The organism is Janthinobacterium sp. SUN026, from assembly GCF_030397625.1.
Classification (GTDB): Bacteria; Pseudomonadota; Gammaproteobacteria; order Burkholderiales; family Burkholderiaceae_D; genus Janthinobacterium; species Janthinobacterium kumbetense.
In genome coordinates this window covers 56669-114339 of record NZ_JAPQNU010000006.1, presented here as the reverse complement: position 1 = coordinate 114339, position 57671 = coordinate 56669, and the positions used below count along the sequence as shown (strand labels likewise).

General features: G+C 62.1%; 51 protein-coding genes and 1 riboswitch (2 of these 52 running past the window's edge). Of the genes, 17 read left to right on the top strand and 34 right to left on the bottom strand.

Annotated features, from left to right (window positions below):
• From OX459_RS23860 to OX459_RS23830, 7 genes are all read right to left on the bottom strand, one after another.
• Positions 1-552, bottom strand: partial view of a thiazole synthase gene (locus OX459_RS23860; protein ID WP_289906799.1) — the 5' portion only. The gene continues 243 nt to the left of window position 1, outside the view; the window shows 552 of its 795 coding nt (coding positions 1-552); its start codon is at positions 550-552; the stop codon falls past the left edge of the window.
• Positions 553-577: 25 nt separating this feature from the next.
• Complete coding sequence (gene thiS / locus OX459_RS23855) at positions 578-790, bottom strand: sulfur carrier protein ThiS (RefSeq protein WP_289900423.1); 213 nt, start codon at positions 788-790, stop codon at positions 578-580.
• 11 nt (positions 791-801) lie between these two features.
• Positions 802-2715, bottom strand: a complete 1914-nt coding sequence (gene thiC, locus OX459_RS23850; protein WP_289906798.1) for a phosphomethylpyrimidine synthase ThiC — start codon at positions 2713-2715, stop codon at positions 802-804.
• Between the two features lie 79 nt (positions 2716-2794).
• Positions 2795-2910: riboswitch (TPP riboswitch) on the bottom strand.
• 107 nt (positions 2911-3017) lie between these two features.
• Positions 3018-3272 (bottom strand): hypothetical protein, encoded by a 255-nt coding sequence (locus OX459_RS23845; protein ID WP_077399591.1) that lies wholly within the window; start codon positions 3270-3272, stop codon positions 3018-3020.
• 38 nt (positions 3273-3310) lie between these two features.
• The gene (locus OX459_RS23840) at positions 3311-4117 is read right to left on the bottom strand and encodes a response regulator (protein WP_289906797.1); all 807 of its coding nucleotides are present in this window, start codon (positions 4115-4117) and stop codon (positions 3311-3313) included.
• Between the two features lie 28 nt (positions 4118-4145).
• Positions 4146-6050: an ATP-binding protein gene (locus OX459_RS23835; RefSeq protein WP_289906796.1), complete on the bottom strand. Its 1905-nt coding sequence runs from the start codon at positions 6048-6050 to the stop codon at positions 4146-4148.
• Between the two features lie 49 nt (positions 6051-6099).
• Positions 6100-6840 carry a Crp/Fnr family transcriptional regulator gene (locus OX459_RS23830; RefSeq protein WP_289906795.1) on the bottom strand — a complete coding sequence of 247 codons (741 nt, stop codon included), beginning with the start codon at positions 6838-6840 and terminating at the stop codon, positions 6100-6102.
• 237 nt (positions 6841-7077) lie between these two features.
• Between OX459_RS23830 and OX459_RS23825 the strand changes: the two genes are divergently transcribed.
• Positions 7078-9162 (top strand): EAL domain-containing protein, encoded by a 2085-nt coding sequence (locus OX459_RS23825; protein WP_289906794.1) that lies wholly within the window; start codon positions 7078-7080, stop codon positions 9160-9162.
• On the opposite strand, the gene OX459_RS23820 is transcribed toward OX459_RS23825, so the two are convergent.
• A complete protein-coding gene (locus tag OX459_RS23820) occupies positions 9159-10253 on the bottom strand; it encodes a porin (protein WP_289906793.1) in 1095 nt (364 codons plus the stop codon). The two genes, OX459_RS23825 and OX459_RS23820, sit on opposite strands and share 4 nt — an antisense overlap.
• A 556-nt stretch (positions 10254-10809) precedes the next feature.
• Positions 10810-13050 (bottom strand): ankyrin repeat domain-containing protein, encoded by a 2241-nt coding sequence (locus OX459_RS23815; protein ID WP_289906792.1) that lies wholly within the window; start codon positions 13048-13050, stop codon positions 10810-10812.
• A 284-nt stretch (positions 13051-13334) separates the two neighbouring features.
• Between OX459_RS23815 and OX459_RS23810 the strand changes: the two genes are divergently transcribed.
• From OX459_RS23810 to OX459_RS23795, 4 genes are all read left to right on the top strand, one after another.
• Positions 13335-16142 carry a valine--tRNA ligase gene (locus OX459_RS23810; protein ID WP_289906791.1) on the top strand — a complete coding sequence of 936 codons (2808 nt, stop codon included), beginning with the start codon at positions 13335-13337 and terminating at the stop codon, positions 16140-16142.
• Positions 16143-16256: 114 nt separating this feature from the next.
• Positions 16257-16724, top strand: a complete 468-nt coding sequence (locus tag OX459_RS23805; RefSeq protein WP_289906790.1) for a DUF2147 domain-containing protein — start codon at positions 16257-16259, stop codon at positions 16722-16724.
• A gap of 271 nt (positions 16725-16995) precedes the next feature.
• Positions 16996-18771: an ice-binding family protein gene (locus tag OX459_RS23800; RefSeq protein ID WP_289906789.1), complete on the top strand. Its 1776-nt coding sequence runs from the start codon at positions 16996-16998 to the stop codon at positions 18769-18771.
• A gap of 13 nt (positions 18772-18784) precedes the next feature.
• The gene (locus OX459_RS23795; protein ID WP_289906788.1) at positions 18785-19927 is read left to right on the top strand and encodes an OmpA family protein; all 1143 of its coding nucleotides are present in this window, start codon (positions 18785-18787) and stop codon (positions 19925-19927) included.
• Positions 19928-19982: 55 nt separating this feature from the next.
• On the opposite strand, the gene OX459_RS23790 is transcribed toward OX459_RS23795, so the two are convergent.
• The 11 genes from OX459_RS23790 to tyrS form a co-directional block, all read right to left on the bottom strand.
• Positions 19983-20441: a YaiI/YqxD family protein gene (locus OX459_RS23790; protein ID WP_099668247.1), complete on the bottom strand. Its 459-nt coding sequence runs from the start codon at positions 20439-20441 to the stop codon at positions 19983-19985.
• 32 nt (positions 20442-20473) lie between these two features.
• Positions 20474-21529 (bottom strand): Holliday junction branch migration DNA helicase RuvB, encoded by a 1056-nt coding sequence (ruvB, locus tag OX459_RS23785; protein ID WP_034749202.1) that lies wholly within the window; start codon positions 21527-21529, stop codon positions 20474-20476.
• A gap of 6 nt (positions 21530-21535) precedes the next feature.
• Positions 21536-22114 (bottom strand): Holliday junction branch migration protein RuvA, encoded by a 579-nt coding sequence (gene ruvA, locus OX459_RS23780; RefSeq protein ID WP_034784779.1) that lies wholly within the window; start codon positions 22112-22114, stop codon positions 21536-21538.
• Between the two features lie 42 nt (positions 22115-22156).
• Positions 22157-22696, bottom strand: coding sequence for a crossover junction endodeoxyribonuclease RuvC (gene ruvC / locus OX459_RS23775; protein WP_251351003.1), 540 nt, complete (start codon positions 22694-22696; stop codon positions 22157-22159).
• Positions 22697-22795: 99 nt separating this feature from the next.
• Positions 22796-24382 (bottom strand): bifunctional phosphoribosylaminoimidazolecarboxamide formyltransferase/IMP cyclohydrolase, encoded by a 1587-nt coding sequence (gene purH, locus OX459_RS23770; protein WP_289906787.1) that lies wholly within the window; start codon positions 24380-24382, stop codon positions 22796-22798.
• A 102-nt stretch (positions 24383-24484) separates the two neighbouring features.
• Positions 24485-24718, bottom strand: a complete 234-nt coding sequence (locus OX459_RS23765; protein ID WP_008445162.1) for a helix-turn-helix domain-containing protein — start codon at positions 24716-24718, stop codon at positions 24485-24487.
• 170 nt (positions 24719-24888) lie between these two features.
• Entirely contained in the window at positions 24889-25941 is a 1053-nt protein-coding gene (dusB, locus tag OX459_RS23760; RefSeq protein WP_099665512.1) for a tRNA dihydrouridine synthase DusB, read from the bottom strand.
• Between the two features lie 105 nt (positions 25942-26046).
• Entirely contained in the window at positions 26047-26691 is a 645-nt protein-coding gene (locus OX459_RS23755) for a histidine phosphatase family protein (RefSeq protein ID WP_289906786.1), read from the bottom strand.
• Positions 26692-26694: 3 nt separating this feature from the next.
• Positions 26695-27333: a YbhB/YbcL family Raf kinase inhibitor-like protein gene (locus OX459_RS23750; RefSeq protein ID WP_289906785.1), complete on the bottom strand. Its 639-nt coding sequence runs from the start codon at positions 27331-27333 to the stop codon at positions 26695-26697.
• An 18-nt stretch (positions 27334-27351) separates the two neighbouring features.
• Positions 27352-27801, bottom strand: a complete 450-nt coding sequence (gene dtd, locus OX459_RS23745) for a D-aminoacyl-tRNA deacylase (protein ID WP_034784767.1) — start codon at positions 27799-27801, stop codon at positions 27352-27354.
• A complete protein-coding gene (gene tyrS, locus OX459_RS23740; protein WP_289906784.1) occupies positions 27798-29063 on the bottom strand; it encodes a tyrosine--tRNA ligase in 1266 nt (421 codons plus the stop codon). Before tyrS ends, dtd begins: the two co-directional genes overlap by 4 nt.
• 154 nt (positions 29064-29217) lie before the next feature.
• Here tyrS and OX459_RS23735 point away from each other — a divergent pair, with 154 nt between their 5' ends.
• Complete coding sequence (locus OX459_RS23735; RefSeq protein WP_099379945.1) at positions 29218-30585, top strand: M23 family metallopeptidase; 1368 nt, start codon at positions 29218-29220, stop codon at positions 30583-30585.
• A gap of 121 nt (positions 30586-30706) precedes the next feature.
• Positions 30707-31834: an anhydro-N-acetylmuramic acid kinase gene (locus OX459_RS23730; protein WP_289906783.1), complete on the top strand. Its 1128-nt coding sequence runs from the start codon at positions 30707-30709 to the stop codon at positions 31832-31834.
• Positions 31835-32019: 185 nt separating this feature from the next.
• Here OX459_RS23730 and erpA read toward each other — a convergent pair whose 3' ends face one another.
• The 5 genes from erpA to rplM form a co-directional block, all read right to left on the bottom strand.
• Entirely contained in the window at positions 32020-32382 is a 363-nt protein-coding gene (gene erpA, locus OX459_RS23725; protein WP_029496047.1) for an iron-sulfur cluster insertion protein ErpA, read from the bottom strand.
• A gap of 94 nt (positions 32383-32476) precedes the next feature.
• Positions 32477-32866, bottom strand: a complete 390-nt coding sequence (locus OX459_RS23720) for a polymer-forming cytoskeletal protein (protein ID WP_077408960.1) — start codon at positions 32864-32866, stop codon at positions 32477-32479.
• Positions 32867-32956: 90 nt separating this feature from the next.
• Complete coding sequence (gene argC, locus OX459_RS23715; protein ID WP_251350997.1) at positions 32957-33994, bottom strand: N-acetyl-gamma-glutamyl-phosphate reductase; 1038 nt, start codon at positions 33992-33994, stop codon at positions 32957-32959.
• A 169-nt stretch (positions 33995-34163) separates the two neighbouring features.
• Entirely contained in the window at positions 34164-34556 is a 393-nt protein-coding gene (gene rpsI, locus OX459_RS23710) for a 30S ribosomal protein S9 (RefSeq protein WP_010393285.1), read from the bottom strand.
• Positions 34557-34565: 9 nt separating this feature from the next.
• Entirely contained in the window at positions 34566-34994 is a 429-nt protein-coding gene (gene rplM / locus OX459_RS23705; protein ID WP_010393282.1) for a 50S ribosomal protein L13, read from the bottom strand.
• 225 nt (positions 34995-35219) lie between these two features.
• Between rplM and OX459_RS23700 the strand changes: the two genes are divergently transcribed.
• Positions 35220-35648, top strand: coding sequence for an OsmC family protein (locus OX459_RS23700; protein WP_070278278.1), 429 nt, complete (start codon positions 35220-35222; stop codon positions 35646-35648).
• Between the two features lie 160 nt (positions 35649-35808).
• Here the strand turns inward: OX459_RS23700 and coq7 are convergent, their stop codons facing one another.
• Positions 35809-36453, bottom strand: coding sequence for a 2-polyprenyl-3-methyl-6-methoxy-1,4-benzoquinone monooxygenase (coq7, locus tag OX459_RS23695; RefSeq protein WP_035824568.1), 645 nt, complete (start codon positions 36451-36453; stop codon positions 35809-35811).
• An 85-nt stretch (positions 36454-36538) separates the two neighbouring features.
• On the bottom strand, positions 36539-36970 hold the full coding sequence (locus tag OX459_RS23690; RefSeq protein ID WP_077399521.1) for a hypothetical protein: 432 nt from the start codon (positions 36968-36970) through the stop codon (positions 36539-36541).
• A gap of 148 nt (positions 36971-37118) precedes the next feature.
• On the opposite strand from OX459_RS23690, the gene OX459_RS23685 reads away from it, so the two are divergent.
• The 4 genes from OX459_RS23685 to OX459_RS23670 all read left to right on the top strand — a co-directional run bounded on the left by OX459_RS23685 (position 37119) and on the right by OX459_RS23670 (position 43784).
• Complete coding sequence (locus OX459_RS23685) at positions 37119-37898, top strand: ATP-binding cassette domain-containing protein (RefSeq protein ID WP_289906782.1); 780 nt, start codon at positions 37119-37121, stop codon at positions 37896-37898.
• A gap of 3 nt (positions 37899-37901) precedes the next feature.
• Entirely contained in the window at positions 37902-39098 is a 1197-nt protein-coding gene (locus OX459_RS23680; protein WP_289906781.1) for an ABC transporter permease, read from the top strand.
• A 203-nt stretch (positions 39099-39301) separates the two neighbouring features.
• The gene (locus OX459_RS23675) at positions 39302-40195 is read left to right on the top strand and encodes an ABC transporter ATP-binding protein (RefSeq protein WP_035824559.1); all 894 of its coding nucleotides are present in this window, start codon (positions 39302-39304) and stop codon (positions 40193-40195) included.
• Positions 40196-40205: 10 nt separating this feature from the next.
• Positions 40206-43784 (top strand): M1 family aminopeptidase, encoded by a 3579-nt coding sequence (locus OX459_RS23670; RefSeq protein WP_289906780.1) that lies wholly within the window; start codon positions 40206-40208, stop codon positions 43782-43784.
• A 53-nt stretch (positions 43785-43837) separates the two neighbouring features.
• On the opposite strand, the gene OX459_RS23665 is transcribed toward OX459_RS23670, so the two are convergent.
• The 4 genes from OX459_RS23665 to OX459_RS23650 all read right to left on the bottom strand — a co-directional run bounded on the left by OX459_RS23665 (position 43838) and on the right by OX459_RS23650 (position 47495).
• Positions 43838-44221, bottom strand: a complete 384-nt coding sequence (locus tag OX459_RS23665) for a hypothetical protein (RefSeq protein WP_251350992.1) — start codon at positions 44219-44221, stop codon at positions 43838-43840.
• 170 nt (positions 44222-44391) lie between these two features.
• Positions 44392-45855 (bottom strand): catalase, encoded by a 1464-nt coding sequence (locus OX459_RS23660; RefSeq protein ID WP_251350991.1) that lies wholly within the window; start codon positions 45853-45855, stop codon positions 44392-44394.
• Between the two features lie 93 nt (positions 45856-45948).
• Positions 45949-46605, bottom strand: a complete 657-nt coding sequence (locus OX459_RS23655; protein ID WP_289906779.1) for a DsbA family protein — start codon at positions 46603-46605, stop codon at positions 45949-45951.
• A 20-nt stretch (positions 46606-46625) separates the two neighbouring features.
• On the bottom strand, positions 46626-47495 hold the full coding sequence (locus tag OX459_RS23650; RefSeq protein WP_289906778.1) for an MBL fold metallo-hydrolase: 870 nt from the start codon (positions 47493-47495) through the stop codon (positions 46626-46628).
• A 320-nt stretch (positions 47496-47815) separates the two neighbouring features.
• Between OX459_RS23650 and OX459_RS23645 the strand changes: the two genes are divergently transcribed.
• The 3 genes from OX459_RS23645 to OX459_RS23635 all read left to right on the top strand — a co-directional run bounded on the left by OX459_RS23645 (position 47816) and on the right by OX459_RS23635 (position 51482).
• Entirely contained in the window at positions 47816-49216 is a 1401-nt protein-coding gene (locus OX459_RS23645; RefSeq protein ID WP_251351107.1) for an alkaline phosphatase, read from the top strand.
• Positions 49217-49245: 29 nt separating this feature from the next.
• Positions 49246-50670 (top strand): alkaline phosphatase, encoded by a 1425-nt coding sequence (locus OX459_RS23640; protein ID WP_289906777.1) that lies wholly within the window; start codon positions 49246-49248, stop codon positions 50668-50670.
• 74 nt (positions 50671-50744) lie between these two features.
• Entirely contained in the window at positions 50745-51482 is a 738-nt protein-coding gene (locus OX459_RS23635; protein WP_289906776.1) for a hypothetical protein, read from the top strand.
• A gap of 231 nt (positions 51483-51713) precedes the next feature.
• On the opposite strand, the gene OX459_RS23630 is transcribed toward OX459_RS23635, so the two are convergent.
• From OX459_RS23630 to dprA, 3 genes are all read right to left on the bottom strand, one after another.
• The gene (locus tag OX459_RS23630; protein ID WP_077399489.1) at positions 51714-54380 is read right to left on the bottom strand and encodes a DNA topoisomerase III; all 2667 of its coding nucleotides are present in this window, start codon (positions 54378-54380) and stop codon (positions 51714-51716) included.
• Positions 54381-54673: 293 nt separating this feature from the next.
• Positions 54674-55138: a DUF494 domain-containing protein gene (locus tag OX459_RS23625; protein ID WP_099665525.1), complete on the bottom strand. Its 465-nt coding sequence runs from the start codon at positions 55136-55138 to the stop codon at positions 54674-54676.
• Between the two features lie 94 nt (positions 55139-55232).
• Entirely contained in the window at positions 55233-56336 is a 1104-nt protein-coding gene (dprA, locus tag OX459_RS23620) for a DNA-processing protein DprA (RefSeq protein WP_289906775.1), read from the bottom strand.
• Between the two features lie 305 nt (positions 56337-56641).
• Between dprA and def the strand changes: the two genes are divergently transcribed.
• Positions 56642-57184, top strand: a complete 543-nt coding sequence (gene def / locus OX459_RS23615) for a peptide deformylase (RefSeq protein WP_034784735.1) — start codon at positions 56642-56644, stop codon at positions 57182-57184.
• A gap of 108 nt (positions 57185-57292) precedes the next feature.
• Positions 57293-57671 carry the start of a methionyl-tRNA formyltransferase gene (fmt, locus tag OX459_RS23610; protein ID WP_289906774.1) on the top strand. Its footprint extends 578 nt past the window's final position, so the window shows 379 of its 957 coding nt (coding positions 1-379); it begins with the start codon at positions 57293-57295; the stop codon falls past the right edge of the window.

The following is a 57671-nucleotide window of genomic DNA, read 5'->3' as shown; positions in this document are numbered from 1 at the left end:
CTGGTCGATGATCAAGGACAAGTTCCACGGGTTCAAGATGCCCATGCCCGAACCGATCAGTGACGCCAGCGGCATGACGGCCACGCAGCCGATGTCTTCCAGAATCTTCGCCTGGATCGGATCGTCGCTGCAGTAGACCATCACGTCGAAGCCATCCTTGACCAGCGCTTCGGCCGCGACCAGGGTTTCCGGCATGTGCGGAAACAGCGTCTTTTCATCGCCCAGCACTTCCAGTTTCACCAGATTGCGCCCGCCCAGGAGTTCCCGCGCCAGTTGCAGCGTGTACACGGCATCCTTGGCGTTGTAGCAGCCGGCCGTGTTCGGCAAGATCGTGTACTGGTCGGGCGGCACGAAATCGAGCAGGCTGGGCGCGTTCGGATCTTGCCCGATATTCACCCTGCGGATCGCCACCGTGATGATCTGCGCCTCGGCCGCGTCCGTCGCTTCGCGCGTCTGCGGCAAATCCTTGTACTTGCCGCTGCCCACCAGCAGGCGCGACTGGTACTGTTTGCCTGCGATGGTCAGCAGGTCGTTGTTTGTTGCGGTATTCATGTGCGTTTCCTTGTCTATTCTCAACTTAACCGCCGCCGATGGCGCGTACGATTTCCACCTGGTCTTGAATTTCCAGGACCCTGTCCTGCCACGCCTTGCGCGGCACGACGCTGCGGTTGACGGCCAACGCCAGCGCCTGGTTTTCCAGCGACAGCGCGGCGATCAATTGGTCCAGGGTTTGCCCCGGCGGCACCTGGTGCGGCGCGCCGTTGAGCGTGATGTCGATCAATGCAGTCATCACGCCCTCCTTCAGACCTTGCGGTACAGCTCGGCGCCGTTCTTGATGAATTCGATGGCTTTCACCTCCATCCCCTGCTGCAGCGCCTTGTCTTCCGCGATGCCCATGCCGGCCGCGTATTCGCGCACTTCCTGCGTGATCTTCATCGAGCAGAAATGCGGGCCGCACATGGAGCAGAAATGCGCCACCTTGGCCGAATCCTTGGGCAAGGTTTCATCGTGGAATTCGCGCGCCTTGTCCGGGTCCAGGCCGATGTTGAACTGGTCGTCCCAGCGGAATTCGAAGCGGGCTTTCGACAGCGCGTTGTCGCGGATTTGCGCGCCCGGATGGCCTTTCGCCAGGTCGGCCGCGTGCGCCGCGATCTTGTACGTGATGATGCCGTCCTTGACGTCCGCCTTGTTCGGCAAGCCCAGGTGTTCCTTCGGCGTCACGTAGCACAGCATGGCCGTGCCATACCAGCCGATCATGGCCGCGCCGATGCCCGAGGTGATGTGGTCGTAGCCGGGCGCGATATCCGTCGTCAGCGGTCCCAAGGTGTAGAACGGCGCCTCGCCGCACTGTTCCAGCTGCAAGTCCATGTTTTCCTTGATCAATTGCATGGGCACGTGGCCCGGACCTTCGATCATCACTTGCACGTCGTGCTTCCAGGCAACTTGCGTCAGCTCGCCCAGGGTTTTCAGTTCGCCCAGCTGCGCTTCGTCGTTGGCGTCGTAGATGGAGCCGGGGCGCAAGCCGTCGCCCAGCGAGAACGACACGTCATACGCCTTCATGATTTCGCAAATCTCTTCGAAATGCGTGTACAGGAACGATTCCTGGTGGTGCGCCAGACACCATTTCGCCATGATGGAGCCGCCGCGCGAAACGATGCCCGTCAGGCGCTTGGCTGTCATCGGCACATAGCGCAGCAGCACGCCCGCGTGGATGGTGAAGTAATCGACGCCCTGCTCGGCCTGCTCAATCAGGGTGTCGCGGAAGATTTCCCAAGTCAGATCTTCCGCCTTGCCGTTGACCTTTTCCAGCGCCTGGTAGATGGGCACGGTGCCGATCGGCACGGGGCTGTTGCGCACGATCCATTCGCGCGTCTCGTGGATGTGCTTGCCGGTCGACAAGTCCATCACGTTATCGCCGCCCCAGCGGATGGCCCAGGTCATCTTTTCCACTTCCTCGCCGATGGAAGACGTCACGGCGGAATTGCCGATATTCGCATTGATTTTCACCAGGAAATTGCGGCCGATAATCATCGGTTCCACTTCCGGGTGATTGATGTTGGCGGGGATGATGGCGCGGCCGCGGGCGATTTCCTCGCGCACGAATTCCGGCGTGATTTCCGCCGGGATGCTGGCGCCGAAGGACTGGCCCGGATGCTGGCGGCCCATCAGGTCGGCCAGGCGCTCGCCCATGGGGCCGGAAGCCTTGAGCTCGCGCAAATACTCCTGGCGGCGCATGTTTTCGCGGATGGCGACGAATTCCATTTCCGGCGTGATGATGCCTTGGCGCGCGTAATGCATTTGCGTCACGTTCTTGCCGGCAATAGCACGGCGCGGCTTGCGGTGCAAATTGAAACGCAGCTCGGCCAGCTTCGGGTCCGCCAGGCGGGCGATGCCGTAGTCGGAGGTGGGGCCAGGCAATTCTTCCGTGTCGGCACGCTCCATGATCCATGGCAGGCGCGGCGTATCGAGGCCGGAGCGGATATCGATGTTCACATCCGGATCCGTGTACGGGCCGGATGTGTCGTAGACGTAGATCGGCGGATTCTTTTCGCCGCCGAACGACGCTTCCGTGTCGGACTGGCTGATCTCGCGCATGGGCACGCGGATGTCGGGGCGGCTGCCCTGCACGTAAATCTTGCGCGAATTGGGCAGCGGCGCGATGGCGGCTTCGTCGACCGTGGCGGTGGCGGAGAGGAATTTCGGGTTGGCGTTCATTTTGGCTCCTTGGCTAGACTATTTTTAAGCCTGGAGCCAGCTAAGGAGGTTCGGAATTGCGCACGCGGAAAAGCGGGGTGCAGTCATCCTAAAGCTTCCCTTCGCTGGCATTATCCAGATCAGGTTCGGAGGGTATTTCTCACCCGCGCTTGCACCGTGTTTCCACAGCGAAAGGCAGGACCCCTAGCGTTTGCCGCCTTGCGGCAGCGAGCCAATTATACGCGGTTCCGCCGCGTGGCCAGATGATTTCTTGCAGGTGTCGTCTTTGCGCATCTGCTGCATTGCAACAGACTGCAGCGCGCTTATTTCTTCTTGCCCCAGCGCCAGCTGGTCGGTTCGCCCTTCAGCTGGCAGATGAAAATGAGCACGGCTACGATGGCCACTTCATAGACGATGTAGCCGACCAGCATGGTTTGCGGAGGGAACAGGAAGGCGCCGCAGGCGAACAGCGCCAGCGCGGCCAGGAACACCAGCCAGCCTTGCCAGGTGATGGGCAAGCCCCAGCCCCAGCCATAGGTCTTGGCGGGGAACCAGTAGGAGGGAGATTTGTCGGTCATGATTTTTCCTGGTCTGTATCGATGGCGCCAAGTATAAATCAGGCACTGCGATGGCGCTCCGTGACATCGAGGCCGATGCCGCGGTAGCCGATGAAGCGGCTGCCCGTGTCGAACATCGGTTCGCCGCTCACCTGCAGGTATTGCGTGCTGCCGTCGAGGTTGGCGCGGCTGTAGATAAAGTCGAGAAACGGTTCCCTTGCGGCAATCTTGGCGTCGAGCGAGGCGCGTTCGGCCGCGTTCCAACGCTGCGGCTCTTCCTCGCTGCCGATGCCCAGCATTTCAGCCACGGGGCCGGAAAAGCGCGTCAAGTTGCCCTGCGCATCCTGTTCCCAGTACCAGTCGGACGACAGTTCCGTGAAGCGCTGGAAGCGCGCTTCGCTTTCGCGCAACTCCGCCGTGCGCACTTCCACCATCTGTTCCAGCGACTTGTTGTATTCGGCCAGCTTCTGGTACAGCAATCGCACTTCCAGCATGTTGTGGATGCGCGTCTTGACTTCCACCAGGTCGAAGGGCTTGCTGACGAAATCCTTGGCGCCCGCCTGCAGCGCGCGCAGCTTGTGGCCCGGCTGGGCCGTGATCACCAGCACGGGCAGATAGCTGCCCGCCTCGAGGTCGCGCAAGCCTTCCATGACTTCAAAACCATCCATTTCCGGCATCTGCAAGTCGAGCAGGATCAGGTCGTAGCGGTGCTGCTGGTGCAGCGCGCGCACGGCTTGCGGGTCCATGGTGGAGGTGATGCGCGTATAGCCGGCATTGCGCAGCACCTGTTCCAGCAGCATGACGTTGGCCTCCTGGTCATCGACGATGAGGATGCTGGCGTTCAGGATCTCGGTGGCTTGAAGCATGGCGGTATTCCTAAAAATAAATGCTGAATTAGCGTACTGCATGAGTGTCGTCGGCCAGGCCGTGCGCGGCCGCATGGTGCAGGGCCACGTCGAGCGCATCCATGAATTCGACGACCTTGATCGGCTTGGTCAGGTAGCGGAAGAAACCCGCTTCCAGGCCCTTCTCGATGTCGCGCGGCACGGCGTTGGCCGACAGGGCCATCACGGGAATATGTTTCGTGAGCGGATCGTCGTGCAGGATATGCAGAGCGCCATAGCCGCTGATGCCGGGCAGGTTGATATCCATCAAGATCACATCCGGCTGATACGTGCGCGCCAGGTCGATGCCCAGGTGCGCATCGATAGCCGTCAGCAGCTTCAAGTCGCTGCGGCGGGCGATCAATTGCTCCACCAGCGCCAGGTTGGCGGGATTGTCTTCCACGTACAGCAAGGTGCGCTGGCTTTCCTGCGCTTCCTGCGCCTGCGGCAGCGCGTCGCCGTCGCCCAGCATCAGTGCCGGCGCATTGCTGGCGGCCAGCTCGAACCAGAAGGTGGTGCCCACGCCGACGGTGCTGTCGACGCCGATGGTGCCGCCCATCAATTCAATCAGCTGCTTGGTGACGACGAGGCCGATGCCCGTGCCCTCTTCCGTGCTGTTTTCCTGTCCCAGGCGGTTGAAGGGCTGGAACAGCTGCGCCACCTGCCCCGCATCGAGGCCGGCGCCGCTGTCGCGCACGCTGACCCGTACCCTGGCGCCGCGCTGGCTGCAGTCGACGGTGACGGAACCGCCGCCCTGGTTGTATTTGATGGCGTTCGACAACAGGTTGATCATCACCTGTTTCACGCGCGTGCGGTCCGCATGCACGAAGTAGGCTTCGCCGCAGCGGGGGAAATGCAGGCTGATGCCGCGCTTTTCCGCCTGCGGCGCGATCATCGCCTGGCAATCCTGCAGCACGTCGAGCAGGGACATCGCTTCCTGCGACAACGTCACCTTGCCCGATTCGATCATGGCCAGGTCGAGGATTTCATTGATCAAGCGCAAGAGATACCAGCCTCCCTTGAGGATTTGTTCGATCGAGCGCTGCTGCGGCACGGTGGGCGGCGGCACGTCGGACGCCATCAGCTGCGCAAAGCCCAGTACGGCATTCAGGGGCGTGCGCAATTCGTGGCTCATGCTCGACAGGAATTCGGACTTGGCGCGGTTGGCCTTTTCCGCCACCAGGCGCGCCTTCTTCAACTCGGCATTGTTGGTTTCGACGAGCGAGCGCGTGTACGCCTGCTGTTCGCGCAGACGCTGATCCAGCAGCGCCTGTTCCGCCTCGACCTGCTTGCGTGCCGTATTGTCGGTGCCGATCAGCAAGTAGCCGATGACCTTGCTCTGCGCATCGCGCAAGGCCGTCACGGAAACGATGGCGGGGAAGCGGCTGCCATCGTTGCGGATGTAGGTCAGTTCATAGATGTCTTCGATGCCGCGCGTGGCCTTGAAGACGAGCGCTTCCACGCCGGGCGTGATGACGGTGTCGAGTTCGGCGCTGAGGGCGGCCGCGCGCGCGACAATTTCTTGCGCATCGGAAATGCCAGCCGGCGTCAGCTTGTCGACCACGTCGCTCGCCGCATAACCGAGCATGCGTTCGGCGCCCACATTGAAAATCTGGATCACGCCCTGCGCATCGGTGGCGATGCACGAGAAATTGGCGCTGTTGAAGATCGCATCCTGCAAGGCGCCCGCCTTGAGCAGCTGGCGCGGCAGACTGGCCGCCACCGTGCGCCGGTACAGCGCCACGAGCAGCATCAGCAGCAAGAAGACCAGCGCGTCGATGACGCAGGCCGTCTCGAACGGCGCGCGCCAGGCCAGCACGCCGACGGCCAGCAGCGCGACGGCGCTGAAGGAAAACGCCAGCGCCATGGGCCAGCGCGACGGTGCGCGCGGGGGAATGTTTTCGACAGATTGCATGAGGTAGCCCGGGCTATGACAACGATAAGAATACGAGGCAGTGCGGTCTTCAGGAAGCCTGGCGCTGGCGCACGTCCGACAACAGGCGCGCAAATTCCTTTTTGACCACGCCATAGCATTCGCACACATGGCCTTCGAGGCCGGCGCGGTCCAGCACGGAAATATGGCCGCGCCGGTAGCTGATGAAGCCGCGCTGCTGCAGGCGCCCGGCCGCTTCCGTCACGCCTTCGCGGCGCACGCCCAGCATGTTGGCAATCAACTCCTGCGTCATGGTCAGCTCGCGGTTCGGCAAGCGGTCCATGGTCAGCAGCAGCCAGCGGCACAGCTGCTGCTCCACCGTATGGTGGCGGTTGCACACGGCCGTCTGCGACATTTGCGTGATCAGCGCCTGCGTATAGCGCAGCAGCAGGCGCATGACGGGCCCCGCGCGGTCGAACTCTTCCATCAGCAAATGCGCCTTCAGCCGGTAGCCGACGCCGCCCGTCTGCACGACGGCGCGGCTCGGTGTCGAGTTGCCGCCCATAAATAGCGACACGCCCACGACGCCTTCATTGCCGACACCGGCAATTTCCGACGAACCGCCGTTTTCCAGCAGGTAATGAATGGAAACGATGGCCGTGGTGGGGAAATACACATGCTGCAGCTTGTCGCCCGAATCGTAGATCACGTCGCCGAGCAGCATCGACACTTGCTCCAGGTACGGGGCCAGGCGCGCGAAATCGGCGTCGAGCATGGCGGCAAGCAAATGGTTTTGATTCGGGTTGTGCAGCTGGGCATGCGGACTCGACATGGGCAGGTTTCCTGGTTTCCAGTCGTCAGCTAGGGGATCGATGAAAGGCGTCCGAACGAGGGCCGCCATGTGGTGCAGCGTAACACAGCGCTGGCACGGTGCCCCGACTATATTTCTTGCCGGCACGGCCGTCCGTTCGGTAGCGAACGGACGGTATTTCGCCGCCCGCCCTACAGTCAGTCACTGCCCGGCCTGCCTGATCATGGATCGGCACCGGCGCTGCCACGGGACGTCACCATGCAATCATTCTTCAAGCGCATCTCCATTTCCGTTTCCACTTCGGCCCTGCTCACCCTGGCGTTCGGACTGTGTCTGACGGCCCTGTGCTACGCCTCGGCGCGCCAGATCGAGTCGGAAAGCACCCGGCTGCTGCTGCAGTACCACGCCAGCGCGCATACCCTGGGCGCCGCCCTGCTGCCGGCCAAAGGCATGGGCCTGGACGCCAACCACCGCGGCTCGCTGTACGTGCTGCTGGGCGGTCTGCTGTCGAGCCTGCTGGCGGCCGCGTATGTGTATCAGCTGGTGTCGCGCAATTCCGTGATTGCCCGCATCACGGGCGAACGCACGGCGGCGCTGCAGTTTGCCAATTTGCGCCTGTCCGAAGACATCGCCGCGCGCATGCACAATGAAAAGTCGCTGCGGCTGCGCGAACGCATCATCGAAGTGTCGGCCAATGCCATCATCCTGTGCAGCGCCGACGCGCCCGGCTACCTGATCGAATACGTGAATCCCGCCTTCGAACGCATCACCGGCTATGCGGCCGGCGAAGTCATCGGCCAGCGTCTGGAAGACTTGCAAGGTCCCGAGCAAGGGCGGCAAGACATGCACGCCATTACGGCGGCCCTGCGCGAACAGCGCGAAGGCAAGGCCATCGTGCGCAATTTCCGCAAGGATGGCAGCTGCTACTGGAGCGAGCTGTTCGTCGCTCCCGTGCGCGACGATGGCGATGGCCCCGTCAGCCACTTTGTCGTAGCGCAATACGACATCAGCACCGTCATGCGTTTCGAACAGGAACTGGAATTTCAGGCCAGGCACGATATCCTGACGGGCCTGGCCAACCGGGCCCTGCTGCGCGAAAGGCTGGAGCAGGCGATGGCCGTGACGCGGCGCAGCGGCCTGCCCCTGTGGGTGGTTTTCATCGACCTCGACCGCTTTAAATTCGTCAACGATACCCTGGGCCACGATGCGGGCGACCTGGTGCTGAAAAGCGTGGCCGAGCGCCTGCGCGACGCGACGCGCGAAGTCGACACCGTGGCGCGCCTGGGCGGCGACGAATTCGTGCTGCTGTTGCCCCAGCATGGCAATGGCGAACCGGGCGTGGCCATCCTGCAGCGCATCCAGGACGCCGTGACGCAACCGCTGCAACTGGGCGAATATGAATTTTTCCTCAGCTGCTGCATGGGCGTGGCCGTGTATCCCGACGATGGCGACGATGCCGACACGCTGATCAAGCACGCCGACATCGCCATGTACCGCGCGAAGGAACAGGGACGGGGCCACTGGCAATTCTATGCCGCGAGCATGAATACGGGCACCCTGGAACGGCTGGGACTGGAGAGCGAGTTGCGCCACGCCCTGGAGCGGGGGCAATTCCACCTCGAATACCAGCCCCAACTGGATCTGGCCAGCGGCACGGTGGTGGGCATGGAAGCGCTGCTGCGCTGGACCCACCCGCAGCTGGGGCGGATTCCGCCGGCCAGCTTCATCGGCCTGGCCGAGGAAATGGGCTTGATCACGCCCATCGGCGACTGGGTGCTGCGCACGGCATGCGCCCAGGCGCGCGCCTGGCAGCTGGCCGGCCATGGCCCGCTGCGCCTGGCCGTCAACCTGTCGGCGAGGCAATTCAAGCAAAAGAACCTGCTGCACGCGGTGGCGCAGGCGCTGGCGGACACGGGACTCGCCGCGGCCCATCTGGAACTGGAATTGACGGAAAGCATGGTCATGCATGACGTGGATCAAGCCACGGTCATCATGGCCAAGCTGAAGGGACTGGGCGTGCAACTGTCCATCGATGACTTCGGCACCGGCTACTCCAGCCTGGCCTACCTGCGCCACTTCCCCATCGACGTATTGAAAATCGACAAAACCTTCGTCAGCGACATCACGCACAGTGACGATGACGCGGCCATCGTGCGCGCCATCATTTCGCTGGCGCACAGCCTGCGCCTGAAAGTGATTGCCGAAGGCGTGGAAACGGCGCAGCAGCTGGACTTCCTGCGCCAGCACGGCTGCGACCAGATGCAGGGCTATTTGTTCAGCCGCCCCCTGGCCGCCGCCGCTTTCGAGACATTGCTGCTCGAAGGCAACATGCTGCCCGCTTAAAAAGAGTGGCGCAAGCCGATGTTGAAGGCGCGGTTGCCGCTGCCCACTTCGGTTGCATTGCCCACCATGTAGGCGGCGTCGTTGCGGTTGCGGATATGCGCGTAGGCAACATACACCTTGCTGCGTTTGGACAAGGCATACGTGGCGCCGATGGCCAGCTGCTGCGCGTCGCGGTTGGCCGCATCGCGGTCATCCTTGCGCACATACGAGGCCAGCAGGGTCGTCGCGCCCAGCGGCACGGAGACGCCAACGATGGCGTCGCGGCTGTCGGTGGACTGGGCCGGCGCCTGCGCTGCGCCGTACGGATTTTCCGCAAAGAACATGCTGCTGCCATCGCCCGTGTTGCGGCCATAGCCGGCAAACGCCGTGGCCACGCCAAAGTTGTAATTACCGGCCAGAATGGTGTTATTCACGTCGGCCTTGCCCGGCTCGCCGGCACGGCTCTGGCGCGCCAGGCGCAAGGTCAGGGGGCCGTTGACATAACCCAATGCCAGGCCCAGCGAACGTTGATCTGCCGCAATCCCCGTGTGCTCGCCGGCACCATACATGACGGTGCCCGTCACGCCGCGCCATTCCGGCGAGGTGTAGCGCACGGTATTGTCAATGCGCGTGGCCGAATAGCCGGCCAGGTTGGTCGCCGCGCCGGCCAGGCCGCCCTCGAACGGATCGGCCACGTCGGTCAGCGCCTGGCTTTGCAGGTTGTACTGGCGGCCCACGGTCAGCATGCCCAGCGAGCTGTCGATGCCGACAAAGGCCTGGCGGCCGAACAATTGCCCCGCCTGGTCGGAGCGGCCCGTGTCGCTCAGGACGCCCGCTTCCAGCGTGAACACGGCGTGCAAGCCATTGCCCAGGGATTCCGTGCCGCGCAAGCCCAGGCGCGAGCCGGCCGATACGCCGCTGGTGAGCTTGCTGACGCCGCCTTCCTGCACCAGGCCCGCATCCATCAAGCCATAGATGGTGACTGACGACGGGGTGACTGACGACGGGGTGACTGACGACGGGCCGGCGGACGACTGGGCGTGGGCGGCAGGCAAGGCGCCCAGGGTGGCGATGGTCGAAACGAGGCCGACACTGATCGAGAGTTTTTTCATGCTGGTTTCCTTTAAAGGCAAAACCGGGAAAGCGCGCGGCCATGGCGCGGCCACAGGCGTCAAGGCGCGCCGTAGTTACATGCCGTATCGAAAGACGACGGGCCAGATAACAACATTCCTGGCTAAGCTGTGGCGGCGCGGCCGATAAAGACGATGGCGCGCGGTATTCCGCCGTGAATGGTGCACCGCTGGCGGTGCGCGTGGCTCAGGCGCCCGGCCCGAAGGGGACGCGCTGAAGGTGGCTGGCATCGCGGATGCGCTGGCCTTGAGACGCGGGCGCGTGTTGGATATGAAACGTTGATACAACCGCGTCTGCAGGCGCCGTCCGCAAGGATGAGGCAGGAGGCGCCGAGGCCGGCATTATAGCATCGGCAGCGCCTTGATCCCCGTTCTGTTGCAGTAAAACGACTCGCCAGGCCGCCAAAACACAGCGATGTCGCCGCGCAAGGCGGCGCATGCCGGCCAGGCTAACGGCTATTGCGGCGGCAGGCTGGCGGCCTTGTCTTTGCCTTGCCTTGCCTTGCCTTGCCTTGCGTAGCGGTGCGGCTGCCGGATGCTAGCGCGCCGCGGCAGCCGCCCGCAACGCGGCCAGCACGGCTTTGTTTTCCGACGTCGACGCCCGTTGCTGCGCCATCTTCAACACGGAAATCCCCCCGGCTTGCGGATCGGCACCCAGGCCCAGCAGCAGCTTGACCATCGCCGCGTCGCCATTTTCGACGGCCGCCAGCAAGGGCGGAAGATAGCCGTCGCTGACGACGGGCGCGCCCATCGCGGCCAGGCGGGTGACCCAGTCTGGCCGCTGGCTGCGCACGGCATGCCACAGCAGCGTCTCCTTTTCCAGGCGCCGCGAATCGAGCGCCGCCCCCTGTCCCTTGTAAGACTCTTCGGCGGCGGGGCCGACTTGCTGCCATGGCATGCCGGGCACCACCAGTTGGCGCAGCACGTCTTCGGACGCCGGTTGATGGTTGTACATGGCGCGCATCGCGGCGTCGAGCCAGCGGTCCTTGCCCTTCGCGTCATGCCGGGGCACGCGCTGCTTGAGCCAATCGAGCACGCCGGCGTTGCCCGCTTCGGCGGCAAAGGCGTACAGCGACTTGTCCTGCTCATCAATATTCGGCGTGGTGCCGGTGGCCAGCATTTTGTCGAGCACTTCAGTGCCGCGCGTCAGGCGCAGCAAGCGCCCCCATGTCAACGAATCGGCCAGCGGCCGTTCGGCTGGCTGCGCAGCCCCGCCTTTCTTGGCTTTTTTCTCTGCCAGATACTGATCTACCAGTAAATATGGCCGGCCCGCGCCTGCGTCGAGCAAGGCGATCATGCTGGCCGTCCGTTCATTTGCATCGATCAATTCCGGCAAGATGCCCGCATCCTCCTGCTGCAAGGCGTATTCCAGCGGCGCCATCGTTTGGTTTTCGCCGCCGTATTGCCGCGCATCGGCGCCATGGGCCAGCAACAGGCGCACCATCGCGGCATTGCCATACAGGGCAGCCAGATGCAGGGGCGCGGCGTGGTACAGCGTATCGCCTTCGCCGAGCGGCACGCCGCGTTGCAACAGCAGCGTCATCATGCGCAGCTTGGTGGGCAACAGCGCGGCGTGCCGCTCACGCAGCGCCTGGCGGCGGGCCGGCTCCGACGCTTGCGCCAGTCGCTCCTGATCGTCGTCCCGCCACGTTTGCGCCTTCAGCCATGCCGCTTCGGCTTTGAACATGCCGGATGGGGGCAAGATCAAATAGTTCAGCAAGGGAAGCCTGTCGATCGCATAGTTGCCCGGCTCGGCGACACCGGCAAGCAGCTTGCCGAAGGCCGCTTCATCGCCCTCTCTGGCAGCCTTGAACAGCGCCGTCACCTCTGGCGTCGGCGGCAGCTTGTTGCGTGCCTCGTGCACATAATTGATCAGGCGTTCCATGCCGTGCACGGAGACCTGCGGCAATGGCATGCCCACCTTCCATGCCCGCGCCAGCTGATCCGCCTCGGCGTGTTGCGCCGCATTCAATTTCTTTGCCCAGCGGGCCACGACGTCGCCGGCCTCCGCAGCGCCGCCCGCCGCCGCCAACTGGCTCAGCATGGAAGCGAGCACATAGTCCTGCGGCACGCCCGCCTCCTCTCCATACAGAACAGCCAGCTGCAACTGGGCCTTGGCACTGCCGCTTTCGGCGGCCTTGCGCAGCCAGCGGGCGGCCTGCGGTTCATCCAGGCCGCCCGTGCCTTTCCAGCACAGCAAGCCCAACTGGTAGGCGGCTTCCATGTCGCCGCCCTCGGCAGCGCGGCGGTACCAGTCCTGCGGCGAACGCTGTCCCGTCAGCGACGTCGCCGGTAAGGGCGCGCCCCGTTTCCAGTCGGCAGCCAGGCGCACGGCTTCATCGACCTGGTCCGGCGACATCCTGTCACGCTGCGCCGGCAGGGACTTCTCCATCGCGGCCGCGCCGCTCCACTCCTTGTCTTGCTGCGCCAGCAGGTTGAGCGCGTACGACAGCACCCGGTCGACCGGCCCTCCTTCACCCCGTTCATGCATTTGCGCCAGTTCCTGCAGCGGCTTGCCGTCACCCTGCGCGGCCATGACGCCCAGCCAGGGCCGCGCGCGCGCGGGATTGCGCATGCGGCCCGGCGCGTATGCATACATGAAAACCAGCGCCTTCTGCGCGGCGCGATCACCCCCCTTGGCCGCCAGCAGATACCAGCGCTCGGCTTCGGCCTCGCTGCGCGCCACGTCCCGGCATCCTTGCTCGCCCAGGTAGATATCGGCGAGGACTTTTTGCGCCTCGACATCGCCACCTTGCGCCGGTCCGCTCAATTGCCTCACGGCCTCGCTGCAGCGCCCGGCCTGGAAAGCCGCCATCCCCTCCGGAACGCCGGCGCATGCGCCACCGGCAGCCAATCCGACGCCGAGCACGGCCAATTGCCACATTTTTTTCATGATAGTCTGGGCTTTCAAGTAATGTTGCAAATATGATAGCTTAGAAAAAATACAATGAAGCAATATTGCTCAATCGTGCGCGGCTTTTCGGCGCATCCAGGGCCGCTATTTGCTGCGCATGCTTTATGCACCCCTTATAATGGTTCCTTTTGCCAATCACACGCCAAATCATGGAATTAGCCAAGTCTTTCGAGCCCGCCGACATTGAACAATTCTGGCGCACCGAGTGGGAACAGCGCGGTTACTTCACCGCCACCCTCGATGCCGGAAAACCTTCCTTCAGCATCCAGTTGCCGCCGCCGAACGTCACCGGCACCCTGCACATGGGCCATGCGTTCAACCAGACCATCATGGATGGCCTGACCCGCTACCACCGCATGCTGGGCCACAACACGGCCTGGATTCCCGGCACCGACCACGCGGGCATCGCCACGCAAATCGTCGTGCAACGCCAGCTGGACGCGCAAAAGATTTCGCGCCATGACCTGGGCCGCGAGAAATTCGTGGAAAAAGTGTGGGAATGGAAAGAAAAATCCGGTTCCATCATCACCGGCCAGATGCGCCGCCTGGGCGCCTCGGCCGACTGGCAGCGCGAATACTTCACGATGGATGAACCGCGCTCGAAAGTCGTCACCGACGTCTTCGTGCGCCTGTTCGAACAAGGCTTGATCTACCGCGGCAAGCGCCTCGTCAACTGGGATCCCGTGCTGGGCACGGCTGTGTCGGACCTGGAAGTGGTGTCCGAGGAAGAAGACGGTTCCATGTGGTACATCAAATACCCGCTGGCCGACGGCAGCGGCTTCCTGACGGTGGCCACCACCCGTCCTGAAACCATGCTGGGCGACGTGGCCGTGGCCGTCGATCCGACGGACGAGCGCTACACGGCGCTGGTGGGCAAGATGCTGAAACTGCCGCTGACGGACCGCGAAATCCCCATCATCGCCGACGAATACGTCGACAAGGAATTCGGCACGGGCTGCGTGAAGATTACGCCTGCGCACGACATGAACGATTACGCCGTGGGCCAACGCCACAAGCTGGCGCAAATCGTCATCCTGACCCTGGATGCGAAGATCACGGACGATGCGCCGGCAGCGTACCGCGGCATGGACCGCTTCGCCGCGCGCAAGCAGATCGTCGCCGACCTGGACGCGCAAGGCTTGCTCGAGCAAGTCAAGCCCCACAAACTGATGGTGCCGCGCGGCGACCGCACGGGCGTCGTCATCGAGCCGATGCTGACGGACCAGTGGTTTGTCGCCATGAGCAAACCGGCCCCGGAAGGCACTTTCTTCCCAGGCAAGTCGATCGCGGAAACGGCGCTGGACAAGGTCGCCAACGGCGAAATCAAGTTCGTGCCGGAAAACTGGAGCACCACCTACAACCAGTGGCTCAACAACATCCAGGACTGGTGCATCTCGCGCCAACTGTGGTGGGGCCATCAAATCCCGGCGTGGTACGACGACAAGGGCAATATCTTTGTTGCGAAAACGCAAGCCGAAGCGGAAGCCAAGGCGCTGGCCGCCGGCAGCACGGGCCCGCTGAAACGCGACGACGACGTGCTCGACACGTGGTTCTCGTCGGCGCTGGTGCCGTTCTCGACCATGGGTTGGCCTGAAGAAACCCCGGACATGAAGGCCTTCCTGCCGTCGTCCGTGCTGGTGACGGGTTTCGACATCATCTTCTTCTGGGTTGCGCGCATGGTCATGATGACGGCGCACTTCACGGGCAAGGTGCCGTTTGAAACCGTCTACGTGCACGGCCTCGTGCGCGATTCGACGGGGCAGAAGATGTCCAAGTCGAAGGGCAACACCCTGGACCCGATCGACTTGATCGACGGCATCGACCTGGAAGGTTTGATCGTCAAGCGCACCACGGGTCTGATGAACCCGCGCGACGCGGAAAAGATCACCAAGGCCACGCGCAAGGAATTCCCGGAAGGCATTTCGGCCTACGGCACGGACGCCGTGCGCTTCACCATGGCCAGCTACGCATCGCTGGGCCGCAACATCAATTTCGACCTGGGCCGCTGCGAAGGCTACCGCAACTTCTGCAACAAGATGTGGAACGCCACCCGTTTCGTCATGATGAATACGGAAGGCAAGGATTGCACGGCGAACGACGTTGATCTGTCGCAAGCGGACAAGTGGATTATTTCCCTGCTGCAAAAGGCCGAACTGGACGTGGCCAAGGGCTTCGAAGACTTCCGTTTCGACAATATCGCCGCATCGATCTACAAATTCGTGTGGGACGAGTATTGCGACTGGTACCTGGAAGTCGCCAAGGTGCAAGTACAGCAAGGTACGGAAGGCCAGCAGCGCGCCACCCGCCACACCCTGCTGCGCGTGCTGGAAGTGGTGCTGCGCCTGGCCCATCCGATCATCCCCTTCGTCACGGAAGCCCTGTGGCAGACAGTGGCGCCACTGGCCGGCAAGACGCTCAAGCCGGAGGGCGATTCGATCATGATGCAGCCGTATCCTATCGCCAACACCGACAAGATCGATGAATCGGCCGAAGCGTGGATGCTGCAGCTGAAAGCCTTGACGGACGCGACGCGCAACCTGCGCGGCGAAATGCAAATCTCGCCATCCGTACGCGTGCCGCTGATCGTCGAGGCAGGCAATGCCAACGAGAAAGAAGCGCTGGCGTCGTACGCACCGTACATCCAGTCGCTGGGCAAGCTGGCCGAAGTGCAGATCGTCGATGCGTTGCCGGACTCGCCAGCGGCCGTCGCCATCGTCGGCACCACCAAGCTGATGCTGAAAGTGGAAATCGACGTGGCCGCCGAACGCGAGCGCCTGGGCAAGGAAATCGCCCGCATCGAAGCGGAAATTGCCAAGGTCAACAGCAAGTTGGGCAATGAAAGTTTCGTCGCGCGCGCCCCGGCCGCCATCGTTGCGCAAGAAAACGAGCGTTTGCTCAGTTTTTCGGCGACAATTGAAAAACTGCGCGAACAGTTTGCTAAACTAGCCAGCGCATAAGGCAAGTTTGGAAAGATTGCGCGGCGTCATCCGTGACGCCGCGCAGGATGGCTGGTCTTGCCTTGGTATATACACTGTTCGTGACCCGATCAAAAAAACCATTGGAGACTAGCAATGCATAAAATTTTCAAAGCAAGCGTCACAGCAAGCATCATGATGGCCGCCCTGCCCATCGCCGGCAGCGCCGCCGCGCGCGATGGCAACTACACCCCCGTCGGCACGTGGAAAACCATCGACGACGCCAGCGGCAAGCCGAAATCCCTCGTCGTCATCACGGAAAGCAATGGCGTCTTGCAAGGCAAGATCGAAAAGCTGTTCCGCGGCCCGAACGAAGAGCAAAATCCCAAGTGCGACAAGTGCACGGGCGCCAACAAGGACCAGCCCATCATCGGCCTGGTGATCCTGTCCGGCCTGAAATATGACGGCAAGGAATGGACGGGCGGCGAAATCATGGACCCGGCCAGCGGCAAGGTCTACAAGAGCAAGGCCGAGCTGATCGAAGGCGGCACCAAGCTGCAAGTGCGCGGCTATGTCGGCGTGCCGATGTTTGGCCGCTCGCAAACGTGGGTGCGCGAAGAGTAAGCAACCGCCCTGCCCTGATGAAGCCGGCCCTGCGCCGGCTTTTTTGCGTCCCCCTGCGGCAAACCTGTTGTTTTCCAGGCCAAATTCCTCGCATTCCCGCGTATTTCCACGTGCGGGCAAGCTATGCGCGCCACCGAACATACTTGAAGTTTCCTAAATGAAATAGTGCATGCCTGTGACGCCATCGCCCTGTAGCGAAAGGCGGCATGGCTCTGCCGGATGACCCCATCCGCGGATGCCCGGCAATGACTGCCATGCACAAAGGAACTATATGAATCTCTTCAAGCGATATCTGACCCCGCTGCTCGTCTCGGCAGGTTTATTGGCCATGACCGCCCTCGCCGGCTGCGGCGGCGGCGACCAGGGGCGCGATCCCATCCTCGGCTTGCCGGGCGCCACCCTGTCCAGCCTGGCAGTCACGCCCGCCACGGCCACCGTCGCCATCGGCGCGGGCCAGCAATTCACGGCCATCGCCACGTACAGCGACGGCTCCGCGCAAGACGTCAGCGCCAAGTCGGCCTGGACGTCGGCCACGCCGGCCAATGCCACCGTCAATGCCAGCAGCGGCGTTGCCGCTGGCGTGGCTGCCGGCAGCAGCAGCATCAGCGCTGCGTTCGGCGGCAAGAGCGCGGCGGCCCAGCTAACCGTCTCGCCGGCCACCTTGACGGCCATCGCCATCACGCCGCTCGCGCCATCGATCGCCATCAGCGCAACGCAGCAATTCACGGTGAGCGGCAGCTTCAGCGACGGCGCCACGCGCGACGTCACGGCCGTCTCGGCCTTTGCCTCGGCCAGTCCCGCCACGGCCAGCATCGCCACTGGCGGCCTGGCCCTGGGCAAAGTTGCCGGCACGACGCAGATCACGGCCACCACGGGCACGCTCACGGCCAGCACCGTGCTGACCGTCACGCCAGCGACCTTGCTGGCTATTGCCGTCACGCCGCAAAACCCCATCATTCCCGTCGCCGCGACGCGCCAGCTGGCCGTCCTCGCCATGTATTCGGATGGCAGCACCGCCGACGTCACGGCCGGCAGCAGCTTCGTTGCCGTCACGCCCGCTTTCGCCAGCGTCGCCAGCAATGGCCTCGTCACCGGCGTTGCCTTTGGTAGCAGCGTCATGAATGCCAGCTTCAACGGCAAGACGGCCAGCACCACCGTCACCGTCCCTGCCACCACCATCGTCAGCATCGCCGTCACGCCGGCCACCGCCAGCATCGCTATCGGCGCCACGCAGCAATTCGTTGCCACGGCAACGTATTCGGACAGCTCGAACGCCATCATCACCAATAGCGCCGTCTGGACGTCGGCTACGGTCGCCAATGCCACGGTATTGAACACGGGCGTCGCCACGGGCATCGCCGTCGGCACCAGCAACATCACGGCCACGGCCGGCGGCCAGTCGGGCAGCGCGCTGCTGACCGTCACCGCCGTCGCCATCCCGCCCATCCTGAACCCGATCATCCTGGGCCGCGCGGCGCCATTCGGCGTGCTGGCCGGTACCTCGATCACGAACAATTCGGGCGGCACCACCCTGATCACGGGCGACGTCGGTGCGCCGTCGCAAACGGTCGACCCGACCCAGGCGGCCGGTTTTACCAACTACAAGTCGGGCGCCATCCTGGCCGGCGCCATGACGGATTTGCAAGCGGCGATCACGGACGGCAACAGCCGCACTTGCGACGTCAGCTTTGCCGGCGGCATCGACCTGGGCGGCCAGACCTTCGGCCCCGGCGTGTATTGCTACGCGGGCGCCATCAGCATTACGGGTACCTTGACCCTGAACGGTCCCGGCGTGTACATCTTCCGCACGGCGCTGACCTTGAATTCGACCGTCAACTCGGTGGTCGCCCTGAACAATGGCGCCACGGCCGACAACGTCAGCTGGCTGCCCGTCGGCCCCACCACCCTGGCCGCTAACAGCGTCTTCAAAGGCAATATCCTGGGCCAGTCGGCCGCCATCACGGTGGGCGACAACACGACCCTGCTCAACGGCCGCGTGCTGACGGCTGCCGCCGTTACCCTGCGCAACAACCAGATCACCAAATAACCGGGACATGACCATGACTATCGCACACACACTGGGCGCCCTGAGCGTGATGGCCGGCGCCTTGCTGGCGGCCCACTCGGCGCAGGCGCAGGACAACACTTTCATCAACCCGGACTGGGCCAACAGCGCCTGGTACCTCGGCGCGGGCGCGGGCCAGTCGCGCGCCACCATCGACGAACCGCGTCTGCGCGCCAGCCTGGCCGCGAATGGCGAAACCGTCACCGGTTTTGCCAAGGACGAGCGCGACACGGGCTATAAATTGTTTGTCGGCCGGCAACTGAACCAGTATGTCGCCGTGGAAGCGGGCTACTTTGACCTGGGCAAGTTCGATTTCCAGTCGACTACCAGCGGCAACGGCGTGCTGAACGGACAAGCGGGCTTTCGCGGCGTGAACCTGGACTTGCTGGGCCAGTTGCCGCTGTCGCAGCGCCTGTCCCTGCTGGGCCGGGTCGGCATGCACTACACCAAGACGAATACGGAGTTCAGCGGCAACCGCCTGCTGGGTTCGGCCAACACGCATGCCAGCGAGCGCAAACTCAACGCCAAGCTGGGCCTGGGCCTGGAATACAAGTTCAGCGAAGCGCTGGCCCTGCGCGGCGAAGTCGAGCGCTATCGCTTGAACGACGCCGTGGGCAACCGCGGCGATGCGGACCTGTATTCCGTCAGCCTCGTGTATAAACTGGGCCGCCCGGCCAGCGCCACGCCCGCCTACCAGCCGGCGCCGCAAGTGGCATTGCCGCCCATCAGCGAAACCATACCGGCCCCCGTGGCCGAGGTAAAGCCGGCACCCGTCTCGGAAAAAGTATCATTTGCCGCGGAAGCGCTGTTTGATTTCGATCAATCGACGCTCAAGCCGCAAGGCAAGGCGGCGCTGGACCAGTTGCTGGGCCAGTTGAATGGCATGGACCTGGAAGTCATCGTCACGGTGGGCCATACGGATGCCGTCGGTCCGGACGCCTACAACCAGAAACTGTCGCAGCGCCGCGCCGAAGCCGTCAAGGCTTACCTGGTGGCGCAAGGCGTGGAAACGAACCGCGTCTACACGGAAGGCAAGGGAGAAACGCAGCCCGTGGCCGACAACACGAGCGCCGCCGGGCGCGCCAAGAACCGCCGCGTGACGGTGGAAGTGGTGGGCACGCGAAAAGTTTCACGCTAAGTTTCACGCACATGTAAAAAAACCGGCTTGCGCCGGTTTTTTTTCGCCTGCCGCTTTACGCCGGCTTGCGGTGATGCTTGCTCAAATGCCGGTCCAGGCTGTTGGCGAACTGTTGCCGGTCCGACTGGCTGAAGGCGGCCGGGCCGCCCGTGTCGACGCCGCCGCTGCGCAATTCTTCCATGAAGGCGCGCATCGTCAGTTGCTGGGCGATATTGTCCTTCGTGTAAAACTCGCCACGGGGGTTCAGCGCAAAACCGCCCTTCGTCAGCACGTCGGCGGCCAGCGGGATGTCGCCCGTGATGACGAGGTCGCCGGGATTCAACAGCCGCACGATTTCCTGGTCCGCCACGTCGGCGCCGGACGGCACTTGCACGGTGCGGATGAAACGCGAAGGCGGCACGCGCAAGCCCTGGTTGGCCACCAGGGTGAGCGGCAACTCCAGGCGGTCGGCGACTCTGTACAAAATTTCCTTGATGACGACGGGACAGGCGTCGGCGTCGATCCAGATCTGCATGCCCGGCGCGGTCTGCTGGCTGCCGTCCGCCATCACAGTTCCCACGCTTCGCCGCCGGGACCCATGCGCGGCGCGCTGACGCCGAAGTGCAGGTAGGCGGCCGGCGTGGCGACACGGCCACGGGGCGTGCGCTGCAGGAAACCTTGCTGTATCAGATACGGTTCCAGCACATCTTCGATGGTATCGGCCGCTTCGCCGATGGCTGCCGCCAGATTCCCAATACCAACGGGGCCGCCGCCGAACTTGAACAGCACGGCTTCGAGCAGCTTGCGGTCCATCACGTCGAAACCGGCGGAATCGACGTCGAGCATGGCCAGTGCGCGGTCGGCCACCACTTTGGTGATCTCGCCATTGCTTTTGACTTCCGCGAAATCGCGCACACGGCGCAGCAGGCGGTTGGCGATGCGGGGCGTGCCGCGCGCGCGCTGGGCGATTTCGTGCGCACCTTCCGGATCGATGGGCGCCTTCAGCAAGGCGGCGCTGCGCGTGACGATCTTCGTCAATTCGCCCGTGTTGTAGAACTCCAGCCGGGCGACGATGCCGAAGCGGTCGCGCAGCGGATTGGTCAGCATGCCGGCGCGCGTGGTGGCGCCCACTAATGTAAACGGCTGCAGATCGAGTTTCACGGAACGGGCGGCCGGGCCTTCGCCGATCATGATATCGATTTGATAATCCTCAAGTGCCGGATACAAAATCTCTTCCACGACAGGCGACAGGCGGTGGATTTCATCGATGAACAGGACGTCGTTCGCTTCCAGGTTCGTCAGGATCGCCGCCAGGTCGCCCGGACGCTCCAGCACGGGGCCGGAGGTCTGGCGCAAATTGACGCCCATTTCGCGCGCGATGATGTGCGCCAGGGTCGTCTTGCCCAAGCCAGGCGGGCCGAACAACAAAGTGTGGTCGAGCGCTTCCTTGCGCTGGCGTGCGGCCGTGATAAAAATTTCCAGCTGGTCGCGGATCTTTTCCTGCCCTACGTATTCATCGAGTTGCTTCGGGCGCAAGGCCCGTTCGATGGCCTCTTCGTTGTGCGAAATGGGCGCCGCATCGATGATGCGCTGTTCCGTGAAGCTGTCGGTCTGGATGCTCATGCCCTATCAGCCTTTCGACAGCGCTTTCAGCGCCAGTTTGATGCCATCGGACACACCGCTGCCTGCCGGCACGTTTTTCACGGCCGCCAGCGCTTCCTTGTCCGAATAGCCGAGCGCCACCAGCGCGTTGAGGATATCCGACTGCGCATCGGGCGCCGCGTGCGCGCCCAGCGGACCGAGATCCGCACCGATCTTGCCCTTCAATTCCAGCAATAAACGTTCGGCCGTCTTCTTGCCGATGCCCGGCACTTTCACGAGGCGGCCGGAATCCTGCAGGGTAATGGCTTGGGCCAGGTCGGCAATCGTCATGCCGGACAAAATCGACAGGGCCATGCGCGCGCCCACGCCCGTGATCTTGATCAACTGGCGGAATACGGCCCGCTCGGCCGCATTGCCGAAACCAAACAGCAAATGCGCATCTTCGCGGATGGCCTGGTGCGTGAACAGCACGACTTTTTCGCCCACGTGGGGCAAGTTGTAAAAAGTGCTCATCGGCACGTCGACTTCATAGCCGACGCCCTGGCAATCGACCAGCAATTGTGGCGGATTCTTTTCAAGCAAAATACCGGAGAGACGGCCTATCATCGCGTGTTCCTAATGTTGTGTATATATATGAGGGCCATGCAGCTATCCCACTAAACGGCCGCGCTTCATGCGCAGCCCCTGCAGCTGGGGCGCCAGCGCGCCGATCATGGCCAGCGCATCGATGCTGTTCGCGTGGCAAATGGCCACGCCCAGGGCATCGGCCGCATCCGTGCCGGGCAAGCCGGGCAAGGACAGCAGGCGCGACACCATTTCCTGCACCTGTTCCTTGGCCGCCTTGCCGTGGCCCGTGACGGCCTGTTTCACTTGCAGCGCCGTGTATTCGGCCACCGACAGGTCGGCGTTGACGAGCGCGCAGATGGCCGCGCCACGCGCCTGGCCCAGCAGCAAGGTCGATTGGGGATTGACGTTGACAAACACTTTTTCGATGGCCGCGCAATCGGGCTGGTAGGTGCCGACGATTTCGCCCACGCCTTGCAGGATGACCTTCAGGCGCGGCGGCAATTCCCCTTCGGAACCCGTCTTGACGGTACCCGACGCGATATAGCGCAGCTTGTTGCCGTGTTTTTCAATGACCCCAAAGCCGGTCGTGCGCAGGCCAGGATCGATGCCAAGAATAATCATCGCCAGATTCTATAATGAATACGGCAGGCACCGGTGAATAACCGGTGCCTGCCGCTGAGTTACTGCCAGCCGGGGTATTGAATCCCGGCCTGTTCCAGATCAATGACGGAAGTGACGGGTTCCGGTATACAACATGACAACGCCGCGCTCGTCCGCCGCATCGATCACTTCCTGGTCGCGCATGGAGCCGCCCGGGTGGATGACGCAGGTCGCGCCCGCGTCGACGACGACGTCGAGGCCGTCGCGGAACGGGAAGAAGGCGTCCGACGCCACCACGGAACCGGTCAGGCTCAGGCCGGCGTTTTGCGCCTTGATGGACGCGATGCGGGCCGAGTCGATACGGCTCATCTGGCCTGCGCCCACGCCCAGGGTCATGTTATTGCCGCAGAAGACGATGGCGTTCGACTTGACGAATTTCGCCACTTTCCAGGCGAACATCAGGTCGGCCAATTGCTGCGGCGTTGGCTGCAGCTTGCTGACCACGCGCAAGTCGCCGATACCGACGTTTTTCGCATCCGGCGATTGCACCAGCAAGCCGCCACCGACGCGCTTGAAGTCCATGGCGTGCACGCCGCCGCCCAGCGGGATTTCCAGCATGCGCACGTTTTGCTTGCTCGACAGAATCTGTTTCGCTTCGGCGGAGAACGATGGAGCGATCAGCACTTCGACGAACAGCTTGGCGATTTCGCCGGCGGTGGCGCCGTCGAGTTCGGTATTAAACGCGATGATGCCGCCGAATGCCGAGGTCGGGTCCGTCTGCAGGGCGCGCGCATACGCTTCCGCCGCATTCTTGCCCAACGCTACGCCGCATGGGTTCGCGTGCTTGACGATGACGCAAGCGGCGCTTTGCTCGAAGCCGCCCATGCTCTTCACGCATTCCCAGGCCGCATCCGCATCGGCGATGTTGTTGTACGACAATTCCTTGCCTTGCAGCTGGCGGTAGTTGGCCAGCGCGCCCTCGGTGGCGACCAGGTCGCGGTAGAAGGCGGCGCTCTGGTGCGGGTTTTCACCGTAGCGCATGTCTTGCACTTTCTCAAATGCAACGTTGAGGATTTGCGGGTAGGCGCCGCGCTCGGCGTGCACTTTCGTCGGGCCCAGGCTGGTCAGGTAGTTGGTGATGGCGCCATCGTATTGCGCCGTGTGCGCAAAGACTTTTTTCGCCAGCATGAATTTGGTGTCGTAGCTCACGTCGCCGGCCTTGCCGTCGGCCGAGCGCATTTCCGCCAGCACGGCGTCGTAATCGCTCGGGTCGCAGATGACGACCACGTCCTTGTGGTTCTTGGCCGCCGAACGTAGCATGGTCGGGCCGCCGATATCGATGTTTTCGATCGCGTCTTCCAGGGTGCAATCGGCCTTGGCGACCGTGCCCTGGAACGGGTACAGGTTGACCACCACCATGTCGATGGTCGGCATGTCGTGCTCGACCAGTTTCGACATGTGCTCAGGGAAATCGCGGCGCGCCAGGATACCGCCGTGCACTTTCGGGTGCAGGGTCTTCACACGACCATCGAGCATCTCCGGGAAACCCGTGTAATCGGCAACTTCCGTGACGGGAACACCGTTGTCTGCCAGCAATTTTGCGGTACCGCCTGTGGACAGGAGGTTGACGCCGAGGGCGGACAGGGCGCGGGCGAATTCGAGAACGCCGGTCTTGTCGGAAACGGAGAGGAGAGCTTGTTTGATCATGGCTGTGGCTAGGTGGTTAAGTGTTCTTGGCGAATGGCGCCGCTCAGTCGTCTGGCTGAGGCGGCGGCGGATTCAAATCTTGGCGTCACTTGCATGCCGGCATTACAGCAAACCGTGCTCCTGCAATTTCTTGCGCAGGGTATTGCGGTTGATGCCCAGCATCTGCGCGGCGTGCGACTGGTTGCCATCGGCGCGTGTCATCACGACTTCCAGGATGGGCTTTTCCACGGTCAGCACGACCATGTCATAGATATTCGATGCTTGCTGTTCGCCCAGGTCATTGAAGTAATCTTCTAGACTTTTCTGTACGACTTCCTGAATGCTTTCTTTGCTCATTTGTATGCTTCAACCGGCTGAACACCTGGCTATCCGGTGCCGCGTCGCTCATGCGGTCCGCGTGCTGCCCTCTTGCCTCGGTGTTGTAATTAATATTGCATGACGCTCTGTATATAGGCGCTCGCCCTTGTACTGCTGGTCACTGATTTATGCTGCTTGCTGCTATCTGCTCATGCTGCCGTGGCCGCAGGTTCGATCACATCGATCAGGCCACTTTCACTGGATTCGGAGAGGCGGTATTGTAACCGTTCGCCAAATTTCCATTGCGACTCAAAAAATTGATCGACGGCCAGCAACTGCGCTTCCGTCGACTCCAGCAAGTTCATTTGCTGTCGGAACGCTTCGCCGCCTTCCAGATCCTTGACATACCAGCCGATGTGCTTGCGCGCCGTGCGCACGCCGAGAAATTCCCCATAAAACGCGTAATGGGCGCGCAAATGCTCATCCATCAGGGTGCGGACTTCATCCACGTAAGGCGCCGGCAACAAGGTGCCGGTGCGCAAAAAGTGGTCGATCTCGCGGCAAATCCACGGCCGGCCCTGCGCCGCGCGGCCGATCATGACGGCATCGGCGCCAGTTTGATCCAGCACAAAGCGGGCCTTCTCAGGACTGGTAATGTCGCCGTTGGCCACCACGGGAATGCCCACCGATGCTTTCACGGCGGCAATCGTTTCATATTCGGCATCGCCCTTGTAGCCATCGGCGCGGGTGCGGCCGTGCAGGGTCAGCATCTGGATGCCGGCTTGTTCGGCGATGCGGGCGATTTTCAGGGCATTCTTGTTTTCGCGGTTCCAGCCCGTGCGAAATTTCAGGGTGACGGGCACGTCGACGGCGTTGACGACGGCGTGCAAGATCCTTTCGACCAGGCTTTCGTTTTGCAACAAGGCCGAACCGCACCAACTGTTGCACACCTTTTTGACGGGGCAACCCATGTTGATGTCGATGATCTGCGCGCCCCGGTCCACGTTGAACTTGGCGCAGTCGGCCAGGTCTTGCGGATCGGCGCCGGCGATCTGCACGGCCTTTGGCTCCATTTCGCCCGCATGGTCCGTGCGGCGCGAGCTTTTTTCCGTCGCCCACAGGCGCGGATTCGACGCCGCCATCTCCGACACGGCGTAACCGGCGCCCAACTGCTTGCACAACTGGCGGAAAGGCCGATCCGTCACGCCCGCCATGGGAGCGACGAAAACGTTGTTGCGCAGAATGTGAGGGCCGATTTGCACTGAAGAACCTGGAATGGACGGAGGAACCTGCTATTTTAACCGATTCCCTGCCTAATTAATAAGCACTATTTTTTTGCTCAGTGCGTCAGAGTGAGGAGGGACCGCTTAGCCCAGTTCGTCCATCGCGGGCGCGCTCAAGTGTTCGATATTTCCCCAGTGCACTAAATGCAGTTTGCCGTCCGCGTAAGAAAAACGGTTGACGCTGGCATTTTTGACCTGGAAGTCGCGCGGACTGTCGAGCGTCATGCCGACCGCCTCGCGGTAAGCGCACTCGAGCACGCCGCCGTGGGCCACGATGGCGATCGTCTGGCCGTCATATTGCCCGGCCCAGCGGGCGATGGCGCCATTTGCGCGCGCATAGAACTGGCGGAAGCTTTCGGCCTCGCGCTCGCCCGACGGCATCACGGCGTCGATCTGGCGCGATTGCCACTGCGCATACTCGTGCGGATAGCGCGCGGCGATGTCCGCATACAGCAAGCCTTCGAAGGCGCCGTAGCAGCGCTCGCGCAGCAAGGAATCCGTTTGCACGGGTAAATCTTTCACGTCGGCCACGGCTTGCGCCGTCTGCTGCGCGCGTTGCAAGTCGCTGGCGATGATGGCGGCCAGCGGTTCGTCCGCCAGCGCCTGCCCCAGCGCCCCCGCTTGCGCCAGGCCCGCCTCGTTCAGGGCGATGTCGATGTGGCCTTGCAGGCGGCGGCCCGCATTCCAGGCCGTTTCGCCATGGCGTATCAGTAAAATCGTGGTGCTCATGCGTTATTTCTTCAGGGTAAGTGCCAATTCGGGGTTGAGCGAATAGGCAACGACGAGCTGGGCTTCGTCGAGGATGTGGCCGTAAAGGGCGGCGTGGGCTTGCTGCCCAGTAAAACGCTCGGGCAAGGTCAGCTGCGGCACGTCGAGGGCATACAGGCGGAAAATGTAGTGGTGGATGCGCTCGTCATTCCACGGCGGGCACGGGCCATCGTAGCCGTAATAGTCGCCGGCCATGTCCGGGTCGGCGGCAAACCAGCCCGTGTAGTCGTTCAAGCCCTGGCGCAGCCCAGTAGCAGTCCCGGCAGCCTTGCCGCGCGGCGTGATGCCGCTGGAAAATTCTCCGGCGGCAATAACCCGCATGGCAGGCGGCAAGTCGAGCAAGCTCCAGTGATAAAAGTCGCCGCGCGGCGCCGTCAGCGGCAGGGTCTGGCCTTCAACATTGACCAGGCTGGCGTCTTGCGGCGCATCGGGGTCGATGCAGAACAGGGCCAGCGACTCGGTGCCGTTCGGCACCTCGTCCCAGGCCAGATGGGGATTGCGGTTGCCGGCGAGGCGCACGCGGCTGGCCGGATCGATCTCGGCAAAGGCATGATCGGCCGGCATCAGGCCGCCATCACGAAACGTCTCGCTCCACAATTTCATCGCTTGCTCCTCTCTTAGTTATTGTTTGGCGTTCACTTGCAGCCAGAACGTGACGGGGCCGTCATTGGTGAGCGACACCTGCATGTCGGCGCCAAACTGCCCCGTTTGCACGGTCGCATGGCGGCTGCGCGCCTGGTCCACGAAATGCGTGAACAGGCGCAAGCCGTCCTGCGGCGCGGCTGCCGGCGTAAACGACGGGCGCGTGCCGGACTTGGTGTCGGCCGCCAAGGTGAACTGCGGCACCAGCAGCAAGCCGCCGGCCACGTCCGTCACGCTGCGGTTCATCTTGCCCGCCTCGTCGGCAAACACGCGATAGCCGAGCAACTTGGCCAGCAGGGCGTCCGCTTCCTTCTCCGTATCGCCCCGCTCCGCACACACGAGCACCATCAGGCCGGCGTCGATGGCGCCGATGGTGGCGCCGGCAACGTCGACCTTTGCCTGCGTGACGCGCTGCAGCAGCGCGATCATGCCGTCAAGGTGACGCGCGCAAAGCTGCGCTTGCCAACTTGCAACACGAACTGACCGGCTGCCACTTGCAAGCCCTTGTCGCTGATGACGGTGCCGTCGATGCGCACGCCGCCCTGGTCGATCTTGCGCATGGCTTCCGACGCCGATGGGCACAGGCCCGCCTGTTTCAGCAGTTGCGAAATGCCCAACGGCGCGCCGACCAAGGTCACTTCCGGGATATCGTCGGGAATGCCGCCCTTCGAGCGGTTGACGAAGTCGGCCAGCGCATCTTCCGCCGCCTGCTGCGAGTGGAAGCGGGCGACGATCTCTTGCGCCAGCGCAACCTTGGCATCGCGCGGATTGCGGCCTTCCTCGACTTCGCGCTTCAGCTGCGCCAGTTCGGCGATCGAGCGCCACGACAGCAGCTCGTAGTAGCGCCACATCATGACGTCGGAAATGCTCATCAGCTTGGCGAACATGGTGTTGCCCGGTTCCGTGATGCCGATGTAGTTATTCTTCGACTTGGACATTTTTTCCACGCCGTCCAAACCTTCCAGCAGAGGCATGGTCAAAATACACTGCTGCTCCTGTCCGTACTGCTTTTGCAGTTCGCGGCCCACCAGCAGGTTGAACTTCTGGTCCGTGCCGCCCAGTTCCAGGTCCGATTTCAGGGCCACCGAGTCGTAGCCCTGCATCAGCGGGTACAGGAATTCGTGTACGGAAATAGGAATGCCGCCCTGGAAGCGCTTGGTGAAGTCGTCGCGCTCGATCATGCGCGCCACCGTGTAGTGGGAAGCGAGCTGGATGATGCCGCGCGCGCCCAGCGGATCGCACCACTCGGAGTTATAGCGGATTTCGGTCTTGCTGGCGTCCAACACTAAAGATGCTTGCGCGAAATACGTCATCGCGTTAATCTCGATCTGTTCCTTGGTCAGGGGCGGACGCGTGACGTTGCGGCCCGACGGGTCGCCGATCATGGATGTGAAGTCGCCGATGAGGAAAATGACTTGATGGCCGAGGTTTTGCAGCTGGCGCATCTTGTTCAGCACGACAGTATGGCCCAGATGCAAGTCGGGTGCGGTCGGGTCCAGGCCCAGTTTGATGCGCAGTGGAACACCGGTTTTCTCGGAGCGTGCTAATTTTTGCGCAAATTCGCTTTCGATCAAGAGTTCGTCGACGCCACGCTTGGTAATCGCGAGGGCTTCTTGTACTCTGTCCGACAGCGGAAGCGCGGTCTGAGCGGCGTTAGCCTTTGTAGGCGATGCGGTGGTGTTGATTTCCATAAAATTTGACTGTAGATCTCAAAATGGTAGTAGGTTTGCGGAGTTTGCTATAATGCTCGATCCCATCAATCTTGCCGTATGAAAACGAACCAAAATAACAATAACAAAGAGCACTAGTTCACGAATCGTTCAAGGGCAAATTTTAACTGATTGCATGAACCCTATACATAAAATCACAGGCTCACGCTTGTACACACAGCTGACGACGACACGCAAGGCACGCATTATCGGTGCCTCCGCAGTGCTGCTCGCCGTGGCCGCCTTCGGCGCGGTCGCTGTGTCGCCCATGGCGCCCGACGCATCCGATTTGCCGGTCACGTCCATCGCCCAAAACCTGGAAATGCCTGATCTCGCCTCGCAAATTTCTGCGATGGAACAGGTAGACCAGAATTTCACCCACGAAGAAAAAGTCCGCGCCGGCGATACCCTCGCCACCCTGCTGACCCGTCTCGGCGTGGATGATCCGGTGGCCGCCAATTTCATCAAAACCGACAAGATCGCGCGCGGCGTGATGTTGCTGAAATCGGGCAAGCGCGTACAAGCGCAAACGTCCGAAAACGGCGACCTCAACTGGATGCGCGCCACCCTCGTCGACGGCACGGACAAATCGGTCAAGAATATCCTGATCACCCGCAAGGGCGACAAGTTCGTGGCCACGGAAGTGGCAGCCCAGCTGGAACGCCGCGTTGAAATGCACGCGCGCAAGATTACCTCCACCCTGTTCGCCGCCACCGACTCCAGCCTGGACGGCACCCGCCTGCCAGACTCGATTTCCGCGCAAATCGTGGAAATGTTCTCCACCAATATCGACTTCCGCTCCGACCTGAAACGCGGCGACTCGTTCAATGTTGTCTATGAAACATTCTGGCAAGATGGCGAATTTGTCCGAGCGGGCCGCATCCTGGCCGGTGAATTCACCAACCGCGGCACGACTTACCAGTCCGTTTGGTTCGAAGACCCAGCCAGCAAGCAAGGCGGCGGTTACTACAGTTTCGACGGCAAGTCCCTCAAAAAAGCCTTCCTGAAATCCCCCCTCGAATTCTCCCGCATCTCGTCCGGCTTCTCCATGCGCGTGCACCCGATTTCCGGCAACTGGAAAGCGCACAAAGGCATCGATTTCGCTGCAGCAACGGGCACGCCTATCCGCGCTTCGGGCGACGGCGTGGTCGATTCCGTCGGCAGCCAAAACGGTTACGGCAATGTTGTTGTCCTGAAACATTGGGCCAACTACACGACCGCCTATGCGCATATGAGCCGCTTCGCTTCGGGCCTGAAAAAAGGTCAAAAAGTGAGCCAGGGCGATGTGATCGGCTACGTCGGCACCACCGGCTGGTCCACGGGCGCCCATTTGCACTATGAATTCCGCGTTGGCGGCGTGGCGCAAGACCCAAGCAAGCTGAATGTGCAAGCCCAGGCGCCATTGACGGCCGCCGAGCTGAGCCGCTTCCGCATGGTGTCCAATGACATGATGCACCGCTTCACCCTGCTGCGTCCGAACGACACGGCCCTGGCGTCGCGTTAAGCAAGACTGCCTTCGGGCAATATACAAAGGCACCGCCCATGCAGATGGCCGGTGCCTTTGTTTTTTCCTGCGCGCTTTTGTTTTTCCTGCGCGCTTTTGCGTGCGGCACAAATGCGGCACAATGCACCTCACCACTTACGTATTCAAGGAAAACCCCATGCTGTATATCGGTTTAATGTCGGGTACCAGCCTCGATGGCGTCGACGGCGCGCTGGTCGACTTTTCCGACGAGGGCACGCGCAGCCTGGGCGATGCGTACATTCCCTTCCCCGCCAGCCTGCGCGCCGACCTGATGGCCTTGCAAAGTGCCGGCCAGAATGAAATCGAACGCGAAGCGCTGGCGGCCAATCAACTTGTGCGCCACTACGCCGATTGCGTCGCCATGCTTTTAAGCAACGCGGGCATCGTCGCGGACGCCATCGCCGCCATCGGCGCGCATGGCCAGACCATCCGCCACCGCCCGGAGCTGGGTTTTACGCGCCAGTTGAACAATCCGGCCCTGCTGGCCGAACTGACGGGCATCGACGTCATCGCGGACTTGCGCAGCCGCGACGTGGCGGCCGGCGGCCAGGGTGCACCGCTGGTGCCGGCCTTTCACCAGGCCATCTTCAATCTGCCGGGCCACACGCGCGTGCTGGCCAATATCGGCGGCATCAGCAATATCAGCGTGCTGCATGCGGATGGCACGGTGACGGGCTACGACACGGGTCCCGGCAATGCGCTGATGGATGGCTGGGTCTTGCGGCACCTGGGCCAGCCCTACGACGCCAACGGCGCCTGGGCCGCCACGGGCCAGGTCATCCCCGCCCTGCTGGCAGATTTGCTCGATGAGCCCTATTTTGACTTGCCGGCGCCGAAAAGCACGGGCCGTGACCTGTTCCATGCCGACTGGCTGAGCGCCAAGCTGGCCAATTACCCCACCGCCCTGCCCGCCGACGTGCAGGCGACATTGACCCAGCTGACGGCCGCCAGCCTGGCGCGCGCCATCCTGCGCGACGGGGCACAGGCGGAAACCGTGTATGTGTGCGGCGGCGGGGCGCAGAACGCCAGCCTGATGGCGGCGCTGGCCGCTGAATTGCCGGGCATGGCGGTGGAGTCCACGCAAGCATTGGGCGTGGCGCCCAGCCAGGTCGAGGCGCTGGCCTTTGCGTGGCTGGCCTGGCGCTTTACGCAGCGCAAGCCGGGCAACTTGCCGGCAGTGACGGGCGCGCAGGGATTGCGGGTACTGGGCGCGCTATACCCGCGCTGATACCGCGTTGATCAAGAACAAGTGTTCCAGAAACACAAATAGCGGATCATCGATCCGCTATTTTTACGCTGCGCCTGTAAACCGGCGCGCCTGAAAAACGTTCAGGGCAAGGCGCATTACCGAAGACAGTACGAATAGTACGGCGAGGCAATGCAACGCCGCCATGGGCGTTTTCTCGGGTGTGCTTATACCGAGAAAGACGAACCGCAACCGCAGGTCGAGGTGGCTGTCGGATTCTTGATCACGAACTGCGCGCCTTCCAGGTCATCCTTGTAGTCGATTTCCGCGCCGACCAGGTACTGGTAGCTCATGGAATCGATCAACAGCTGGACGCCATTCTTGACCATGGTGGTGTCATCTTCGTTGACGATTTCGTCGAAGGTGAAGCCGTACTGGAAGCCGGAACAGCCGCCACCCTGCACGAACACGCGCAATTTCAGGTCGGGATTGCCTTCTTCCTCGATCAGCTGCGCGACTTTTTCGGCGGCGCTATCGGTAAAGATGATAGGCGAAGGGATCACATCTTGCATTTCAGCGACTGCATTCATTTCAGACTCCTCAGAAAACATAGCCTCATTATAGACTGTTGGCGCAAGTCACGCTGCGGCCGCCGCTGGCGCGGCTGGCGGGTGTTGTTCCTGCTCACATTTCCGACACGGCCAGGTGCAGCACGGGGTCGGCGCTGTCGTGACGGCTGAGCTTGCCCTGGACTTGCGCGCCGCTGTGCATTTCCAGCACCTTGTAATAGACCTCTCCTACAATGCGGGCTTTTGGCTGGATTTCAAGCATTTCGGACACATACACGGGGCCGTTGATCTCGCCGCTGACGACCAGACTCGAGCAGCGCACCTCGCCATCGATGCGGCCCGCCTCGCCCAGCACCACATAGGTGGGGTCGCCCGGCTCGCCCGTGACGTTGCCGCGCACATGGCCGTCGATGCGCAGACCGCCGCAAAACAGCAAGTCGCCCTCGATCCGCGTGGAAGCGCCGATCAGGGTATCGATGGGGTTTTTCGCGTTGCGCTCGAACATGAACGTCATCCTGTCGGGGTACGTGGCAGTCCAATTTATCACAGGTCCGGCAAAAAGGCGCCGGACCTGCGCAAACGCCTGTGCCTATATTTAAGGCATCACGGCGATGTGTTGCAAACCGGCCGTTTCTTTCAGGCCAAACATCAAGTTCATGCATTGCACGGCCTGGCCCGCTGCGCCCTTGACCAGGTTGTCCTGCACCACCAGCACGACGACGGTATTGCCGCCTTCGGGACGGTGCAAGGCCAGGCGCAGCATGTTCGAGCCGCGCGTGGAGCGGGTTTCCGGGTGCGAGCCGAACGGCATCACGTCGACGAAAGGCTCATCCTTGTATTGCTCTTCGAACAAGGATTGCAATTCTTCATTGCTGACATCCTTGTTCAGCTGCGCGTACAGGGTCGAATGCATGCCGCGGATCATCGGCACCAGGTGCGGCGTGAAGGTCAGCGCCACTTTCTCGTCCGTGAAACGCTGCAATTGCGCCGTCGTTTCCGGCAGGTGGCGGTGGCCGGCCACGCCGTAGGCCTTGAAGCTGTCGCTTGCCTCCGAGAACAGGATGCCGATTTCCGCCTTGCGGCCGGCGCCGGACACGCCCGACTTGCAGTCGGCGATCAAGCCGCCCGCATTGACCAGGCCTGCCTTGAGCAGCGGGTAAAAGCCCAGTTGCATGGTGGTCGGGTAGCAACCGGGGTTGGCGATCAGCTTCGCTTGCTTGATGTCTTCGCGGTTCAGTTCCGGCAAGCCGTACACGGCCTGTTCGATCAGTTCAGGCGCCGTGTGGGGAATCTTGTACCACTGCTCGAACTTGGCCTGGTCTTTCAGGCGGAAGTCGGCAGCCAGGTCGATGACCTTCACGCCGGCGGCCAGCAGCGCTGGAGCTTGCGCCATCGCAACACCGTGCGGGGTGGCAAAGAAGACCACGTCGCACTGCTCCAGGTTGGCTTTATCGGGCGAGGAAAACGCCAGTTTCACGTGGCCACGCAGGGAAGGATACATGTCAGCAACGGGCAAGCCATCTTCCTTGCGCGAAGTAATCGCCGTCAACTCGACATCTGGATGGGTAGCGAGCAAACGCAGCAATTCCACGCCCGTGTATCCAGTGCCGCCGACGATGCCAACTTTGATCATGTTCTTTCCTTGTGTATATATTGCATAGAGATGGAGGGGAGACAGTCCCCACGGGATTTCCGCGTATTTTACAGCGCAACGCCGAGTCACGCTGAAATGCAAAAAAGCCGCGAGACCGAAGTCCAGCGGCTTTTCGACCAGCACCCCGGAAGGTGCTGTAGCGTAGAAATTAACGCTTCGAGAATTGCTTTGCGCGACGTGCTTTGCGCAGACCAACTTTTTTACGCTCGACTTCACGTGCATCGCGGGTAACGAAGCCGGCTTTCGCCAGTTCCGGTTTCAACGCTGCATCGTAGTCGATCAGAGCGCGGGTGATGCCGTGACGAACTGCACCAGCCTGGCCCGACTCACCGCCGCCATGGACGTTGACTTTGATGTCGAAACGCTCAACATTGCCGGTCAGTTCCAGTGGTTGACGGATGACCATCAGACCCGTTTCGCGCGAAAAGTATTCGTTTGCTGGTTTGCCGTTAACAACGATCAAGCCTGTGCCAACTTTGATAAAAACCCGAGCCACTGCACTTTTGCGACGGCCGGTTCCATAATTGTAATTACCGATCATGTCAGTTCCTTAGAGAACAAGTGCTTTAGGTTGCTGAGCAGCGTGCGGATGGGAACCTTCCGCGTACACTTTCAGCTTCTTGATCATTGCGTAGCCGAGTGGGCCTTTAGGCAGCATGCCTTTGACCGCTTTCTCAAGCGCGCGACCTGGAAAACGCTGTTGCATTTTCTGGAAGTTGGTTTCGTAGATGCCGCCTGGATAGCCAGAGTGACGGTAGTAAATTTTCTCAGTAGCTTTGGTACCGGTCACACGCAGTTTGCCTGCGTTGATGACGACGATGAAGTCGCCGGTATCGACGTGAGGAGTAAATTCTGGTTTGTGTTTGCCGCGCAGTCGGAGTGCCACTTCGCTGGCAACACGTCCGAGGACTTTGTCCGTCGCGTCAACCACGAACCAATCGCGCTGGACTTCATGTCCTTTAGCGGAAAATGTTTTCATGTTGACTTCCTAATAGATTACACGCTCAAATGGTGGTTCCGCCGATGCTGCTATGCGGACTCTGCCTTATTTACTTTTCCTGAGCGAACGGAAAGCCGACAAGTATAAGCGGCTTTGCCTTGCCGCGTCAAGCTGCAATCGAGGCCGGCTGCGGCCCGGCGGGCGGCACATGGATGGGCATTCCTCTATTACAATACAAAACGCTTACAATTTTCGGAGAGTACGATGGAATGCAAAGTCAGCTGGAATGGCCCGTCGGGCATGAGTTTTCGGGCAGAAACGGGTTCCGGCCACCTGGTGACCATGGATGGCGCGCCCGACGGCGGCGGCCACAACCTGGCGCCGCGCCCCATGGAAATGGTCTTGCTGGGCACCGGCGGCTGCACCGCCTATGACGTGGTGCTGATCCTGAAACGAGGGCGCGAAGCCGTCAGTGGCTGCGAAGTCACCCTGAAGGCCGACCGCGCCGACACCGATCCGAAAGTATTTACCAAGATCCACTTCCACTTCACCGTGCGCGGCAAAGCCCTGAAACCCACCGCCGTCGAACGGGCCGTGGCCTTGTCGCATGATAAATATTGCTCGGCATCGATCATGCTGGCCAAGACGGCGGAGATTACACATTCCTTCGAGATCATCGAAGAAAGCGCCTGACCAAACCTACTGCGCGTCGGCATAGGCGGCCTGCGATGCTCACCGTGCTCCAGCACGGTTGCGCTTCTCGACCACCTCTCCCTTCCGCTCGCTACGGTTTTGTCAGGCGTTTCACGGCTCAGATATGGATAAAAAAGGCGCTCTTCAGAGCGCCTTTGTTTTAAATGTAATACGCGGTTTTCGTCATCACTTTCCCCATGATGCCCATCAACGCCTTCACGGGCGCCGGGGTGTCGATGGCGCCCAGTCGCTGGGCAGCGGCGCCGTGTTCCACTTCGTCGATGGCCATCTGTTTCACAATGGCCCGCGACTTGGCGTCCTGCGGCGGCAATTCCTGCAAGTGGCTGGCCAGGTGCGCTTCCACCTGGCGTTCCGTTTCCACCACGAAACCCAGGCTGCGGCCGTCGCCCATGCGCGCGGCGATGGTGCCCAGCGCAAACGAACCCGCATACCACAGGGGATTGAGCAGACTCAGACGCGAGCCCAGCTCCGTCAAGCGCTGCGCCGTCCAGGCCAGATGGTCTTCCTCTTCGCGTCCCGCTTCGTCGAACTGGGCGCGGATGGCCGGGCTGTGCGCATAGCGCGCCTGCGAGTTGTACAAGGCTTGCGCGCACACTTCGCCCACATGATTGACGCGCATCAAGCCGGCGCTGTGGCGCTGTTCGGCCGGGCTCAGTTCCGCATCGGGCGCATGCGCGGCCGGCGTGGGGCGCGAGGCCGAAGCCACGCCCGCCATGACGCGCAGGGCCTTGTCGGCGCCAACAATCAAACGATCCAGGGGGTCAAAGTGGCGGTTCGCGGTCATCGTGGCTATTCATGTAAGGGAAAACATGGATTATAGGACGATCAGGGCCTGCCGTACCCACGCCGCGCGCAGGGTGAACGGGGCTTTATTGACTTGTGCGCGCTTTTTCCCGCTCGATCCAGTCCACCACGGGGCCGACGGCGTCCAGGCCGGACAGGCTTTTCGCCACGCCCAGGTTCAGTGAAATCAGGAAAGAAATGCTGTCGACGGGGATGTCCGGGCAATGTTCGGCAAACGCGGCGCGAAAACGCTCCGCTTGCAGCACGCGCAAGACTTTCTCGCCGCTCATGAATTGCAGCACGCTGGCGATGCTGTGCCCGCCACCGATCGAGTGGTAGATAAAACGGTTGTATTTCGCGTCGATCTGCTTGAAATCGAGGGTTTCCTCCGTCATCAGGCCCGCCAGGTAGTACAGCCCCAGGCTGACGCGGAAGAAACCGATGGCTTCGGCACTGGTCATGCCGGCGCGCGCCACGGCCAGTACCTTGTCCTGCATCGCCTGATCGATCGTTTGCATTGCGCTCTCCCGCGCCGTCCGCCGGCGCCCACCGGGCCAGCTTGCATGAAGATGCTGTTTTTTTCAATAGACCAAACGATATTTCCACCTTGCAAGTTACATTTTTTGCATGCTACTCTCATTCTTCACCGTTAAATGGATGAAGCACATGATTGAGGTCAAGCACCTGGCAAAACGTTTCCGCATGCCGCCCCACAAGGGCAAGGCCGTGCACGTCAGCGATCCGCGCGAACACGAGGGCTGGTTTCACGCCGTGCGCGACGTCAGTTTCAGCTGCGCCCCCGGCGAAGTGCTGGGCCTGCTGGGCCCGAATGGCGCCGGCAAGACCACCACCCTGCGCCTGCTGTCGACGGCCTTGCAGGCGGACGCGGGCAGCGCCCTCGTCAACGGCGTCGACGTGCTGCGCCAGCCGCTGGTGGCGCGCCAGAGCATCGGCTTCCTGTCCGGCTCGACAGGCTTGTATGGCCGCCTGACGGCGCGCGAGAACGTGGAATATTTCGGCCGCCTGCATGGCATGCCGGCCGACAAGCTGAAACGCCGTTGCGACGAACTGTTTTCCCTGCTGCAAATGGAGGAATATGGCGGTAAGCGAGCCGATCAATTGTCGACGGGCATGAAACAGAAGTGCGCGATCGCCCGCACCGTCGTGCACGAGCCGCAGGTGGTGATCCTCGACGAGCCGACGACGGGCCTGGACGTGATGTCGGCCAAGATCCTGCTCGACTTCATCGCCAGCTACAAGGCGCTGCGCGTGCCGCTGATCTTTTCCACGCACCACCTGCACGAGGTGGAAAAGCTGTGCGACCGCGTCTGCATCATCAACCGCGGCACTACCGCCTTCAATGGCACGGTCAGCGACCTGCGCCACCTGGGCGGCAGTGCCGATCTGTACGACGCCTTTGTCAGCGTCATCAACCAGGGAGCCTGAGCCATGTGGACCATTTATATGAAAGAGTTGCTGGAACTCACGCGCGACCGCAAGACGCTGATCTTCACCATCTTGATCCCCATCTTTGCCATGCCGCTGATCTTTGGCGGCTTCGCTTATGTTTCAAGCAATATGTTCAAGAACGCGAAGACGGCGGAAATGCGCTACGCCCTGTTCGGCAAGGACCATTCGCCGGGCTTGAGCGGGCGTTTTGCCCAGCAGCACAACCTGCGCGAAGTGCCGCTGGCCAGCGAGGGCGACATCCGCCGCGCCATCGGCGACGACACCATCAAGTTCGCCGTCGTCATTCCGCCGCATTTTGAAGCATCGCTGCAGCAACAGCAGCAAACGAAGGTAGTGCTGCACTACAACAGCGCCAGCACGGTCGACGTGACCCAGCAGCGGGTGCGCGAGATCGTCGAGGCGTACAACGCCAGCCTGCGCGAAAGCACGCTGTCGGCCCTGAACCTGAGCCCGGCCCAGCTGGCCTTTGCCCTGCACCCCATCGTGCTCGACAAACAGTCGACGGCCAACGAGCGCGAGCAGATGGGCGCCATCGTCGGCGGCATGCTGCCCTATCTGCTGCTGATGGTGTGCCTGACGGCGGCCATGTATCCGGCCATCGACCTGGGCGCCGGCGAAAAGGAGCGTGGCACCCTGGAAACCCTGCTGCTGGCACCCGTGCCGCGCAGCGCCATCGTGCTGGCCAAGTTCCTCGTGCTGTTTACGGTGGGCATGACCTCGGCCGTGCTGATGGTGGGCAGCATGGGCGCCCTGCTGGCCATCTTCGGCAGTTCGCTCGAAGGCAACATGGCCGTGATGGTGCGCAGCATCGGCTTGCCCGACCTGGCCATGGTGACCCTGATGCTGGTGCCCACGGCCGCCATCTTTGCCTCGCTGCTGCTGTCGATCTCGATCTACGCGAAAAGCTACAAGGAAGCGGCCGGCATGATCACGCCATTGATGCTGTTCGTCATCCTGCCCACGGTAGCGGCCATGCTGCCCGGCGTCGAACTGAACTGGATGTGGGCCATGGTGCCGCTGACCAACGTGTCGCTGGCCATGAAGGAATTGGTCAAGGGCACCATGGATTACCGCATGTTCGGCGTGATCCTCGCCTCGACCACGGTAATCGCAGGCGCCCTGCTGATGCTGTGCCGCTGGTGGTTTAACCGTGAATCGGTGCTATTCCGTAATTGATAGTCACGCGGCGCGCCAGCGGGGCGAAACAGGCCCCCACGGAAGACCCACACGGGCGCGCCGTCCACCCCGCCCAATTGCACTCTGGTCACGCGAAAATGCCGTGTATCGCATGCAACTGCCCAGTACGTCTTAAATTCAATACAATGCCAGCATACAGAAGCCCTGCACCATCGGGCTGCAACGCATGAGTTAGGAGTTGTATGGAATTGCAGATTCGCAAATTGTCGAAGACCTACGCGAATGGCGTGGTGGCGCTGGATAACGTGTCGCTGACGATACCGCCCGGGATGTTTGGCTTGCTGGGCCCGAATGGCGCCGGCAAGTCGACCCTGATGCGCACCCTGGCCACCTTGCAGGAATGCGATTCCGGCTCCATTTTCTTCGGCGACTACGACGTGCTCGACGACAAGGACGAGATCCGCCGCATGCTCGGCTATCTGCCGCAAGACTTCGGCCTGTACCCGAAAGTGACGGCCTACGAGCTGCTCGACCACTTCGCCACCTTGAAAGGCCTGTCGCAGCGGGCGCGCCGGCGCGAGGTCGTCGATGGCCTGTTGCAGCAAACCAACCTGTTCGACGTGCGCCACCAGCGCCTGGGCAGCTTTTCCGGCGGCATGCGCCAGCGCTTCGGCATCGCGCAAGCCCTGCTGGGCGACCCGAAACTGATCATCGTCGACGAGCCGACGGCCGGCCTCGACCCGCAGGAAAGAGTCCGCTTCCATAACTTGCTGTCCGACATCGGCGAAGACAAGACGGTGATCCTGTCGACCCACATCGTGTCCGACGTGGCCGACCTGTGCGCCAACATGGCCATCATCAACAAGGGCCATTTGCTGCTTTGCGGCAAGACCCAGGAACTGATCGACGAAGTCAGCTGCAAGATCTGGGCGCGCTTCGTCGAGAAGAAAGAGCTGGCCAGCTTCCAGCAGCGCCACGCCGTCATTTCCACGCGCTTGCTGTCGGGCCGTACCTTGATCCACGTCTACAGCGACGACGACCCGGGCGACGGCTTCGAGGAAGCCATCGGCGACCTGGAAGACCTGTACTTCGCCACCATTGCCGGGCGCCACCGCGTCGCCCCGCAGTGCGACTGAGGGGCGCGCCATGTTTGCCATCGCCCGCTTTGAAGCGCGACAGCGGCTCAAGCTGCTGTCCACCTGGGTGTATTTCGCCATGTTCCTGGCGCTGGCCATGCTGTGGATGGCCGCCGCCGGCGGCGTCTTCAAGGAAGCGAGCATCAGTTTCGGCGGCAAGTTCCTGATCAACGCGCCCCGCTCGCTGGCGTTTACCTGCAGCCTGCTGGGCTGTTTCGGCGCCGTCGTGGTGGCCGCCATGATGGGCCGTTCGGTGCAGCAGGATTTCGAATACGGCATGCAGCATTTCTTCTTCAGCGCGCCGATCCGGAAATACCAGTACGTGTTCGGCCGCTTCCTCGGCGCCTACCTGGTGCTGGCTGTCGTGTTTTCCAGCATCGTCATCGGTGCCTGGCTGGGCGCCTGGCTGCCCGGCATCGACCCGGAACGGCTGGGGCCGCAACGGGCGCTGGCCTACCTGATGCCGTATGTGTTTACCCTGCTGCCGAACCTGTTCATCTTTGGCGCCATCTTCTTCGTCATCGCGGCCCTGACGCGGCGCATGCTGCCCGTCTACATCAGCTCGGTGGTCATGCTGATCGGCTACCTGGTGGCCCCGTCCCTGGCGCGCGACCTCGACTACAAGACCCTGGCCGCCCTGATCGACCCCTTCGGCACCACGGCGCTGATACGCCTGACGGAATACTGGCCGAACGCGGAGCGCAACACGCGCCTGGTGACCCTGGAAGGCGTGTATTTGCTGAACCGCGCCATCTGGTCCGGCTTCGCCCTGGTGGCATTGCTGCTCGGCTACTGGCGCTTCCAGTTCCACGCCACGACGGATGCGGGCGCCGGCAAGCGCCGCAGCGAGGGCGACGTCCCGCTGCGCCTGTCGAACGCTTCGCTGTCCACGCAGGAAACACCGGACTTCGCGCAGCGCAACCTGGCCGCCCTGCTCCTCAAGATGAGCTGGCTGAATCTGCGCGAAACCATCAAGAACATCTATTTTGTCGTCATCGTGCTGGCCGGCGTGCTGACCATGTATGGCGGCGCGCTCGACATGGGTTCCATCTATGGCACGAATACGTATCCCGTGACGGAAAGGGTGCTGGACATGGTCAGCGCCTCGTTCGCCCTGTTCATGCTGATCATTACCACTTTCTATGCGGGCGAACTGGTGTGGCGCGAACGCGAGGCGGGCACGCACTTGATGCTCGACGCCCTGCCCGTGCCGAACTGGCTGCCCCTGCTGTCGAAACTGTTTGCGCTGATCGGCCTGCAGGCCTTGCTGAGCCTGGTAATCATGCTGTGCGGCATGTCGATCCAGGTCTTCAAGGGTTATTACCGCCTCGACCCCGGCCTGTACCTGGAATCGCTGTTCCTGTCGCACCTGCCGTCCTACGCGCTGATCGCCGTGCTGGCCATCTTTTTGCAGGTATTGATCAATCACAAGTATTTGGCGTATTTCGCCATGATCCTGTACCACATCGCCAGCATCAGCTTTTCCTCGCTGGGCCTGGGCGACCCGCTGCTGCTGTACGGAAACACGCCGGACTTCGTGTATTCGGCCATGAACGGCGCCGGCCACTATCTGTTGCGCGAACGCTGGTACTTGCTGTACTGGAGCGGCGCGGCCGTCATGCTGACGGTGCTGTCGCTGCTGTTCTGGCCCCGCGGCGCGCAGGACAGCTGGCGCATCCGCCTGCGCCTGGCACGCCACGGCCTGACGCAGGGCGTGCTGGCCAGCTTTGCCGGCGGTGCCCTGATCTTCATCGGCGCCGGCACGGTCCTGTTCTACGTCTTCCACGTGGCCAACGATTACAAATCCGAATTCGCCCGCGATGCGGACCGCGCCACAGTCGAGCGCCAGTACCGCAAGTTTGCCGCCACGCCACAGCCGAGAATCACCGACGTGAAACTCGACGTGGCCATCTACCCGGCGCAGCGCACCCTGGCCGTCACGGGCCGCTATGTGCTGCAAAACAAGACCAGCCTGCCGATCAGCCATATTTTTGTGCAGCAAGATCCGAGCTCCACCATGCGCCTGCGTTTTGACGCGCGCGTGCATCCCGGCCTCGATGACGGCAAGCTGGGCTTTTACAGCTACCGCCTGGCCGCGCCGCTGGCGCCGGGCGCCACCCTGGGCCTCGATTTCGACGTCCGCTTTGCGCCGCGCGGCATCTTCGGCCTGGGCCAGGACACGCCCGTGGTGGCCAACGGCACCTTCTTCACGAATGCCGTGCTGCCCCACATCGGCTACCAGCCACAGCAGGAATTGACGGATCCGCGCGACCGCAAGAAACACGGCTTGCCGGCGCGCGAACGGGCCTTGCCGCGCGACGATGCACGGGGGCTGGCCGACAATTACATCAGCAACGACGCCGACCGCATCAACTTCGACGCCACCGTCAGTACCGTCGACGGCCAGACGGCCATCGCGCCGGGCATGCTGGACAACGACTGGATCGCCAAGGGCCGCCATTACTTCCATTACACGATGGAACAGCCGATCCTGAATTTTTACGCGTTCCAGTCGGCCCGCTACGCCGTCAAGCACGAGCGCTGGCAAGACGTGGCCATCGACGTGTATTACCACCCGGGCCACGAATACAACCTCGATCGCTTCGTGCGCGGCAGCAAGGAAGCGCTCGAGTACTACACGAAGAACTTCGGCCCCTACCAGCACAAGGTCCTGCGCATCGTCGAATTCCCCCGCTACGCCACGTTTGCGCAATCGTTCCCGAACACGATACCGTACTCGGAAGGGCTGGGCTTCATCGCCAGGGTCGATGACAAGAATCCCAAGGATATCGATTATCCGTTCTACGTGACGGCGCATGAAGTGGCGCACCAGTGGTGGGCGCATCAATTGGTGGGCGGCAATACACGGGGCGCTACCGTGCTCAGCGAAACCCTGGCCGAGTATTCGGCCCTGATGGTGATGAAGAAAACCGCGGGGCCGGCCAAGATGCGCCGCTTCCTGCGCTATGACCTGAATCAATACCTGATGGGACGCAGCGAAGAGCGCAAGAAGGAATTGCCGCTGGCCGAGAATGAAAACCAGCCCTACATCCACTACAACAAGGGCAGCCTGGCCATGTACTTGCTGCAAGACATCATCGGCGAAGACAAGGTCAACGGCGTGCTGCGCGAGTTGCTGAAGAGCCATGGCCAGAAAGGCCCGCCGTATGCCAGCGTGACGGCCCTGATCCAGGGCTTGCGCCAGGTCACGCCGCCCGAGCAGGCTTACCTGATCGACGACCTGTTCGAGAAAATCGTGTTGTTCGACAACCGCGCCCTGTCGGCCACGGCCACGAAACGCAGCGACGGCAAGTACGCCGTCACCGTGAAAGTGCAGGCGAGCAAGTTGACGGCCGGCGAACAGGGAGAGGAACACGACGCGCCCCTGCACGACTGGATCGAGATCGGCGTCGACGACGCGAACGGCCATCCGCTGCTGCGCGAACGCCTGCGCATGACGGCGCGCGAAGCGAGCTATACCGTCATCGTGGGCAGCCGTCCCGGCAAGGCGGGCATCGATCCCGACAACAAGCTGATCGACCGCAAACCCGATGACAATATGGTCACCGTCGACATCGCCGAACCATGACAAAAAATGGCCACCCTGGAAAGGTGGCCATTTTTTTTATTCTCAGGCGCTCCTCAAGCCTCGGCGCAACGCGTCACCAGGCTCAGGCTGATACCCATTTCCGTCAGGTGCTGCATGTCGGCCAGGGTCAGATCCAGCGGAGAGTCGACCGTGTCGTCGCCATTCAGCTCCAGTTGCAGTTCAGCAACGATACGCGGCATGGTGAAGCTGACGCCGCGCGAGCGGCATTCGGCCAGGTAGCTGCGTATGCGCGAGGGCAACACTTGCGATTTGGATGCCTGCGCGATCAGCACCTCGAAGCCGGAATCGAGATGCACGCGGCCCGCGCCCTTCGCCTCGCCCTTGCGCCATTGCCGTTCGGGATCCGTGGGCAAGACTTCCAGGATGGATTTGAGCGTGGGGTCGTCCCCATGCACCGACAGCTTCGCCATATTCATATTACAAGACTTTCTAGTCAGGACGCTGCCAGGAAGGCGGCGCGATCATCAGACCGACAAGTCTACGCATGGGCGGCAAATATGTCCATACGGCAATATTTGGTATCTCCCTCTAATTTGTGCTGTATCAACAACAGGCGGAACAAGCTTGTTCCGCCTGCAACACACAATTACAGCACCACGCCACGTGCCTGCAAGGCGGCCCGCACGCCGGCGCCATACGCGGCATCGGCCCGGTCGAAGTGGCCCAGCTGACGCTGCAGGGTTTCCGGCCGCACCTGGCTCAAGGGACCGGCCAGGTTGTCGAACAGGTTTTGCTTCGCCTGCACCGACATCAAGCGGAACAGATTGCCGGCTTGCGTGTAATCATCTTCCACGCCGCGGCCATCGTAGCGCGCCGCGCCGCCGGCCAGGTCCAGCGCCGGCTCGCCGTGGCCCAGCCCTTGCGGCTGCGTACCTGCTGCCGCCACGTTCGCATAGTTGCGCGCCGCGCCGCCATTGTTGATCGCCATGCCGCCATCGCGCTGCTGGTTGTGGAAGGGGCAGCGGGCCGCATTCACGGGCAAGTGCTGGTGGTTCGTACCGACCCGGTACAGCTGGGCGTCGTGGTAGGCGAACAATCGGCCTTGCAGCATCTTGTCCGGCGAGTAACCCATGCCGGGCACGGCGTTGGCCGGTGAAAAGGCCGCTTGCTCGACTTCCGCGTGGTAATTGTCCGGGTTACGGTTCAGCTCGAAAATACCCACGGGCAGCAGCGGGAAGTCCGCATGCGGCCACACTTTCGTCAAATCGAACGGGTTCCAGCCCGTGCGCTGCTCCCATGCATCGAGTTGCTCCTGCGTCGCCACCTGCAGCTTGACTTCCCACTGGGGGAAATCGCCGCGCTCGATGGCGCCGAACAGGTCGCGCTGGGCGTAGTCGGGGTCGGCACCGGCCAGGCGGCCCGCTTCCGCGGCAGGCAGGTTCTTGATGCCCTGGCGCGTCTTGAAGTGCCATTTCACGTACACGCGCTGGCCGTCGGCATTGATCAGGCTATACGTGTGGCTGCCGAAGCCATCCATGTGGCGGTAGCCGTCCGGCGTGCCGCGGTCCGAGAACAGCATGGTGACCTGGTGCAAGCTTTCCGGCGCATGGCTCCAGAAATCGAACATCATTTCCGCCGATTTCAAGTTGCTTTGCGGATCGCGCTTTTGCGTGTGGACAAAGTCGGGGAACTTGATCGGGTCCTTGATGAAGAACATGGGCGTGTTGTTGCCGACGAGGTCCCAGTTGCCCTCTTCCGTATAGAAGCGCACGGCGAAACCGCGCGGGTCGCGTTCCGTGTCGGCGCTGCCGCGTTCGCCACCGACGGTGGAAAAGCGTGCGAAGGTGGCCGTCTGCTTGCCCACTTCACTGAACAGCTTGGCCTTGGTATGGCGTGAAATGTCGTGCGTGACGGTAAAGGTGCCGTAGGCGCCCGAACCTTTCGCGTGCACCACGCGCTCGGGAATGCGCTCGCGGTTGAAATGCTGGAGTTTTTCGATCAGGTGGAAGTCTTGCAGCAGCAAGGGGCCACGGGGGCCGGCGCTGAGGGAATTCTGGTTGTCGGCGACGGGGATGCCCGAGGCGGTACTGAATGGCGGCTGTTGGCTCATGGCTGCTTTTCCTTCGTTGTTGACTAATAGAACTAGTGTAACGAGGTCAACAACAAAGGAAAAGCTAATTGATTTTATCGAACCGATAGATATTTACAATACACAACCGTGCGTATCGCACACGCCACCCAGTTGTGCCTGCAGTTTCGCCGGCTGGCCCAGGAAGCCGCCGATATCGATCACGGACAGCTTGCCGCTGCCATCGTCGAGCACGAACGTGGGAAAGCCCTGGCCGCCCACCTGCGCCAGCAAGGCGCGGCTGGCGTCGATATGCCGCTGCGCGGCGGCGCCCGCCTGTTGCGCATACGCGGCCTGGAAGGCGGCGCCGTCCATGCCCAGTTCTTGCGCCAGCGCCACCAGCACGGGCAGGTCGGCGATGCGCAAGCCGTCCACGTAATGGGCGCGTTGCACGCGCTGCAGCATGTCCAGGCCCTTGCCAGCCAGCGATTCGGCCGCCAGGATGGCCGTGATCGGCGGTTCGGAATCCATCATGGCCGTCGTGTCGTTCAGCAAGCCGTTGATATAGGCGTCGCCGAAGGGCTGGCCAGACAATTGCTCGATGCGCCGGTCGTGCGGCAGCACATAGCCGCGCCAGGCGGGCGTGATCTGGCGGCGATTGCTGCCCGTCATCATGCCGCCGGCGTGGAAGGCCAGCGTCAGTCCTGGCACGGCGCGCGCCGCCTCGACCAGCGGCGCGGCGCCGTAGCACCAGCCGCACAGGGGATCGAAAATGTAGTGCAGTGTGGGCATGCCGGCCTCCTTGTTGTCGCTTACCATTTCATTTCGCCTTTGGCGACCTTCGCACTGGTCTCCAATGCGCCATCGAGGCCCAGCTTCGGATAATGCTCTTTCATCGCTTCGATCAGGGCGGCCGAATTGGCGGCCTTGGCCGTTTCCGCTTCGAACGTCACCAGGTAGTCACGCGTAAAACCGATGCTGTCCGGCGTCAGGGGCGAACCGACCTTGAAGTGGCCCGGCACGACAGTGACGGGTTTCAGGGCGGCGATGCCGTCCAGGGTCTTGAGCCAGTCCTGGCGCGATTGCAGGCTTTGCGTATCGGCCGTCCACACGTGCAAGTTGCTAAACAGCACCACGCCGCCGACGACGGCCTTGATCGATGGAATCCACACATAGGTGCGCGCTGGCGTCGGGCCGGCGATGTCCAGCGACTGGCCTTCCAGGCTGATGCGCTTGCCCTTCAGCGCGTCGGGGATGACGATGCCGTGCGGCGCGTTGTCTTTCAGGATCGGGCCCCAGTAGGCGACCTTGGCGTCGGCCTTGCGGCGGATTTCCGCGACGGTTTCTGGCGTGGCAACGATTTTCGCCTGCGGGAACGCTGCCTTGATCACGTCGAGGCCAAAGTAAAAATCGGGATCGCTGTGGCTGATGTACACCGTCGTCAGTTTCTTGCCGCTGGCGCGGATCTTTTCCACCAGTTTTTGCGCTTCGGCGCGCGAGAATTGCGCATCGATCAGCACGGCGTCATGCTTGCCCGCGACCAGCACGGAAGCGACGGGAAAGATGGCCGCTTCGCCCGGATTGAAGACTTCCAGGGTCAGGGGTGCGCTGGCGGCGGCCGAGGCGGCGCCGGCGGCAAACAGGGTGGAGACAAGAACGCTGCTGATGGATTTGGAGAACATGATGCGCCTTCACAAGATGATTGGGATGACTGCATCTTACGTTGCTCAAAGCGGTAGAAAAACCAGGTAAAGCGCAATAGTTTGTTGCTTATATCGATGCAATCACGCGATGACGAACACGCTACGGCGTATTTTTCCAACGACGGCGCGTGCCAAAGTCACGCCACTGCGGCGGCGTAGTGCCGTCGCAAAATGTGTCACAGCGTCATGAGGGTGTCACATTGGATTGTTATCTTGCTAGCTCTTTCAAACCTAGCCGGATGAACCACATGACACGCAGAAAAATTTCCGTCGCTGGCTGCAGCGTCGCCATCACCCTGATGCTGGCCGCCTGCGGCAGCGACGCAAAAAAAGAAGAGACAGTGGCTGAAGCGCCGCCGAAAAACGTCATCTTCTTCCTTGGCGATGGCATGGGCCTGACCACCATGACGGCCGCGCGCATCTATTCCGTGGGCGAAGAGGGTGCGCTGACCATGGACACCCTGCCGGAAACGGCCTTCGTGAAAACGTACTCGAACGACGCGCAAGTGACGGACAGCGCGCCATCGATGGCCGCCTACATGACCGGCGTCAAGATGAACAATGAAGTCATCTCCATGTCGGCCAACACGGTCGCCATCGATCCGGGCACGGATGCGAACAACAACAAGCTGGTCAACAAATGCGGCACCGGCAACGGCACGCCCGCCACCACCTTGCTGGAACTGGCCAAGGCCAAGGGCTTCGCCGCCGGCGTCGTCAGCACGGCGCGCGTGACGCACGCCACGCCGGCCGCAACCTACTCGCACATCTGCCACCGCGACCTGGAAAACGATATCGCCGCGGCCCTGGTGCCGGGCGGCACGGGCTACAACAGCGCCCTGGGCACCACCGGCCTGGAAGTGGTCCTCGGTGGCGGCGCGCAATTCTTCACGCAATTCAAGGATGGCGGCAAGCGTTCCGACGGCCGCGACCTGATCGCCGAATTGAAAGCCAAAAGCTACACGGTCGCCAACAACGCCACCGACTTCAAGGCCGTCGATGCGGCCAAGACGGACCGTTTGTTCGGCGTGTTCACGTCCAGCCACATGAGCTACGACCTGGACCGCGACGCAGCGAAGGAACCTAGCCTGGCGGAAATGACCACCAAGGCCATGGACGTGCTGGCCAAGAACAAGAAGGGTTACTTCCTGATGGTCGAAGGCGGCCGCATCGACCATGCGCTACACGAAACGACCGCCAAGAAAGCGCTGCAAGACACCGTCGCGTTCGACAACGCCATCAAGGCCGCCATCGAAAAAGCCAAGCTGACCGATCCGACCCTGGCCAATACCCTGATCGTCGTCACGGCCGACCATGACCACACGCTGGTGCTGAACGGCTACGCCAAGCGCACGGGCAAGACGGCTGCCGGCAACCCTGGCGTGCTGGGCGTGGTGAAGAACTACGTGACCGGCGCGGTCGAGAAAGACCTGGATGGCGCACCGTATTCGATCATCGGCTTCGGCAATGGCGAAAACCGCACGCAATCGAGCCGCGCCGCCATGGCCAGCCTCGATGAAACCGTCACCAGCGCCAATAATTACCACCAGGAAGCAGTGATCCGCACCGCGGTCGGCAATGAAACCCACGGCGGCACCGACGTCTTCCTGGGCGCCATCGGCAAGGGTTCGGAAACCTTCCTTGGCACCATCGAAAACACCAAAGTATTCGGCCTGGTCAAGACCGCCGGCGGTCTGTAATCCCCAAGAGACAAGAATTGGACAAGCACATGAAACTTGCATCGACACCCGCCGCACTGAAATCGGCCCTGAAACTCTCCTTGCTGACCACGCTCGTGGCCGCCAGCGTCGCCAGCGCCTACGCCGCCGACGCCAAGAACGTCATCTTCTTCCTCGGCGACGGCATGGGCCCGTCCGTCGTGACGGCAGCGCGCATCTACCAGTACCAGGAAGACGGCAACCTGACGATGGACACGCTGGAGCGCACGGCGCGCATCAAGACGTTCTCGAACGATGCGCAAACGACGGACAGCGCGCCATCGATGGCCGCCTACATGACCGGCGTCAAGATGAACAATGAAGTCATCTCGATGGCGCAGGACACCATCGCCAAGGAACCGAGCCGCGACGTCAACGGCAACCTGGGCGTGGACAACTGCCCGGCCGGCGGCAAGAGCGCGCCGACCATCCTGGAATTGGCGAAAGCCAAGGGCAAGGCCGTGGGCGCCATCACCACCACGGAACTGACGCACGCCACGCCGGCGACGACTTTCTCGCACATATGCAACCGCAATGCGCAATACGCGATCGCCGCACAAACGGTGCCGGGCGGCGCGGGCTACAACGCGGCCCTGGGCGACGGCGTCGACGTGCTGATGGGCGGCGGCCGCAACCACTTTACGCCTTGGTCGGCCAGCAACAAGTATGGCCGCGCCGATGGCCGCAACCTGTTGACGGAATTTGCCGCCAAGGGCTACACCGTGGCCGCCAACAAGGCGGAAATGGCTGCGGCGCAGAGCGGCAAGAAATTCATCGGCCTGTACAGCACCCGCAGCCACCTGGAATATGAACTGGACCGCACCGCCACGCCGCCGCTGGGCGAAGGCGCGACCCAGCCTAGCCTGTCGGAAATGACGCTGAAAGCCATCGACTTGCTGTCGAAAAATGCGAACGGCTACTTCCTGATGGTCGAAGGCGGCCGCATCGACCACGCCTTGCACGGCATCAACGCCAAGCGCGCGCTGACGGACACCATCGCCTTCGACGACGCCATCAAGGTGGCCATCGCCAAGATCAAGGAAACCGATCCGAAGCTGGAAAATACCCTGATCGTCGTCACGGCCGACCATGACCACACCTTGGCCTTCAACGGCTACGGCAAGCGCGGCAACCACATCCTCGACATCAACCGCGGCTACAAGGATAACCAGCCGAGCAAGGATGTCGATGGCAATACCTACACCACCCTGGTGTTCGGCAACGGCCCGAACCGCCCTGCCCTGCGCAGCAACGTCGACAGCGCCACGGCCATGAAAGACAACTACCTGCAAGAAACAGGCGTGCGCCTGGCCAGCGAAACCCACGGCGGCGGCGACGTCAAGCTGCTCGCCACGGGCGCCGGCGCGAAGGCCTTCAAGGGCACCCTGGACAACACCAAGGTGTTTGACCTGCTGAAGGCGGCCTTCGGCTTCTGATCCACATCAACACGGTAACCCCACCGGGGCGGATGGCGTATGCCCTCCGCCCCTCTGCACGTAAAGGCAACACCATGAAATCGTCCCTGATCGCCGTCCTCCTGGCCGCCGGCTTTGCCGCCAGCGCGCAAGCCGCTCCTGCCACGCCTTCCGCTCCTGCCGACCTGGACCTGGGCATCACCTATTACAGCCGCGTCCTGACGCCCGAAGGCGTGACGCGCGAAAGCCGCTACGAAGAAAAGATGCTGCGCCGCCCCGGCCACGTGTGGGTCGAGCGCGTGCTGGCGCCGTCGACCGATGCGCATGCGGGCCACAGCCACGGTGAAAACAAGAAAGTGGCATTGAAAACGTCGACCGCGGCCACGCAACATGAGCACAAGCACTTCAATCCCGTGCTGATACCGCGCCACGTGATGCTGGAAAAGAACACCGTACGCGTGGAATACATCGATGCGCATGACAAGATCGTCGTCGCCATCCCCAAGGCCGAGTACGAAAACGTCAATTTCGACGGTTCCTGGGAAAACAGTTTTTATCTGCTGGACCCGAAACTGGTGGCCGCCATGCCGCTGTCGAAACAGGCGTCGAACGTGACGGGCGCGCGCTGGCGCGAAGTGGAAAAGAATGGCGTGTTCCAGCGCATCCTGTGGGATGAGCAAAAACAGATTCCCCTGATCATCGAGAGCGGCGACCGCGCGAATACCTTCTATCGCCGGGTCGACGTCAAGCTGCAACCCACCGTCAGCAAGGCACAGCCGTGGGCCAACTTGCAGAACTACGCGCAGCGCGAGTATTCCGACTACCTGGACTAAGAGCCTATCCCAGTAGGGAGCGTCTTCTGCTGGCAGCACATCAGGAGCGCGGACAAGGCGTGAGGAGGACGCGTGGCGAGCCACACGACGACGATCAACGCAGTCCCCGCTTCTGAGGCGCGCCAGCGGGGGATGTATTCATCTACTGGGACAGGCTCTTAGCCAGCCTCGGGACGTAAAAAAAGCCAGGGAAATCCCTGGCTTTTGTTTGCCTGACCGGCGGGCGCCGGATTACTCCGCCGCTGCCGCCTTCTTCGCCGGCGCCTTCTTGGCGGCCGGCTTTTTCACGGCCGCAGCTTTCTTGGCCGGCGCTTTTTTGACGGCTGCCGCTTTCTTGACGGCCGTTTTCTTTGCTGGCGCCGCGCCTTCTTCGCCTTCGGCCTCGGCCGCTGCCGCCTTCGTCTTGGCGCCCGGCTTGGCCTTGCGCTCTTCAAACTCGAAGCTCACCTTGCCATCCTTGCCGCGCACGAGGAATGCCTTGAACGGGCGGCGGGTACGCTGCGAAACAAAGCCCGGCAACAAGTCCGTCTTGCCGTCGTTGAGCAGTTTTGCCATTTGTTCCGGCAAGATTTCCTGCTGCAAGATGATACGGCCGCTGCGGAAATCGCACGTCTTCGGCTTGGCCACGCTGTGTTCGCACACATAGGCCAGGCCCATTTCGTACACGCCGGCGTTGCACTTGGGGCACGGTCCCACGGGCGTCTGGCCCGTGAAATCGACGCCTTCGCCATCTTCGCTCTCGTCGTTCTGGCCGAAATCGAATTCCAGCTTGAAGTTCTTGATCTCTTCATCGCGCACGATGCGCAGGATGGCGGCGAACGGACGGCCCATCTTCGAGCGGAAGCCTTGCAGCGGGCCGATGGTGCGGTCCTTCAGCAATTGTTCCACTTCGGCAATTTCGAACTGGCGCGAACCCGGTGTCTTGCTCATCGAGAATTCGCACTTGGTGCAGGCGAAACGACGGTAGTTTTCCTTTACCACGCCGCTGCAATTCGGGCAGGGCGTTTCCAGGGTCGCGTAGTCGCCCGGAATGGTGTCATTATCGTATTCCTTGGCGCGCTTGACGATGATCTGCGTCATCTGCGCGATTTCGCGCATGAATTCTTCGCGCGAAATCTTGCCTTTTTCCATCTGCGACAGCTTGTATTCCCACTCGCCCGTCAGCTCCGGCGCCGTCAATTCATTGACGCCCAGGCCTTTGAGCAAAGTCATCAGCTGCGATGCCTTAGCCGTCGGAATCAATTCGCGGCCTTCGCGGATCAGGTAACGTTCCGTCAGCAAGCCCTCGATGGTGGCCGCGCGCGTCGCCGGGGTACCGAGACCCTTGCCGGCCATCGCATCGCGCAGCTCGTCGTCGTCGATCAGCTTGCCGGCGCCTTCCATGGCCGACAGCAAGGTCGCCTCCGTGAAGCGCGCAGGCGGCTTCGTCACCAGGCCGTTGGCGTTGACGCTTTCCGTCTGCACTTTCTCGCCCTTGGCGACGGGCACCAGGTTGCCGTTGCCATTGCTTTCCTTGTCGGCGTCCGTCGACGCTTCCTTGCCGTAGATGGCCAGCCAGCCCGGATTGGTCATGACCTTGCCTTCAGTCTTGAACTGATGGCCGGACACTTCCGTGTAGCGCGTGGTGACCTGGAATTCCGCAGGCGGGAAGAACACGGCCATGAAGCGGCGCGTGACGAGGTCATACAGCTTCTGTTCCGGCTCGGACAGGTTCTTCGGCGCGATCGTCGTCGGGATGATCGCGAAGTGATCCGAGATCTTGGTGTTGTCGAAAATGCGCTTGTTCGGTTTGACCCAGCCCTTGTCGATGATCTGCTTGGCGAACTGGTGGTAGTTGCTGTTGTCCTTGACCGTTTCCAGCGCCTGCAGCACGGTCGGCATGTAGTCTTCCGGCAGGTGGCGCGAATCGGTACGCGGATACGTCAGCACCTTGTGCTTTTCATACAGCGCCTGGGCCAGGCCCAGGGTGTTCTTGGCCGAGAAGCCGAAACGCGAGTTCGCTTCGCGCTGCAGGCTGGTCAGGTCGAACAGGCCCGGCGCCATCGAGGTGGTCGGTTTCGATTCTTCCGTGACATTGCCTTGGCGGCCGCGGCAGGCGGTGGCGATCGAATCGGCAGCCGTCTTGCTCCACAGGCGCTCGGCGCGCTTCTCGGGGTCGTTCTCGTCCTTCTTGAACTTCGTGTCGAGCCAGCGGCCTTCATAGATGCCGGCCGCGCAAACGAATTCGGCGCGCACTTCCCAGAAGTCGCGCGGCACGAATTTCTTGATCTTGTCTTCGCGTTCGACCACGATGGACAGGGTCGGCGTTTGCACGCGGCCCACGGTAGTCAGATAAAAACCGCCTTCTTTCGAATTAAACGCCGTCATGGCGCGCGTGCCATTGATACCGATCAACCAATCGGCTTCCGAACGGCAGCGGGCCGCATCGGCCAGCGGCAGCATTTCTTCGTCGCTGCGCAGGTGCGAGAAACCGTCGCGGATGGCGCCCGGCGTCATCGACTGCAGCCACAGGCGCTTGACCGGTTGCTTGGCTTTCGCGTTTTGCGCGATCAGGCGGAAAATCAGCTCGCCTTCGCGCCCCGCATCGCATGCGTTGATGAGGGTGGTGACGTCTTTGCGTTTGATCAGCTTGTTTAATACTTTGAGGCGCGCTTCCGTCTTGGCGATCGGGTTCAGCGCGAAATACGGTGGAATCATCGGCAAGTGCGCGAAACTCCATTTGCCGCGCTTCACGTCGAATTCTTCCGGCACGGCGATCTCCAGCAAGTGGCCGACCGCCGACGACAGGACGTATTCATCCGATTCAAAGTACTCATCGTGCTTGGTAAAGCCGCCAAGCGTCTTCGCGATATCGTTCGCGACAGAAGGCTTCTCGGCGATGATGAGGGTTTTTGTCATATTTTTTAGTCTCGAAAAATGCTCTAGGATAGTTTCAGCATGCGCATCATACAGTGCATTGCCAGGCGCCGACGCTTTTGTCTGCGCAAGGCCTTGTGACTTGTGGTCTTGTCAAGCGGCCAATGATAAGCGCCTATTGAAGAATTCGGCAAGTTATCTGCAAGCAAGAATGCGCAAGCGCAAACACAACAGGCTGGCGGGCGCGCTGGTGCAGCACATGGTAATGGGGATGGCGCGGCGGCGGCGCCAGGGTCAGGCAGGCAGCGACAGCGGCCGCCAGCGACGTCTATATATTAGTGCAATAAGCGCGGCGGGAGGTCTTCGTCGTCGACAAACAGATCGTCGAACATCAGGGCGTCCGGTTCCTTGCCCTGGCTCCACAGCAGCATCAGCACGATGACTTTCAGCTTGCCCAGCGAAACGGGCGCCTCGTCGAGCGCCAGCGCCCGTTCGATGACGATTTCGCGCTGCAGCGGCGACAGCACCTTGGCGCTTTCCAGGAACTGGATGAAACCGACGGCGGCCGTGCCCAGCACGTCGCTTTCCTGCTGCACATAGAAGCGCGTGCCCGTGGAGCTGGCCGTCAGGGTTTGTTCGACGCCGGCCATGGCGTTCAAGTCCGTCAGCCAGACGAGCGCTTCGGAAATCTCCACGTCGTCGAAACCGACGGCCGACAGTTTGCGCGCCAGGACTGCCGGCTCGGGGCAGGCATCGGGGCGATAGTAAGTCTCGTAGAGGTACACCAGGATATCGAACATGGCTCTACTCTATCAGCTAAGTTCGCTGCGACACAAGGGTGCGCGCCGACAAAGCGCCCCCGTGCGGCAAGGCCGCCACACAAGTGACAAGCTGTCATTTACAGCGTTGAAACAGTCCTCCTGGCAAGCGCTCCACCCGGCCCGCCAGCTCCAGCGCCAGCAATTCGCCCATCAGCGCGCCCATGGCCAGGCCGCTGCGCGCGGCCAGGGTATCGGCATCGAGGGGATCATGGCCCAGCGCGGCCAGCAGCGGCGCTTCGTCTTCCACCACGGCCGGCGCGCCGGGGATGCCGCCCAGCCACTGCAGCTCTTGCAGCACGTCATCGGCTGACTCGACCAGCTTGGCGCCCTGCTTGATGAGCGCATGGCACCCCTTGGCCAGGGTCGCATGGATGGAACCGGGCAAGGCATACACATCGCGCCCCTGCTCGCCGGCCAGGCGCGCCGTGATCAATGAACCCGATTGCGCGGCCGCCTCGATCACCAGCACGCCGCGCGCCAGGCCGCTGATCAGGCGGTTGCGGCGCGGAAAGTTAGCTGGCATGGCGGGCAAGCCCAGCGCGTACTCGCTGACGATGCAACCCTGTTCGGCAATTCTTTGCGCTAGATCAAGGTTACGTCGCGGATACACCAGATCGGCGCCCGTGCCGATCACGGCCACGGTGCCGCCCGCGCCGCGCAAGCCGCCCTCGTGCGCGTGCGTATCGATGCCCAGCGCCAGCCCGGAAATGATGGTCAGGCCCGCCATGCTCAGCGCTTGCGCGAAAGCGGCCGCATTCTGCATGCCTTGCGCGCTGGCATTGCGGCTGCCGATGATGGCCACGCCGGGACGCGACAGCAGTTCCGCCCGCCCCCGTACATATAACAACAGCGGCGGATCGGCGATTTCCAGCAGCAGGGGCGGATACGCGGCATCGGCCAAAGTCAGCACGGCGTTGCCGGGCCGCTGCAGCCACTGCAGGGTGAGTTCCAGCTGGCTGTTGGCCACGGGCTTGGGCGGCTGCACGATGGCGCGCGCCACGCTGGCCGGCACCGCTTCGCGCAAGGACTCGAAGGACGTGGCGAAGATCTCCGGCGGCAAGCCGAAGCGGGCCAGCAAGGCGCGCGCCGCCACCGGCCCCACGCCGGGCAGATGCTGCAGGCGCAGCCAGCCCGCCAGTTCCGTGGCCGTGTCTGCCGTCGTTGCAAGTGCATGCATGACCACCTCGCTGTGTACTGTGCCCTCCCATGCTAGCGCGATGGCGCGCACGCGATACCGACGCGCGCAAGGATGCGTGCAATGCGCGTGCAAAACGGTCCCCCATCCACAGGAGCATGGGCGTCTGTGATAAAATTTCCCTTTGCAGCAAACGATTAGCGCACTGGCAAACGCATCTGCCGCGCCGTTGTGCCATACGCGCCCAAGCATGGCGTACCCAACAGAAAATAGCCCTGCCATCGTTCGCATGGCCCAGGCATGAATAATCCGGCGCACCGGCGCCCACCTTAACCAGTCGAATCCGTATGTCCATATTAAATATCCTGCGTTACCCCGATCCTCGCCTGCACACGATCGCCAAGCCCGTCACCGAATTTGACGCGCGCCTGCAAACCCTGATCGACGACATGGCCGAAACCATGTACGACGCCCCGGGCGTCGGCCTGGCCGCGTCGCAAGTGGACGAGCATATCCAGATGATGGTGATCGACATCACCGAAGAAAAAAACCAGCTGCAAGTGTTCATCAACCCGGAAATCACCTGGGCCAGCGAGGAAAAGCAGGTCTACGACGAAGGCTGTTTGTCCGTGCCTGGCGTCTACGACGGTGTCGAGCGTCCGGCCCGCATCAAGGTGCGCGCCCTGGACCGCCACGGCAAGCAGTTCGAACTGGAAGCCGATGGCTTGCTGGCCGTCTGCATCCAGCATGAGATGGATCACTTGCTGGGCAAGGTATTCGTCGAATACCTGTCGCCGCTCAAGCGCAACCGCATCAAGACCAAGATGATCAAGGAAATCCGTGGTCTCGAGCGCGAAGCGAGCCTGCGCGCACAGAATCGCCGTTTCTAAGCCGCTTTTGCAGCTGTGCTGATAGACTGACCGCAAAGACTGACCGTAACACCACGCCAGCCTGGCGCCCTCGGGCGCGGGCCTGCGCACCTCACGTCAAGGAACCATATGAAAGTGATCTTCGCAGGCACGCCTGAATTTGCCGCCACGGCCCTGAAAGACTTGCACGAAGCGGGGTTCGAGATTCCGCTGGTGCTGACCCAGCCCGACCGCCCTGCCGGACGCGGCATGCAATTGCACGCCTCGGCCGTCAAGCAATATGCACAGCAGCACGGCATCGAGGTGCTGCAGCCCTTGTCGCTGCGCATGGACAGCAAGGATCCGCAGCGCGCCGCCGAAGCGAAAGCGGCGCACGAGCGCCTGCTGACCACCGACTACGATGTAATGGTGGTGGCGGCTTACGGCTTGATCTTGCCGCGCAGCACCCTCGACATCAAACCCTGCATCAATATCCACGGTTCCTTGCTGCCGCGCTGGCGCGGCGCCG

What these genes read in the sequence shown, in the direction of transcription:
- OX459_RS23810 (WP_289906791.1), top strand. Translation starts at nt 13,335, where the DNA reads ATGGAATTAGCCAAGTCTTTCGAGCCCGCCGACATTGAACAATTCTGG.
- OX459_RS23700 (WP_070278278.1), top strand. Translation starts at nt 35,220, where the DNA reads ATGGAATGCAAAGTCAGCTGGAATGGCCCGTCGGGCATGAGTTTTCGG.
- OX459_RS23670 (WP_289906780.1), top strand. Translation starts at nt 40,206, where the DNA reads ATGTTTGCCATCGCCCGCTTTGAAGCGCGACAGCGGCTCAAGCTGCTG.
- OX459_RS23735 (WP_099379945.1), top strand. Translation starts at nt 29,218, where the DNA reads ATGAACCCTATACATAAAATCACAGGCTCACGCTTGTACACACAGCTG.
- OX459_RS23720 (WP_077408960.1), bottom strand. Translation starts at nt 32,866, where the DNA reads ATGTTCGAGCGCAACGCGAAAAACCCCATCGATACCCTGATCGGCGCT.
- OX459_RS23685 (WP_289906782.1), top strand. Translation starts at nt 37,119, where the DNA reads ATGATTGAGGTCAAGCACCTGGCAAAACGTTTCCGCATGCCGCCCCAC.
- ruvB (WP_034749202.1), bottom strand. Translation starts at nt 21,529, where the DNA reads ATGAGCATCCAGACCGACAGCTTCACGGAACAGCGCATCATCGATGCG.
- OX459_RS23765 (WP_008445162.1), bottom strand. Translation starts at nt 24,718, where the DNA reads ATGAGCAAAGAAAGCATTCAGGAAGTCGTACAGAAAAGTCTAGAAGAT.
- coq7 (WP_035824568.1), bottom strand. Translation starts at nt 36,453, where the DNA reads ATGACCGCGAACCGCCACTTTGACCCCCTGGATCGTTTGATTGTTGGC.
- OX459_RS23655 (WP_289906779.1), bottom strand. Translation starts at nt 46,605, where the DNA reads ATGCCCACACTGCACTACATTTTCGATCCCCTGTGCGGCTGGTGCTAC.
- OX459_RS23805 (WP_289906790.1), top strand. Translation starts at nt 16,257, where the DNA reads ATGCATAAAATTTTCAAAGCAAGCGTCACAGCAAGCATCATGATGGCC.
- OX459_RS23625 (WP_099665525.1), bottom strand. Translation starts at nt 55,138, where the DNA reads ATGTTCGATATCCTGGTGTACCTCTACGAGACTTACTATCGCCCCGAT.
- OX459_RS23825 (WP_289906794.1), top strand. Translation starts at nt 7,078, where the DNA reads ATGCAATCATTCTTCAAGCGCATCTCCATTTCCGTTTCCACTTCGGCC.
- OX459_RS23630 (WP_077399489.1), bottom strand. Translation starts at nt 54,380, where the DNA reads ATGACAAAAACCCTCATCATCGCCGAGAAGCCTTCTGTCGCGAACGAT.
- ruvA (WP_034784779.1), bottom strand. Translation starts at nt 22,114, where the DNA reads ATGATAGGCCGTCTCTCCGGTATTTTGCTTGAAAAGAATCCGCCACAA.
- OX459_RS23690 (WP_077399521.1), bottom strand. Translation starts at nt 36,970, where the DNA reads ATGCAAACGATCGATCAGGCGATGCAGGACAAGGTACTGGCCGTGGCG.
- thiS (WP_289900423.1), bottom strand. Translation starts at nt 790, where the DNA reads ATGACTGCATTGATCGACATCACGCTCAACGGCGCGCCGCACCAGGTG.
- dtd (WP_034784767.1), bottom strand. Translation starts at nt 27,801, where the DNA reads ATGATCGCGCTGCTGCAGCGCGTCACGCAGGCAAAGGTCGACGTTGCC.
- OX459_RS23755 (WP_289906786.1), bottom strand. Translation starts at nt 26,691, where the DNA reads ATGAGCACCACGATTTTACTGATACGCCATGGCGAAACGGCCTGGAAT.
- OX459_RS23635 (WP_289906776.1), top strand. Translation starts at nt 50,745, where the DNA reads ATGAAATCGTCCCTGATCGCCGTCCTCCTGGCCGCCGGCTTTGCCGCC.
- OX459_RS23830 (WP_289906795.1), bottom strand. Translation starts at nt 6,840, where the DNA reads ATGTCGAGTCCGCATGCCCAGCTGCACAACCCGAATCAAAACCATTTG.
- OX459_RS23795 (WP_289906788.1), top strand. Translation starts at nt 18,785, where the DNA reads ATGACTATCGCACACACACTGGGCGCCCTGAGCGTGATGGCCGGCGCC.
- erpA (WP_029496047.1), bottom strand. Translation starts at nt 32,382, where the DNA reads ATGAATGCAGTCGCTGAAATGCAAGATGTGATCCCTTCGCCTATCATC.
- OX459_RS23665 (WP_251350992.1), bottom strand. Translation starts at nt 44,221, where the DNA reads ATGAATATGGCGAAGCTGTCGGTGCATGGGGACGACCCCACGCTCAAA.
- OX459_RS23650 (WP_289906778.1), bottom strand. Translation starts at nt 47,495, where the DNA reads ATGTTCTCCAAATCCATCAGCAGCGTTCTTGTCTCCACCCTGTTTGCC.
- OX459_RS23675 (WP_035824559.1), top strand. Translation starts at nt 39,302, where the DNA reads ATGGAATTGCAGATTCGCAAATTGTCGAAGACCTACGCGAATGGCGTG.
- OX459_RS23730 (WP_289906783.1), top strand. Translation starts at nt 30,707, where the DNA reads ATGCACCTCACCACTTACGTATTCAAGGAAAACCCCATGCTGTATATC.
- OX459_RS23640 (WP_289906777.1), top strand. Translation starts at nt 49,246, where the DNA reads ATGAAACTTGCATCGACACCCGCCGCACTGAAATCGGCCCTGAAACTC.
- OX459_RS23820 (WP_289906793.1), bottom strand. Translation starts at nt 10,253, where the DNA reads ATGAAAAAACTCTCGATCAGTGTCGGCCTCGTTTCGACCATCGCCACC.
- tyrS (WP_289906784.1), bottom strand. Translation starts at nt 29,063, where the DNA reads ATGGAAATCAACACCACCGCATCGCCTACAAAGGCTAACGCCGCTCAG.
- rplM (WP_010393282.1), bottom strand. Translation starts at nt 34,994, where the DNA reads ATGAAAACATTTTCCGCTAAAGGACATGAAGTCCAGCGCGATTGGTTC.
- dprA (WP_289906775.1), bottom strand. Translation starts at nt 56,336, where the DNA reads ATGCATGCACTTGCAACGACGGCAGACACGGCCACGGAACTGGCGGGC.
- OX459_RS23645 (WP_251351107.1), top strand. Translation starts at nt 47,816, where the DNA reads ATGCTGGCCGCCTGCGGCAGCGACGCAAAAAAAGAAGAGACAGTGGCT.
- OX459_RS23845 (WP_077399591.1), bottom strand. Translation starts at nt 3,272, where the DNA reads ATGACCGACAAATCTCCCTCCTACTGGTTCCCCGCCAAGACCTATGGC.
- OX459_RS23680 (WP_289906781.1), top strand. Translation starts at nt 37,902, where the DNA reads ATGTGGACCATTTATATGAAAGAGTTGCTGGAACTCACGCGCGACCGC.
- OX459_RS23835 (WP_289906796.1), bottom strand. Translation starts at nt 6,050, where the DNA reads ATGCAATCTGTCGAAAACATTCCCCCGCGCGCACCGTCGCGCTGGCCC.
- def (WP_034784735.1), top strand. Translation starts at nt 56,642, where the DNA reads ATGTCCATATTAAATATCCTGCGTTACCCCGATCCTCGCCTGCACACG.
- thiC (WP_289906798.1), bottom strand. Translation starts at nt 2,715, where the DNA reads ATGAACGCCAACCCGAAATTCCTCTCCGCCACCGCCACGGTCGACGAA.
- purH (WP_289906787.1), bottom strand. Translation starts at nt 24,382, where the DNA reads ATGATCAAACAAGCTCTCCTCTCCGTTTCCGACAAGACCGGCGTTCTC.
- OX459_RS23660 (WP_251350991.1), bottom strand. Translation starts at nt 45,855, where the DNA reads ATGAGCCAACAGCCGCCATTCAGTACCGCCTCGGGCATCCCCGTCGCC.
- OX459_RS23800 (WP_289906789.1), top strand. Translation starts at nt 16,996, where the DNA reads ATGAATCTCTTCAAGCGATATCTGACCCCGCTGCTCGTCTCGGCAGGT.
- ruvC (WP_251351003.1), bottom strand. Translation starts at nt 22,696, where the DNA reads ATGATTATTCTTGGCATCGATCCTGGCCTGCGCACGACCGGCTTTGGG.
- OX459_RS23750 (WP_289906785.1), bottom strand. Translation starts at nt 27,333, where the DNA reads ATGAAATTGTGGAGCGAGACGTTTCGTGATGGCGGCCTGATGCCGGCC.
- argC (WP_251350997.1), bottom strand. Translation starts at nt 33,994, where the DNA reads ATGATCAAAGTTGGCATCGTCGGCGGCACTGGATACACGGGCGTGGAA.
- OX459_RS23790 (WP_099668247.1), bottom strand. Translation starts at nt 20,441, where the DNA reads ATGCAGATCTGGATCGACGCCGACGCCTGTCCCGTCGTCATCAAGGAA.
- OX459_RS23840 (WP_289906797.1), bottom strand. Translation starts at nt 4,117, where the DNA reads ATGCTTCAAGCCACCGAGATCCTGAACGCCAGCATCCTCATCGTCGAT.
- rpsI (WP_010393285.1), bottom strand. Translation starts at nt 34,556, where the DNA reads ATGATCGGTAATTACAATTATGGAACCGGCCGTCGCAAAAGTGCAGTG.